Here is a 57671-nt window from a genome sequence, read left to right on the forward strand (position 1 = left end):
CAAATATCGCGGCGGCCTACAATAGTACCTGCAACATGTTTAGCATAAGAATATTTGCGAAAACAGAAACGCGCTTCAAGCTTCATATAGATTAGATTTATCTACTTTAGTTCTAATCTATGGAATAAAAAGGTGCTTTATTAAAAAATAAAACTGTATGAATGTACAGTTTTATAGATTTCATATTCTGCTTTTATCCACTATCTGTTTAGACCTTTACGTAATAGCTGGATAAAAAGTTCAATGAAATAAATTTTTGAGTCTGTAGAAAGCTGAACTTTAGCTTCCCTAGCTAGGTGAAGCTCGTTTTGTAAGAGATGTAATATTTTTAGAATTAAGGGTAACAAGTGTTTTATCGAATATTAACTCATGAATAAAATCAATTATTAAATTTTGTTAATATTTATAAAAAACAAAGGGTTAGTATTTATTGTTGAAAATATGAACCCTTAACGTTCGTTATATGAGACTTTTTGGGAAATGAGATTATTACACTGGCTGAGTGATAAATCGTGTTTTATATTGGTTGTGAGTCAGTAATAACCTTTGCTTGTTGTTGGCTTAAATTACCAATGTGTTTAGATTTAAAGGAATAAATTATGTCGTACATGATGGTAGGGACGTATGGCCCATTTAGCTCTTCGTTAGATGATAGGGCCATGACGTGCTTTAAAGAAGCAACAGCGCACTTCGACAATGTTCAATATACGCCCGTTGCTGTGGCCACTCAGGTGGTATCAGGTACAAACTATGCTTTTTTTTGTGATGCGAAAGAGAGCGATAGTCAAACACTTTATTCTGCCATGATTACCATTTTTAAGCCCCTAGATGGTGTAGCAGGCATTATGGATATTGAAAAACTATCAGATTAGTTTGATGAAAGTTCATTTTGTAAAATAAGTGGAAAGGGCGACTTAATTGTCGCCCTTTGATCCTGTTAGGATATGGGGGAGATAACTTCAACTGCTTGCATCATTCCTAAATCCTCATGGGTCAGGTTGTGGCAGTGAAATACAAAAGTGCCAGTATAATCTTCAAACCGCGTTCTAAAACGAATGCGTGAGAAAGGTGCTAAGTTAACAGTGTCAAGCCAAGTTCCTGGCTCAACATCTCCACCACTTATCATTTGAAACGGATTGACGTGAATATGGAATGGGTGTGATTCAGCAGTATGATTATAAACTTCCCATTCTTCCACGGCGCCTAAGGGGATTTGCCAAGGATTGAGACAAGAAAAAGGTTCGCCGTTAATTGTGTACTTATTCCCATCTGCTGCACCTGAAAGCCCAAACTCTAAACGTCGGCCAAAAGTAATTTCATCCTTGTTAATGTTATTTAATAAGTTAGGTCTAGGTAGGTTTCCTTGAAAAAGAGGCATGTCTAATTGTTGTGGCTCTATGACAAGGCTAGCTAATCGTTTTGCTTCCTTTTCCGCTTCTGTATCACTGCCTGTAACTGGTTCTGAATAGATGGCATAAGTACCTGTTGCTTTTGCTTTAATTAATATATCTGCTCGATTACCTGGCACCATAACAATTTGATTTTGAATGCGACTTTCTTCTAAAGGGTTACCATCAAAGCAAAGAGCTGTAACCTCATGTGCTTGTACGTTAAATTGCATATTGGCCATATGGCTGGCATTTACCATACGCCACCTTTGTACTTCTCCCTGCTTCATTGTGATAACAGGTTTATATTGGCCATTGATTAAGATGGCACCTTGCTCACTTAATAAATCATAATTTTCGCATAAACCTTCGCTATCAAACCTAGGTGTTTGGAAGCACAAAACCTGTTCCTTACATGCTTTAATTTCGGGTACATCATCAATTGGGCCTTCAATGATCAAGGCGCCAGCCATACCAGAAGCCACTTGTAGAGCTACTGAGCCATGAAAGTGAGCATGATAAAAGTAAGTGCCGGGAGGGTGGTCTTTAGGAATGTTATAAATATATTGCTCGGACTCTTGGAACCTGACTAAGGTAAAAATATTATCTGCTGGGCTTTTGGGTGACACATGCACACCATGTACATGCATATTCGTCACATTAAAGCCCCTTGGTGTGTTGTCTTCTTCCGTTGGGATGCTAGTGCAAATTTCTTGCAAAGGATCATAGGGAAGTTTGTTGTGTAAACTTAACCTGATTGTGTCTCCCGCCTTGACTCTTAGCGTACGACCGACGGGTTGGTTATCAAAGCAACGTAAATATGTTTGCTGATCCATTAACTCAAAATTGCCATATTTTGCATTGATACTCACTCTGAGTAAGCCATCCACTGCAGCTTCTTGAGGTGGGTTTTGCAAAGGACGTGAGTGAGTGCTTTTCGCCCAAGCACTGGGAGCGCCAGAGATAAAGTATCCCGCACTAGCGCCCGCGAGCCCAGTGAGGCTGGTTAAACTTATTCCTTTAATGAATGAACGTCTTGGTATTTTATTGTTTTTAAAGATGCTCATGCTGACTCCTTGGCACTTGCATTAAAAAAGTGGCTGACAATATGTTCTGCACTGCGAAGGCCTAATGCGGCTGCCGTTAAAGAAGGCGACGCACTGCCGACGCTTAAATAGTTAGCCGTGCCGACGACATAGAGGTTGTTATGATCAAAGCTTTGACTGTACTTATTTACAACTGCTTTATTGGCATCATCACCCATACATGCCGTGCCTGCGATTACGGCATCACCAGAGGTGAGGCTTAATTGATACTTTTGCTTGAATTCACCTGCGACAAATTTATGCCAGTTTTCATCAGTTTTTGCAGGCATGGGCTCATCTGTGATGGTTTTAATATCAAGTTTATGAAAAACATCTAGGTGCCAATCCCACGCTTTTTTGCAGCCTCTTAGGGTGTAATCATCAAGCTGAAAATTTACCTCAGGTCTAGGGAGGCCTAATGGATCAAGTTGGTCTGATAGCGTTACTCGATTGGTGCTAATAGGTAGTATTTCAACAGTACTATGAAGGTTGATCTGACGAGCCGTTCTATTATCAACATAGTGTTTTAAGGCTTCTCCCACTAGGCCTTTTTCTATGCCTTTTTCAGCTTCTTGGATAGGGCCTATACCTCCTTTAAATGCTGCGTTAACGATAAAGGGGGCAATAGAGGCAGATTCAGATCTAAATTCGCCATCTCGCCATTGGCCAAAGGCACCTGTTGCACTGACAGGTCCACGATAGGGGTAAACCTTCATATCATCTGAGGCATAGCCTAAGGTGTTGATGTTGGCAAAGCCCATCAAGTTTCGACCAACTTGATCTGATGAATTACTTAAACCCGATGCTGGCACATTGAACTTGCCTGCCGAAAGCAGCATTAGTCTGGCTGTTTCTACGGCATGGGCCGCCAGAATAAAGGTTTTTGCTCTAGCAATGCCAATTGGGCCTGTTTTAGGGTCAGCATCAAAATTACGATAATAAATCTCCTTAACTTGTTTACCGTCTTCTTCAAGGGCGACTTGGAAAACAACTCGGTTGGCTAGCACTCTTGTGCCTAGTTGTTGTGCTTTTTGAACATGAACGCTTGCATCATATTTAGCGCCAATGGGGCAGATAGGTAAACAACTTGCGTTACCACAGCATTGTGGTCTGTTATCCCTTGGAACTGAGTTACGACAGTGGGGCAACGGTTGGCTATCTGGGCCTAGATTATGTTCTTTTACAGCTTTGCCAATGACTCTATCTAGATAGGAGCGAGGAACTTCGGGCATAGGGTATTGAATGTCTGGTGATGGGGCGATGCAATCTGGTCCACCTGCGACTCCCCATGCATCTTCAATTTGATGATAATAAGGCTCGATATCTTGATAGCTAATTGGCCAATCTTTCCCCACTCCGTATTGGGTTTTCATTCTAAAGTCATTGGGAAAAAGGCGCTCTGCATGGCCTGTCCAGTGCCAAGAGGTTCCTCCTACTAAGCGCATAAAAAAGCCTTCAAAAGCAATCTGCTTTTTAGGTTCTTGTGGGGCGTTTGGAGAAGAGGGTAATTTAGGTTGTACGTAATAGCTTAAAGGGTCGTTATCATCTGGGACAGGTGCCCAAGGCATCATCTTATAAGGTGAGTTAGCTTCTTTCGTTAGGTCATTCTTATAGCGGTTAATAGCATCGACTTTATTGACCTTGGCACCTGCGTCTAGTATCACGACATTCAAGCCGGCTTGAGATAGTTTCCAAGCCATTATGCTGCCGACAACACCTGCACCGACTATAACAACATCTGCCTCAATGCTTTCTTGAGGGTGAGTTAGACTATAGCTTTGTTGCTCTTGTGCTTCTTTCATATTGGTATTTGTTCCATCAAATGTGTTAGTTAAGCTAGTGTTGGAGCATGTTTCCAGTAACCGAAAGGGCCGCCGCAAGTGGCAGAAGGCTTGGTAAAGCCACAGGCTAACCAAGTTAAGGCTTCGTCATAGTTTATTTGGCCAATCACCTTTTTCATCTGAAGCTCAGTCTCTTGTTTCAGATTGAAACTAGCTCCCTCTTCTTGTCGTAAATTAGGGCACAGCTTTTGTACCATAGGATTAAGTCTGTCTTGTTCATTGAGGCTGACCTGACTTAAATACCAAGCTTTAAGAATGGCTTGAACAGGGTAAGGATGGTGTTTTGCTAAGTGGGAGGATAATGCTTGGTTTTGATGCTGGCTTTCTTCAAAGCTTAAAATCAGATTGTCATACTGTAGGGTGAACTGATAATTCAAACCAAGAAGAAAGAGAATATCTTGGCCAAGTTGCAAGTAGCTGGAATCTAGTTTGATACCTGTCAAAATGCTGCTTATGGATAAAAATAAAGAGGTATCTTTATGGTTAGTAGCATTGACGGGGGAGCTCAATAAACTAAGGGGAAGGCTGGTCGCACTCGCTGCGAGTGCCATCCCTTTTAGCGCTGAGCGTCGAGAAAGAGGCGAACTTATCTTGGGCATGTACACTTCCTTTTACATTACACAAAATGAAATTAAAACAGGGAGTCCCTGTACTTTTTATACTGAGCTATTAAGCCTAAAAGTCTCCTGTTGAGCTAACTTTACCTGACTGCGCCCATTGTTCTTCGCTTGGTAAAGCGCACTGTCAGCATCTTTAATCAGGTGCTGTATATTAGACTCAGGCTCTGGGACGCAGGCCGCAACGCCCATACTTAAAGTGACTATTTGATGAGGGTTTTGCAAATGGGGCAAACCCGCTTCAATGATGATATTTAATAGGTGGTCTGCGATTGCTAAACAGCTGGTTTGATCTTTCATTGGGAGTAGAATAATAAACTCTTCTCCACCATAGCGGGCTATAATGTCAGTGTTTTGATCAAGTTCTTGCTCAAGTAATTTAGCAATTTTTAGTAGGCATTGATCTCCTGCGAGGTGGCCATAATAATCATTGTAAGATTTGAATAAATCCACATCTAACATGATGATGCCAATCCAGTTGTTATAGTGCAGAGCGTGTTGCCACTTATCATTAGCCTCAGTAAAGAAGCGTCTTCTATTTGCAACCTGGGTTAATTCATCTGTTTCACTTAATGTCTGTAATTGATCATTAAACTGCATTAATTTTTGATTAGCTGCTTCTGTTGCTAAATGTGCTTTTTTAAGCTTTTCTTCGGCATCAATCCTTGCTTTAACAAATACGGCAAATGCTTGAGCAATAAGGGCGATTTCATCATTGCCTTTTAGAGGTATTTCTACTTCTTGCCCCTTAACATGACATTGCATGGTGTTACTCAGGTTATTAAGTCTACGTATGATATAAAAACGTATGAAGAAATAAGTAATACCTGTTAACAGTAGAAAAACAGCACTAAAAATAAATAAACGGGTGATGGCTTGATTGACGACATTTTGATGGTTCGCACTGGCAGTCTGTGCCGCTTCTTTTAATGTCAAAAAGTAGTTATAGCTACTACCACTTAACCTTTGGGCGTGTAATCTAGCGGTTCTTGCAGCCGCAAGTGTTGCCCTGTGGCTTTTTTGCAGTGGCGTTTGTAGTGCAATCGTTTCTTTTAATAAAGGCTCTAATTGGTTTAAGAAATTTTGCTCTTTTGTTTGAGTTAACTTAAGGCTGGTTAATGAATCAAAAGAAGCTTGGCTTAATTGGCTAATTTTATTTAATTGCCCAAGGCTTTCTGTATTTAGGGCAAGGGAGGTGTAATTTAAAACGGCAAGTGCATGGAGGTAAAACTCAGGGTGGCTTGTTTTAATATCTTCTTCGATAAGCCATTGAGATAATAAGGTGAGCTTCTGTGTATTCTCTTGTTTATCAAAGATGAGCTTTTGTTCTTGCAAAAGGCTTAACTCTAAATGCTTCAAACTTTTAAAGAAGGGAACTTGTAGTTTATCTATTTTATCTAACTGAGCGGCATCCATTTCAGCATTAGAGTTTAGCTTTTGTCTTACGTTCTGATAAATAGCCACTAAGCTTTGATTTAAAACTTCCTCATTAGAAATGCTTCTATCACTACTAATGAGTTGTTCGATTGCTTGTGCCGCAATCACCTCAGCATCCCTTGCTAATTCAGCCGCATTCATCGCACTTTCAAAATGGTCACCGGATAGGGCTTTAAATTTCTCAGCCTGTTCTGCCAAGGTGTTAATGCTCATATAACTGGCGACAAGATAGAAACCAAGTACAACAAATAATACAAGGTTCAGGCGAAAGCTAATATGCTTAAATTTGTTTGACTTCAATGTCTGGTCAATCTTCATGGTTCACTCGTTGGTGAGGGTGAGATTATTTAAAAATGGGTGCATAGAGTATGCCACCTTGAGTCCAAGGCTGATTGATACCTCTCTCTATGCCTACTCTTGAATTGATACCAAAATGGCGATTGTATATCTCACCGTAATTTCCGACTGCTTTTATGGCTCTATAGGCCCATTGGCTATCTAGGCCGAGTTGTTCACCTATATCACCTTTTTTACCAAGTAGATTTTGTATTTCTGCATTCTTGGCCAAAGCGAGTGCTTGATCTATGTTGTTGGCATTAATGTTTTTTTCTTCTGCGAGTATTAGGGCATGAACAACAGCGCGTATGATTCGACTCCATTGATCATCATTATTTCGTACCATGGGGCCAATAGGTTCTCGGGAGATGGTATCTGGCAGTAGGCGATAGTTTTCCGGCTTATCGGTACGGTTTGCACGATTTGTGGCAAGGTTCATACGATCAGCTGTATAAGCGTCACAGGGTCCACCTCTGAAAAAGCTATCGCCATTTGAGAAAAGGACTTTAGTATTTAGTTGCCTGCTTTCGATAAGGTCGACTAGGTTTTGGTGAGTGCTAGTATTTTGAGTGACACACACGGTTTTATTATCTAAATCATCAAGGGATTGAATATTCGTCGCTGAACGAACAATAAAACCTTGGCCGTCAAATAAATAAACAGCGGGAAAATCTAACTGATAATCACTTTCTCTTGAATGAGTCCAAGTCGAGCTATACATGACCACATCTGTTTTTAATTCGAGAAGCGTTGTAAAGCGACTCGTAGCTCCCACTTCAATGTAATTAACAAATTCTTGGTTTTTTAAGACGGCAGCTGCGGTAGCACGGCAAAAATCAACATAAAAACCTTGCCATTGACCTTCAAGATTAATCGCGCTTCTTGCTGGGTCGTCGGGGAAAACACCACAGTTAAGGTCGCCACGATTTTTGACTTTATCTAAGGTCGATTGTGGGGAATCCACAGCGGATGCATGCAAAGAGGAGGCAGTAAACAAAATAAGTAGAGCGAGGTAATAATCCATTTTTCCCAGTATTAACATCATGACTCTTATATAATTATTTCATAAAGTAAGTGGATACTAACGCATATTTAAGAGTTTTTAAATGCGAATTTAAGTTTTGTGGCTTGAATTTGTACCTTAAAAAATCGCATATTTTGAATTACTAAGCTTGAAACTGAACATATTTACAATTAGCTGAAGTTTTAGCGAAAGATTTTAATCTTTAGAATGAAAAATATTGCGTTTAATCGCAGGTTCCTTAATTTGGCAACCATTGAGTTCCGAAAAATGTTTAAAAATTAAAGCGATATTTCAGTAACTCATTTGAGCTTTGCAAAATATAAATCTAATTTATCTTTGTATTCACAAGACTATATTCACAGTGCAATTTCTGGGACAATAGCGCCCTTAGAAATGTTTCAAATAGCAGCTAGTTTTCTTTGGAAAACAGCAAATCAGGCACAGTTAATCATGATCAAAAAACACAAGAGCGCAGCTAATCTATTTTCATACCCGCAATACTGGGCTGAATGTTATGGAATAGCCCCATTCTTACCTACAAGCCGCGAAGAAATGGATCAACTTGGTTGGGACTCTTGTGATGTTATCTTGGTAACGGGTGATGTTTATGTTGACCATCCAAGTTTTGGTATGGCGGTTATGGGTCGTTTGCTTGAAAGGCAGGGCTATCGTGTTGGTATCATTGATCAACCCAATTGGCGCAGTGCTGAAGATTTTCGCCGTTTAGGTGAGCCTAATCTTTATTTTGGTGTGACCGCAGGCAACATGGACTCTATGATTAACCGTTATACGGCCGATTTGAAAGTTCGAAACGATGATGCTTATACCCCTTATGGTGCTGGTGGTAAACGCCCTGATAGAGCGGTAATTGTTTATTCTCAACGTTGTAAAGAAGCTTTCTCAAATGTACCTGTCATGATTGGTGGTATAGAAGCGAGTTTACGCCGTATTGCTCAATATGATTATTGGAGTAATGAAGTGAGGCGCTCTGTTTTAATAGATTCAACAGCCGACATCTTACTCTACGGCAATGCAGAAAGAGCTATAGTTGAAGTGACTCATGCTATTGCTGCCGGTAAAAAAATGTCAGAGATCAGTGACATTCGCGGTACAACTGTGGTGCTTAATACTCCTCCTGGTGGTTGGACTGAACTTGATTCAACCCGTGTCGATTGGCCCGGTAAAATCGATAAGATTTATAGCCCATATGAATACATTCCCGAAGGTAAGTGTCAGACTGACGAGGAAGAGTCTGATGTTATGCCGATCCGTGTTATTCCTGCACCACTTGGTCGTAAACAGAAATTAGACCCAGCTAAAACTTATGTGCGATTACCTTCCTTCGAAAAGGTCTCGAAAGACCCTGTGTTATATGCACATACATCGCGAGTTTTGCATTTAGAATCTAACCCGCATAACGCACGAACCTTGGTGCAAAAGCACGGTAAAAAAGAGATATGGGTTAACCCACCACCAATTCCTCTGTTGACTGATGAAATGGATGGCGTATTTGATTTACCTTATGCCCGTGTGCCTCATCCAAAATATGGCAAAGCTAAGATTCCAGCCTACGACATGATTAAAACCTCAATTAATATCATGCGTGGCTGTTTTGGAGGTTGTACCTTCTGTTCAATTACTGAGCATGAGGGGCGAGTTATTCAAAGTCGTTCACATGAATCTATTTTGAACGAAATTGAAGACATTAAGCAAAAGGTGCCTGGTTTTACTGGGCATATTTCAGATCTTGGTGGACCGACTTCTAACATGTATATGCTTAATTGTAAGAGTGATGAAATCCAAGCCTCTTGCCGTAAGCTATCTTGTGTTTACCCGACAATTTGTGAAAACCTAATTACAGATCATAGCCCAACTACCCAGCTATACCGTAAAACACGTGCTGTTGAAGGCGTGCATACTGTCTCTATTGCCTCTGGCTTACGTTATGACTTAGCAGTAGAAGATCCTGAATATGTTCGTGAACTGGTTACTCATCATGTAGGTGGCTTGTTAAAGATTGCACCAGAGCACTCTGAGACGGATACCTTGGCGAAGATGATGAAGCCGGGCATGGGAACCTACGACAGATTCAAGCGTATGTTTGATAAGTATTCAAAAGAGGCAGGTAAAAAACAGCATCTCATTCCTTACTTTATAGCGGCTCATCCTGGCAGCGATGACAAGGACATGTTGAGTTTAGCCCTTTGGCTCAAACAAAATGATTTCAAGCCAGATCAGGTGCAAACCTTCTATCCTTCGCCTATGTCATTGGCAACGGCCATGTACCATTCTGGTAAGAACCCGTTAAAAGCGGTGACTTATAAGAGTGAAGATGTGGTGACAATTAAAGAAGCTGAGCAGCGAGTAGTGCAAAAAGGCTTCTTGCGTTATCACGATCCTGATAACTGGTCAGCGTTACGTAAAACATTGCGAGCAATGGGTCGTGGTGACTTGATTGGTGATGGCGTTAATAAATTGGTGCCAGGTGAAGAAAGGGATAAACAAGTTTCCCGTCGACCTAAAAAGGCAAAACCGGGTCAAGCAACGGGCGCATCCCATTCCAGTAATAGACCGACCATGGCAAAGAATGCAGCGAAAGCAAAAGCTAATCAAAAAGCGGATAAAGCCAATGGTAGAGGAGAGTCTCGTCCTGCTAAACCTGCAAGTGCTGGTAAAAGACCAAATGCGTCAAGGCCTTCTCAGCAAAAAACGGGGAATCGCAAGCCTAAACGTCCAGGCCGTTAATTGATATTGAGTCGAATAAAAAAGCAGCCTAGGCTGCTTTTTTATGAATAGGATTAAGTTTGAGGGCTTATAGTAATAAATTTGCTTGCTTTAGGGCTCTTTGCCTGCGGGATTCAAGTCGGCTTACTTCAAGTAATATGTCCTCAACATACGACAGATGTTCATGGATAGCGAGTTTAGCCACATTACCGTCGCCTGTCATAATGGCATTATAAATACTTGTATGCTGTTGCATGACCATTTCTCTTGCTTCGCTGTGTTGAAATAAATAATTCAGATTGGCAGCGATACTTTGTGACAACATTTGAAATAGCGCTCGCATAGTATGTAGCATTACAGCGTTATGAGCGCATTCAGCAATGGTTAAATGAAATGCAGCGTCTTTTTTAGCTTCTAATTCAGGTAGGCGCATATTGTGTGCTTGCACTAAATCTTCATAGGCTACAGTCAATTTCTGTTTATCTTCATCTGTACTTCTTATCGCAGCATAGTAAGTGGAGATGCCTTCTAATGCGTCCCTAAATTCTAGTAAATCATATCTAAATTCATCGTGTTCTGATAAGGCTTGTAATAAAGGGTCTCTCAGATCGCTGCCTAGTGTTTCACTGATGTAATTACCGCCCCCTTGGCGACTAACAACCATGCCTTTTGCTTTTAAGTTTTGAATTGCCTCTCTTAAAGAAGGGCGGGAAACTTTAAAGCGCTCAGCTAACTCTCTTTCTGGAGGTAGTCTGTCTCCAGGTTTAAGTACACCTTCAATCATCATGCTTTCAAGCTCTTTGGTGATTTGATCAGAGATTTTTAAGCCTGCCATTTGTATTTCCTAAACTGCGTTTGATGATATCGATAAATTGGTAATACCATTTAATGGTTCTGTTTAATCGATTTTAGCTTTCAGGCTCTTAAATATCTAGTGCTTGATAAAATTTCTACAATATGGAATAAAGAGATTAACTAATTGGTAATATTGGTAATACCAATTAAATGTTTTAATTCAAAAATCTCAATATATTTGGTTGTTTGAATTATTTGCCATGGATGAGTGTGCTTATGTAGTGCTGGCTATTTTCAAATGTTTGGAAGAAAACCGTCATCTATTAAATTGTGGTGATGTATTACTGCTGAGTGTTTGATGTTTTTATCATTTTTCATATTAAAGCGAGAGGTTGGTCCTGTGATTATTGCGTCTTCAACAGATTACCGTAAAGCAGCAAAAGCGAAATTACCCCCATTCTTATTTCACTATATAGATGGTGGTTCCTATGGCGAGCATACGCTTAGAAGGAATACACAAGATCTCGCTGATATCGCGTTAAAGCAACGTGTTTTAAATGATATGTCTGAATTGGATTTAAGTTCTGAGCTGTTTGGCGAAAAGTTGGATTTGCCGATTACTTTGGCACCAGTTGGTTTAACTGGTATGTATGCAAGGCGAGGAGAAGTGCAAGCCGCAAAAGCAGCGGACAAAAAAGGCATTCCTTTTACTATGTCGACGGTATCTGTCTGCCCAATCGAAGAGGTCGCACCAAGTATTGAACGACCTATGTGGTTTCAACTTTATGTCCTAAAAGACCGCGGCTTTATGAAGAATGCATTAGAGCGAGCTAAGGCGGCTGGTGTCACTACCTTGGTGTTCACTGTCGATATGCCTGTGCCGGGGGCCCGTTATCGGGATATGCATTCAGGAATGAGTGGTGCTAATGCTCCCATTCGACGTGTGCTTCAAGCTATGTGCCATCCTGAATGGGCGTTGGATGTGGGGTTGTTGGGTAAGCCTCATGACCTTGGAAACATTTCAACCTATCGAGGTGAAGCGACCAAGTTGGCTGATTATATTGGTTGGTTAGGTGATAACTTTGATCCTTCTATTTCATGGAAAGATTTACAGTGGATTCGAGATTTTTGGGATGGGCCAATGGTTATTAAGGGGATTCTGGATGCTGATGATGCTAAAGATGCAGTGAAATTTGGAGCGGATGGCATCATAGTATCTAACCATGGTGGTCGACAGTTAGATGGTGTGTTATCCACGGCTAGGGCATTACCAAGTATCGCAGATGCGGTAAAAGGTGACGTTAAGATTTTGGTGGATTCAGGGATTCGTAATGGCTTGGATGTTGTCAGAATGCTGGCATTAGGTGCAGATGCGACTATGTTAGGGCGCTCGTACATTTATGCTTTAGCAGCAAAAGGGCAGTCGGGAGTTGAGAATCTTATTGATCTTTACGAAAAAGAAATGCGTGTTGCTATGACATTATGTGGTGCTAACAAGTTAAGTGACCTTAGCAGAGACTCATTGGTGAACTTAAAATAAATCTTTCTTTTTGTCTTAGGCTTATTGGATTGAGGCATTGTAAAAGTGATGATATAACCCTTAGTAATTGTTTTTCTTAAATTTATGAGTAGTGTGTTTGCTTGTAAGGAAAATATTCAAACCATTGCCGGATAATCAGATGGTGAGAGTAGGACTAAAGCGCAGGGTAAGGTATTATGGGCAGGATTTAAAATTGTTAAGCAAGTGCCTAGCAATTGATAACACTGGATTATTATCACTTTCGGCCTAGATCATCTTTATTGTAATTGGCTGGAAATACGACATTGAGAAAATTTTATGATCATTAAACCAAAGATTCGCGGATTTATTTGTACGACAACACATCCAACAGGTTGTGAGTTGAATGTTAAAGAGCAAATTGAATTTACTAAAAACAAGGGCGAAATCAAAAACGGTCCGAAAAAAGTTTTAGTAATTGGTTCTTCTAGTGGTTACGGTTTGGCGTCACGTATTACAGCTGCGTTCGGTTCTGGCGCTGCAACTTTAGGTGTTTTCTTTGAGAAGCCTGCAACTGAGAAAAAGACAGGGACAGCAGGTTGGTACAACGCAGCTGCCTTTGATAAGTTTGCAAAAGAAGAAGGCTTATACGCTAAAAGTATTAATGGCGATGCTTTCTCAAACGAAGCGCGTGAAAAAGTTATTGAAACAATCAAAGCTGATTTAGGTCAGGTAGATATGGTTGTTTACTCTCTTGCCTCTCCAGTGCGTAAGCTGCCTGAAACAGGTGAAGTGATTCGCTCTGTACTTAAGCCAATTGGTGAAACTTATCGAGCGACTGCAATTGATACGAATAAAAACACCATTATTGATGCTGAGGTAGAGCCTGCAACAGAAGAAGAAATTGCCGCTACTACGACTGTTATGGGTGGGCAAGATTGGGAGTTATGGATGTCAGCGCTTGAAGAAGCTGGTGTTCTGGCTGATGGCGCACGTACCGTTGCATACTCTTATATTGGTTCAGAGATCACTTGGCCTATCTACTGGCATGGTGCGTTAGGTAAGGCTAAGGAAGATTTGGATCGCGCTGCAAATGAAATTAATACGCGTCTTGCTGTTAATGGTGGTGGTGCGAATGTTGCTGTACTTAAATCTGTTGTGACTCAAGCATCTGCCGCAATTCCAGTGATGCCTTTGTACCTAGCAATGGTATTTAATGTTATGCGTAAAGAAGGCATCCATGAAGGTTGTATTGAACAAATTCAGCGTATGTTCTCTGAGCGTTTATACAATGATCTTGATCCTGCTGCCAATGTTGATGATGCTAATCGTCTACGTTTGGATGACCTTGAGCTACGTGAAGACGTACAGTCTGCTTGTCGTGAATTATGGCCAAGTATTACAACTGAAAACTTGTTTGAAAAAACAGACTATCAGCTGTACAAAGATGAATTTTTGAAACTATTTGGCTTTGGTGTTGAAGGTGTTGATTATGACGCTGATGTTGCACCAGAAGTTGAGTATGACGTTATTGACTTGTAGTTTTTGAGATAAGTCGTCTAACTAAGTAGTTTAGGTTTATAGTCTAGATTAATAATTTAGATCAAAGTTGAACTATAAAAAAGCCGAGCCAAGTGCTCGGTTTTTTTATGCCTGCAATAACCTTATAAAATTTAAAATAACCTTGTTCTTGAGTAATATTTAAAAGAGTCGATAAATTAAGGTTAGAGTTTATCTATTGGTGAGGTACACTCAATAGAGTCATTTAGTTCTTTGATCAATTATTTTGGGTGAGGGTTTTGTGTTTAAGCCAGTTCTGTTATTCGCATTAGTGTCATCTAGCGCATTTTCTCAAACGATTGAGAGGCGCATTGTTGATATCGTTTATGGTGACAAGGTGATAAGAACAACGCATCAGGTTGTTCTAGATACTGAGCTTGAGGTTGATGTCATTCCTGCGGAAGAAACCAAACCAGAAGTTGCTACAAATGTGGTTATTACGGCTAATGATGATCGTTTGTCTTATTTAGAAACAAATAGGGCAGCGATACGAGAACAGGAAATCTATTCGGAAGTAAATCGACGAACGCGAGATGCACCTTATACCGTATTGTTTACTGGCTATATTCCGCCAGAAATTCAGAAAAAAAGAATGGCTATGATGCCTGAGGTTGGTTTGTTTGGTGACCAGAAAGATAAGCTGCTAAATAATCAAGGTGATATTACGCAGGAAATTGGCCTACCAACAACTAAGGATAACAGTCTTAATGTTGGACAGTTCTCCAGTATGTCTGATAAAGAACAAAGTGCTAGAGGGCAAACAGGTTCTAATCAGAGTGAGGTGGACTCAGGTTTGAACAACTTTATTAATGGCACAAGTGGCAGCGCTAGTGAGCAAACACCTGATGCTGAGCCTAGTAATGATGAAATGCTTGAGAAACTTATTGGAGGCTAGTTTAGCTTTAGTCAGATTCTTATAATTATTAAGATTAAAAAAATGCCAACATCAAATGTTGGCATTTTTGTTTTGAGTTAAAAGTAGTTGTGCTTACTTATTTAAGCTCTATGCTATTCGCGGAAACTTCTAACCAATCTTCTTTAAGGTTTTCATTGAGAAGAGGCTTATTGTGAACCAAGATGCTAGGTGCTTCGCCAGATAGAATTTGTTGCGAAACGAATTCGCTAAATTCTTCTTGAGTAATGTCGGACATGACCTGAATAAACTTTTCACGACGATGGAAGTCTTGCTCTGGTTTGGCTATCTCGCTCCAAAAACGCCCTGTGTCTTCACCAAGCTCTTTTTGTTTACGTTTTAGCTGAACCAAAATGTTATTGCGGATTTGCTCAAATTCTGGCGCGCTTAGTTCGCAGATTCTCTGCAAGTCTTGGCTAATAAAGTTCTCAATTTCTTCAACAATTTCAGGGCTTTCATGATCTGGTGATTGCACTGTAAAGCCGATAGCAGGCACATCTGCCTTGGTTAAATTATGAGTGCTAACAATATAGCCTAGTTGTTTTTCCGTTCTGAGTTGGCCAAAGAAACGGCTACCAATAGCTTGTTTCAATAAAGCAAAGTTAGCCTTCTCTGTGAGGTTGTTTTCTTTCTCACCAGATAAAACATAAAGAATGGCGTTGTCTTGGCTTGTTGTCTCTACCTTGAACGCATTGCGGCTTCGGTTGTTAAGTAGTTGACGCTTAATTTGCTTGGCTGTTGATGGTTGAAGTTTTTCTTCATATTGCTCTGTAAGGGTCTTAGCAAGTGCTAGTGTTTGCTCTTCTTTGATGTTGCCATTGCTGAACCCTACAATATTGTATTGGGAGAGGGCGAGGTTTTTGAAGTTCACAAGATCATCAAAATGGATGTCATCTAATGCCGCTAACATGTCTGAAATAGTGTGGCTGTCTTCAATTAATAGCTCGGATAAGCGCCAGAGTGCAACAGAGTATGCATTTGCGTGCTTACTGTTAAGTAGGTCTTTTCTTAGTTGTTGTTTGGCAATTTCAAACCTATCTGCTTGAGGTTCAAGCTCATTGATTTGTTTCATAAGCCATAATAAATATTGGTTTTGTTTGTCGTTATAGCCCGCTGTAATTAGGGTTAAGCCATTGATGTGTGAATAAATATTGTAATTCAAGTTAGCATTGTATGGCAGGTAGGTAGCTTCACTTAAAGCGTCATTAAGTAGACGAGCCCAAAGTTTATTTAAGACGTACTGCTTGTTGTTGTCTGAGGCGCCTGGGTAACGTACTGCTAGATAGTTGCTGCTTTTGGGTTTGTCGAAGCGGTTGTCTGATCTATGCCAAAAGCTAACCCCTTGTGATTGGTAAATGCGTTTTGGTACTTCGTCATAAGTATCGATTAAAGCCAATGAGTCTGGAATATAAGTGTTTGCCTCTGGTGCTTTGATTTCATCTAGATTAGCTGCGTGATCAAGTTTGCTAATAAACTCATCAGATAGGCTCAAATTGGTGTATTGGCTATGGTACCAAGGTTCTTCTTGCCAGTTGGTTTTGCCACTTGCCCAATGTGAGGGTACATCACCTTTGGTAGCTAACTGGATAAGCATGTTGTTTGGATTAAGGTGTTGAGTTAAAGCTTTTACTTCTTCTGGGTTTGCTGATTCAGAAATCTGGAAGGCGTTTAAAACATCCTCAGCTGGTGTATCAAGTAGCTGGCTAGCGAGCGTTCTTGATAACTGAATTGGGCTTATGTAACTGTGATAGTTAAAACCAAGTTGTGATAGGGCCTTCTCTTCTTCTATATAGGCCAGGTTAATTTCATTGTTTTTAATTTTATTGATGTTTGAGAAGGTGGCGAATATCACATCATCAATTGCTTTGACTCCATCGTCAGTCAGCTTGATACGAATGCTAAAGCTTTGTTCCTTGATATAGTCTGTTCCTAACCCAGCGCTAAGGCTTCTTATCCAGCCGTTACCTTTGAGATAGCTATGTAATGAGCCTTGGCTTTCTTGGCCTAAAAGGTAGCTTAGATAGCGTGTTGGTTGATCTTTATAGCGACCATTTTGTGATGGCAGGAGAAAGTTGAGCGTTAAAGTGTGACCATCCTTTATTGGCTTAATGAACTGTAAGTTTGCTGTGTTAGGTAAAAGTAAGTTAGGGGGGGCTTGCTTTGTAATACTTTCTGTTTGTGAGGTTTGTTGCTCTGCAATTGGGCCGAAATAGTGTTTTGCTAGAGCCTCAAGCTCATCTAAGGGAAGGTTGGCGACCAAGGATAGAGTCATGTTTTGAGCGAAATAATGAGTTTGGTAGCAATTGATTAGCTGCTCTCTTAATGAGGCTTCAGGTAAGTCTTTTAATGTGTCTAGATTACCCACACTGAAGTGATTGCTTGGGTGGTGTGGGTTAAACAAGGTTTTAAAAGCTTGGTTGTTTCGTCTTGCGTCATCGTTTAGCTTTGCAGTGTACTCTGAGTGAACGGCTTTTCTTTCTCTTTGTGTATATTCTTCGCTAAAAAGCGGTGCAATGAAAAATTGTGAAAAACGATCTAATGCCCCTTCATAACCTTCGTCTTGAATATCAAAAAAGTAATTGGTGTGATTTGCTGCTGTATAGGCATTATTTGAACCACCAAACTTATTTATGTAAGTCTTATACTCAGCTGCATCTGGGTATTTCTCTGTTCCTAAAAAGAGCATATGCTCCAAAAAGTGTGTGAGACCTTCTTGTCCTTCTGGGTTGTCATTTGCACCCACACCAACCGCAAGTGCGGCAGAAGACTTCTCGGCTTTGGCATCAGAGGCGAGAATAACCTTTAAGCCATTGCTAAGCTCAAGGTAGCGATATTGGTTGTTATCACTTTGGCTTTGTTTAATTTGAATCATACTTGTGTTGTTGGCTTCTAAATTGGTTGTGTGATGTGAAGAGGCTATTGCCATACCAGAAGAAAGGGTAAGCAATGCTATAAGAGTCTGAAAAGATTTAACTGAACTGACTTGTAAATGTTTGGTGAAGCAGCTTGTAAATAAGGACATAAAATGCAAATTCAAAAAATGATTTCACATACTAACAGCAGGTTATTTTTAAGTGCAAAGTATTTTTAGTCCCATTTTTAAAGGGTTAGAACAAAAAAAGAGAGACAGCGCTCTCTTTTTTTGTGTGAAAAAATTAGCATTTAATTGCTAGATTTTTCCTTTTTTTCTTGCGCGTCAATGGATTGACCGTTTACATCTTTGCTGTCGTCACCCATCAAATATAGGTAAAGAGGCATGATATCTTCAGGAGATGCGATTGTGTTTGGATCTTCTGCAGGGTACGCGCGACTGCGCATAGTTGTACTTGTTGCGCCCGGATTAATTGCATTAACTCGGATTTCAGTTGTGTTTTCGAGTTCTTCTGCCAGTAACTGCATCATAGACTCAGTAGCAAATTTGGAGATTGAATAAGCGCCCCAATAAGCTCTCGCCTTGCGTCCAACGCTTGATGTTGTAAATACAATAGAGCCGGCTTTAGATTTTTCCATTAAGGGCATAACTGCCTGAGTCAGCATAAATTGGCTTGTTACGTTAACACGTAAAACTTGCTCGAATGTACTTGCTTCATAATTTGCTAAGCCTGTTCTATCGCCTAAAATGCTGGCGTTATGAAGTAGTCCATCTAGATGGCCAAACTCAGTTTCTATGATGTTTGCTAAATCGGTATAATCATGTTCACTTGAGCCATCTAAATTAAGAGGGACGATAGCTGCTTGGGGATAACCAAGGTTTTCTATCTCATCATAAACAGCTTCAAGTTTTTTTGTTGTACGGCCCAGTAAAATGACTGTGGCGCCGTGCTTGGCGTAGTTAATGGCAGCAACTCTGCCGATACCGTCGCCAGCTCCTGTGACAAGGATAACCTTGTCTTTTAGTAAATCGTTTGGCGCTTGATAATCTAACATATAAATTCCTTTGAATATCTGTGTTAAAGCGGGTTAGTTATCTGCTTTGATGGTATGCATTAGATAGTTAACCGAGACATCTTTTTCAGTTAGTCGATAGTGTTTGGTGATTGGGTTGTAAGTCATGCCTGTTAGGTCTTGAACTTCAAGTCCTGCAAGACGTGCATAATTACTAAGCTCGGCCGGTTGGATGAATTTGGCATAGTCATGCGTGCCTTTTGGTAGCATATTAAGAATGTACTCAGCGCCAACGACTGCAAATAAGTAGGCTTTAGGATTGCGGTTAATAGTCGAAAAGAATACCTGGCCGCCTGGTTTTACTAATTTATAACAAGCTCGGATAATAGATGCAGGATCTGGAACATGCTCAAGCATTTCTAAGCATGTGACAACGTCATACTGCCCAGCTTCGCGTTCAGCTATCTCTTCAGCCGTAATGCGTTCGTAATCAATGTCTAGCTTACTTTCTAATTTATGGAGTCTAGCAACACCTAGCGGTGCTTCACCCATGTCAATGCCTTTTACATTGGCACCTCTTTGGGCCATAGACTCGGATAAAATGCCGCCGCCACAGCCTATGTCGATAACCTTTTTGCCCGCAAGCGGTGCTCGTTCATCAATATAGTTGGTGCGTAATGGGTTGATGTCATGAAGAGGTTTGAATTCACTCTCTTTATCCCACCAACGGCTTGCTAAAGCTTCAAATTTTGCAATTTCAGCTGTATCTACATTGTTTTGATTTGCGTCGCTGTTCATTAAAAAATTCCAATCGAGAAAGGGTTAAATCAATTTTGTTTGCAGGGCTTAGGCTCATTTTATCACTTGGCTGCCGCTGTCTACTATTGTTAGGGTGCTAATTTTTCTTGCCAATGCAGAACATCCTGCTTGAGCTTATCGCAATCTAGCGTTGTTAATTTTTTATCTTTTAATAGGGCGTTGCCTGCAACCCAAACATGGCTGACCTGGTCTCGGTTTGCCGTGTAAATAAGTTGTGAAATGGGGTTGTAGACGGGTAAGTTTGCCAGTTCATTTAATGCTGTTGCACAAAGGTCAGCTTGTTTGCCAATCTCTATGCTGCCGACTATGTCATCAATGCCCATGCATTTTGCACCTTCAAGGGTTGCCATGCGTAATGTGCTTGCAGCATTTAATTCTGTTGCATCATTAGCAACGGCTTTAGCTAGCATGGAGGCGCAACGCATCTCGCCCATCATGTCTAAATCATTATTGCTTGCTGCGCCGTCCGTACCTAACGCTAATGTGATATCTCTTGCTCTTAATGAACTGACAGGGCAGAAGCCGCTAGCAAGTTTTAGGTTAGATTCAGGGCAGTGGACAACTTTAACGTCTCTTTCAGCTATCAGGTCCATTTCATGTTCTGTTAACTGAGTCATATGCACGGCTTGTAGTTTACTTGTTAGCATGCCAACTCGATCTATTCTGGCAATAGGACGACAGTAGTATTGCTCAAGAGAGTTGCTTATCTCTTCTGCTGTCTCATGTATGTGCATTTGTATCATACAGTCTAGGTCATTCGCTTTAGTTACTACCTTACTTAATTCAGCATCATTAAGTGCATAAGGTGAGTGAGGGCCTAATATACTGTTTACTAACGGACTAGATTTGAATTTATGAAAGCTATCTTCTGCTTGTGCTAAATATTCATCAACGTGATTTGCCCAGCTTGTTTTTATATTCAATATGGTCGGGCAAAGCTGTGCTCTAATCCCTATTTTTTGAGCGCTGCTGCCAACATCGTGACTGAAAAAGTAATTGTCACTGAAGCAAGTCGTACCACCTCGAATCATTTCTGCTATTGCTAACTCGCTCCCAACACGAGTGAATTCCGCGCTTAACCAACGACTTTCATTTGGCCAAATGTGATCTTCTAACCAAGTCATCAGAGGGAGGTCATCCGCATAGCCGCGAAACAAGGTCATTGCTGCATGTCCGTGGGCATTTATATAGCCAGGAGTGACTATATGCTCATCTAGATGGTAGGTGCTTTCTGCTTGGTATTTTTGTCTGGCTTGTGTTTGGGGGAGTAAGTCCACAATTATCCCTTGATCCACCACAATTGTGTGGTCGATAAGTGGTTCATCTATATTAACCCTAGCAATCCACTTGGCGTGAATTAGGGTGTCTACAGATTGCTTTTGTTGTGGGCTGGTTAGCATGCATGCTCCTTAAACTTAATGCTTACATTATAGCTGCTTCACTGGCTTTTATTCCATTTTAAACTTGGCTTTTGTCTTGTCTTGCCTAGATTTTTTCTTTTTTTGATGATTTTTGTCCCTAGATTATTTCAATCTTGCGAAGGGGGTGAAAGCAAATGAAAGATGAGAGTGGGAGTTCTGGATTTGCTTGTGCTACAATGCCGCGCTTATAAAAGAACATATCCAGAGAGTCGATGTGACTCTAAGGCATAAGGAACGATTGTACCTATGGGTGAATTAGCCAAAGAAATTACTCCCGTCAGTATTGAGAACGAACTGAAAAGCTCTTATTTAGATTACGCCATGAGTGTTATTGTTGGCCGAGCTTTGCCTGATGTTCGTGACGGTTTAAAACCTGTCCATCGTCGCGTTTTATTTGCGATGCATGAAGAGAAAAATGATTGGAATAAAGCATATAAAAAATCGGCTCGTATCGTTGGTAACGTAATTGGTAAGTACCACCCACATGGTGATACTGCCGTTTACGATGCAATTGTCCGATTGGCTCAGCCTTTCTCCATGCGTTACACCTTGGTTGATGGTCAAGGTAACTTCGGTTCAGTAGATGGTGATAACCCAGCTGCGATGCGTTATACCGAAATTCGTATGGAAAAAATTGCTCACAACTTCCTAATGGATCTTGAGAAAGAGACGGTTGACTTTGTACCTAACTATGATGGTACAGAGCATATGCCTGATGTTATGCCGACTCGAATTCCAGGCCTTTTGGTTAACGGGTCTTCTGGTATTGCGGTTGGTATGGCGACTAATATTCCACCACATAACTTGAGTGAAGTGATTGATGGTAGTTTGGCGCTTATAGATAATGAAGCGATTACCATTGATGAGCTTATGGAGTTTATCCCAGGCCCTGACTTTCCAACGTCTGCTTTTATTAACGGTAGAGCCGGCATTGTCGACGCTTATAAAACAGGTCGTGGCAAAATCTATATGCGTGCTCGTCACCATATTGAACAACTTGAGAAAGGAAACCGCGAAGCTATTGTTTTCACCGAAATTCCTTACCAGTTAAATAAAGCACGTGTTATTGAAAAAATTGCAGAACTTGTTAAAGACAAAAAGCTTGAAGGCATTAGTGAGCTAAGAGATGAGTCCGATAAAGAAGGTATGCGTATTGTTATCGAGCTTCGTCGTGGCGAAAATGCAGATGTAGTCGTTAATAATCTATTTATTCAAACTCAGTTGCAGGGTGTTTTTGGTATTAACATGGTGGCCTTGGTTGATGGTCGTCCAGAGTTGTTGAACCTGAAACAAGTGCTTGAGTGTTTTGTTAAGCACAGACGAGAAGTTGTTACTCGTCGTACTATTTTTGAACTTCGTAAAGCACGTGAGCGTGGCCATGTGCTAGAAGGTCTAGCTGTTGCTTTGGCGAACATTGAAGAAATCATCGAGTTAATACGTCAATCGCCAACTTCAGCTGAGGCAAAAGAGAAATTAGTCTCTAAAGCTTGGGCACCAGGTGATGTATCGGCAATGTTAGAACGTGCTGGTACTGATGCTTGTCGTCCAGATGATTTACCAGAAGAGTTTGGCTTTAAAAATGGTTCTTACTATCTATCTCCAGTTCAAGCGCAGGCGATTCTAGATTTACGTTTACACCGCCTGACTGGTCTTGAGCATGAGAAGCTGCAAAACGAATATAAAGCCCTTATTGAACTAATTGCTGAGTTGTTACATATCTTGTCATCTCCAGCTCGTTTGATGGAAGTAATCCGAGACGAATTAGTTGAAATCAAAGAGCAGTTTGGTGATGAACGTCGCACTGAGATTTTGACATCTCGTCAAGACTTGACGGTTGCTGACTTGATTGATGAAGCGCCAATGGTAGTAACCATCTCTAACACAGGTTATGCCAAATCACAGCCACTAGAAGAGTACCAAGCTCAAAGGCGTGGTGGTCGTGGTAAGTCATCATCTAGCATGAAAGATGAAGATCATATTAGCCATCTATTAGTAACAAGTAGTCACGATACCATCATGCTATTTAGTAACTTTGGTAAAGTATACTGGTTGCGTGTATTCGAAATTCCTGTTGCTAGCCGTAATGCGAAAGGTCGTCCGATTATTAACCTTCTGCCATTGAGTGAAGGTGAGTCGATTTCTGCATTATTGCCTTTGGTTACCCCAGAGAAAACAGATGCTGATGACTCTGAAGTAGATGAGAATGAAGACGCTGAAAGCTTTATCTTCATGGCGACTGCAAATGGAACCGTGAAAAAGACGGCTATGCAGCATTTCTCTCGTCCTCGTTCAACGGGTCTGATTGCCTTGAGCTTAGATGAGACCGATGAACTTGTTGGTGTTGCTATCACAAGCGGTAAAGATGATGTCGTACTTGTCTCTAGTACAGGTAAGACAATACGCTTTAAAGAGTCTGATGTTAGAGCTATGGGTCGAACAGCGGCTGGTGTTCGCGGTATCAAGCTTGCAGCAGAAGATGCAAAAGTTGTGTCTTTGATCGTGCCAGAAGAAGGTATGAGTGTGCTGACTGCTTGTGTACACGGTTATGGTAAGCGAACACTGATTGATGATTTCCCAGTTTATGGTCGTGGTGGTCAAGGTGTCATTGGTATTCAGGTATCTGATCGTAATGGCCCAGTCGTTGGGGCTGTCCAGGTAGCAGATGATGATGAGATTATCTTGATTACTGATCAGGGAACCTTAGTACGTACTCGTGTCAGTGAAGTTTCTTGCCAAGGACGTAATACACAGGGTGTTACCTTGATTCGCTTGACTAATGATGAGCATCTAGTTGGTGTTGTTCGAGTTGTCGAGGATGATGAAGAGCTAGAAGATGAAGTTGATGGTGAGGTAATTGAGGGTGAGGTGGCAGAAGTAAATGCTGAAACCGCACCTGATGACACTGCTTCAGATTCGGGTGAATCTGAACAATGATAGTGTGTCTCATTAGTTAGTGTATCTAAGCAAGGGCGCCTTATTATGATAATGCGCCCTTGTGTTTTTTGGTGGTTTTAGTTTTTAAGAAGGGTTTTTAGCGTCATGTCTCGTGTTTATAATTTCTGTTCTGGTCCTGCTGCTTTGCCTGAAGCTGTTTTAGTAAAGGCGCAACGTGAAATACTAGATTGGCACGGAGTTGGAATGTCGGTGATGGAAATGAGTCACCGTAGTAAAGAGTTTGTATCTGTTTTGGAGTCAGCTAAACAGAACTTGATTAAGTTACTTGATATTCCAGAAAATTATGAAGTGCTGTTTATGCAAGGTGGAGCATCGACTTTGTTCGCACAAATTCCTGCTAATTTAACGCCTGGTTATGACTCTGCTTGTTATTTAGATACAGGAGTTTGGTCTGCAAAGGCGATCAAAGAAGCTGCTAAATATACAAAAGTGGATGTTGTAGCTTCTTCAAAAGATTCAAACTACCAGACAGTGCCGGCTTTCGATGGTCTACAAATTGATGAATCTGCATCATATCTTCACATTACTCCCAATGAAACCATTGGTGGTTTAGAATTTGCTGACTTACCAGAAACTGACTTGCCTATTGTTGCAGACCTTTCTTCAACGATTCTGTCTCGTAAAATTGATGTGAGCCGTTATGGATTAATTTATGCGGGTGCCCAGAAAAACATTGGTCCTGCAGGTGTTGTTGTTGTCATTATTCGTAAGGACCTGTTAGCGCGAAGTCAAGATAGTCTGCCAACAACATGGAACTTTGCCAAAATTGCTGAAAATGGCTCTATGGTAAACACGCCTCCAACTTACAGTATTTACTTGGCAAATCTGGTTTTTGAATGGTTGCTAGAGCAAGGTGGTGTTGAAGCGATTGAGCAAGTCAATATTGAAAAGGCGCGTCGTCTTTATCAGAAATTGGATTCAAGTCGTCTGTTTGCCAACAATATAGATGCTAACTACCGTTCTCGTATGAACATTCCTTTTACCTTAGCTGATGAGTCTTTGGAAAAAGCTTTCTTAGAAGAATCTGAAGCCGAAGGATTAAAAACATTGGCTGGCCATCGATCTGTGGGTGGTATGAGGGCAAGTATTTATAATGCTATGCCAATTGAAGGTGTGACAACACTGATTGACTTTATGAATGCATTTGAGAAGAAATACGGTTATTAAAATAGTTTGCACTTGTGTGGGCTTTGCAAAGTATTTTTGAAGAATAAGTGAGTGCCGAGTAGGCATCAAACGAGCCGTAAGAGCTCGAGAACTAATGAAAGGTTGCTAGAGAACGTGCCAAAAAATAATACAAATGTACCAGATACTTTGCCTTTATTAAGGGATCGTATTGATGCGATAGATACTGAAATACAAGCATTGATTAATGAGCGTGCCCAGTGTGCGCAGAAAGTAGCAGATGTTAAATTGTCAGAGCAGGGGAATGAAGCGGTTGTCTTCTATCGTCCTGAGCGTGAAGCGCAGGTTTTACGTCGTGTGATGGAGCGTAATAAGGGGCCGTTAGGTAATGAAGAGATGGCGAAAATTTTTCGTCAGGTAATGTCTTCATGTCTTGCCCTTGAAAAACCTATGCGCATTGCCTTTTTAGGGCCTGAAGGTACCTTTACTCAACAGGCAGCGATTAAGCACTTTGGACGCTCTATTATTAGTGCGCCAATGGCAGCGATTGATGAAGTATTTCGTGAGGTTGAATCTGGTGCAGCTAACTATGGGGTTGTGCCAGTAGAGAACTCAACCGAGGGTGTGGTTAATCATACCTTAGACAGTTTTAGAGACTCTACATTAAAAATCTGTGGTGAAGTTGAACTGCGTATTCATCATCACTTGTTAGTCGCTCCTAATATTGATGCTGAAAAAATTACTCATATTTATTCTCATCAGCAGTCTTTGGCACAATGTCGTGCTTGGCTTGATAGATATTGGCCTCATGCAGAACGTATTGCCGTTAACTCTAATGCCGAAGCGGCTAAAATGGTAGCCGATGCGGCGCAAAAAGGGGCAGCGATTGCGGCTATCGCAGGGGATATTGCCAGCGAACTTTACTCTTTAACTAAGCTGTCTTCCAATATTGAAGATCACCCTGATAATACCACTCGATTTTTGATGATAGGGCATCAAGATGTATTGCCAAGCGGCAAGGATAAAACCTCTCTGCTGATTAGTGCTAAAAATGAGCCGGGTGCCTTATATAAGCTATTGGAACCATTTCAGAAGCATAATGTCAGTATGACCCGATTAGAAACTCGTCCATCTCTTATGAGTCGTTGGGGCTATATTTTTTATATCGATTTTGAAGGTCATGCTGATGAAGGAAGTTCTGTTGCTGTGATCAAAGATCTAGAGAAGCGGGCGTCAGAAGTAAAGGTGTTAGGATCTTATCCGATCGCTGTTCTTTAGCTGTATTTATCAATGCCGTTTTTTATAAGGCGGCAAATTTAATTTGAAGTATAAGGTGTTTACGTTGTCTGAGTTGCAATCCAATCAGTTTGAAAAAGCTGATGAGCATTTTGGTAATGTGTTAATTGTTGGTTTGGGCATGATAGGTGGCTCAGTTGCTAAGGCATTAAAAGAACGCGGTCTTGCTTATCTATTTGGTTCTGATCGACGCCATGATGAACTGACATTGGGTGTTGCAACTCATGTAATTGATTTTGAAGCTGAGCTAGATGCTGAGTTTATTGAAAAAATGGACATCATTCTTCTGGCGACGCCAGTAAGAGCGATGGAGGTTGTGCTCGAGCAGATAAAGCCTTTTTTATTGGATACCACCTTAGTAACAGACGTAGGTTCGACTAAGGGGAGTGTTGTTGAGGCGGCAAGAAAGGTATTTGGTTCCGTACCTGCGAACTTTATTCCTGGGCATCCTATTGCTGGGGCTGAAAAAAGTGGCGTCTTAGCTGCTAACCCAAATCTATTCGAAAATCATAAGGTTATTGTTACACCTTTGCCCAACAGTGATGCATTGTTAGTTGATAAGCTTCACAGAATGTGGACTGCAATTGGTGCTGATGTGGTAAGTATGGATGTGACGCATCATGACCATGTTCTTGCTGGTTCTAGTCACTTGCCTCATTTACTTGCTTATACTCTGGTCGATGCACTGGCTAATAGTGAACGCAGTCAGGATGTATTTAGATTTGCTGCAGGTGGGTTTAGAGATTTTACTCGTATCGCTTCAAGTGATCCTATTATGTGGCGAGATGTCTTCTTGGCAAATAAGGATGCGACTCTTGAGTCTTTAGATTCTTTTACTGAGCATTTACAACAACTGAGACATTCTATTGAAGTGGGTGATGGGCCTGCGATGTTTGGTGTATTTACTCGAGCAAAATCTGCGCGAGATCATTTTTTGCGTTTATTAGAGGCGAGATCATCTTCAAGCGCTTCGACTGTAAAGCCTATTTCTATTAAGGTATTGCCCGCTTCACTGGTGAAAGGTGAGATTAATGTGCGCGGTGACAAATTTCTGTCACATAGTCTGATTACTATGGCTGCCCTTAGTGAAGGGGGAAGTGAATTCTCGAACCTTGATATGGGTCAAGGGGTCAAAGTGACCTTGCAAGCTCTGCGAGATATGGGGGTTGTTGTTGAGGATTTTGGTGGTCAACGTATTCGCATTCATGGTGTTGGCTTAAATGGCTTAAAAGCACCTATTGCCCCGATTAATGTGCATGAATCCGAGTTAAGCTTACATGTGTTGCTGCCAGTGCTTGCTGCGCAAAAGTTTGCTGTTACCTTTGTTGCTGAAGGGGCTTTAAGCTCACAGCCTTTTGTAGATTTACTCTCGATTGTTAAGGTAATGGGAGCAAGTGTGACGACTTCTGAGTCTGGATGCTTGCCTTTTACGATAGCAACAGAAAATCAATTGATAAATCAGTATAAAATTGATGTTAAAGGGCGCTCAAGGCAGTTAAAATTAGCCGCGCTAATTGCTGGGGTGATGAGTCAAAAAAATGTTGAGCTGAATTTGCCGAGGGATTTAGATGGCAGTGATGCTGTTTTATCTCTGTTTTCGTGTGAGCAGGATGTTCGTACTAACGACAAGGGTGACAACATACTTGCTGTAAAGCAGGGGCAGAAGCCACAGGCTGCAAGTCTAGATGTGCCTGCAGATGACAATAAAACAGCTTGGTTAACATTATTGGCATGTTTATCTCCTGGGTCTAAGTTGATGATTAATAATGCTGGCATTACTCAAATGAACTCAGCATTTTTAAAAGTTCTGCTAGCAAATGGCGCCAATATTGAATTGCACAATGTTAACGAAGATCAGCCGCTTACTGTGTCTGAAGGCAAAATTAAAGTTGGGTTTGCTGCTTTTTCTGGCTTTACAATAAAAGAATCAGAGATTTTATCAGTTTGTAGCGAATTGCTACTACTGTGTGTTGCTGCTGTGTACGCCAAAGGTACCAGTAGAATTGAAGGAATACATAACTTGCCCTATCGCTGGGAAGATAGAGTGACAACCTTTGTCGATGCTTTAACTATTATAGGTGTGCCATGCAGTTTACAAGCTGGTGTGCTGGAGATCGAAGGTTGCATTCCTTGTGGTGGGGAGCTGGATAGTGCGGGCGATTACCATTTAAGTTTAGCTATGTTGGCTTTGGGTATGCGCAGCCGTAGTCCTGTGACAGTAAATGATTGTCACAAGTTGTTAGAAGAATTTGAAGAGTTTGAAACTATTGTTGAGTCATTAGGCTTTCATTGCCAACTTACTCAATAACAAGAGAGGAAAGAATATGATCAATCAGGCACCTATCATCACAATAGATGGTCCGAGTGGCGCTGGTAAGGGCACTGTGAGTCAGGTAATTGCTGATAAACTAGGCTGGAATCTATTGGATAGTGGTGCGTTGTATCGCCTATTAGCACTTGCTGCTGCCCATCATGGGATGGCGATGGACGATGCTGACACATTAAAAGTTTTAGCTGAACACTTGGATGTTCAATTTCGTCACGGAGAAAATGGCGAAACAGAAATCGTGCTAGAAGGTGAGAATGTGACTCAAGCAATTCGCACGGAAGTGGTTGGTAATAATGCCTCTAAACTTGCGGCTATTCCGGAAGTGCGTGAAGGTTTGCTTCTACGTCAACATGCGTTTGCCCATGAGCCAGGTTTAGTGGCGGATGGAAGAGATATGGGGACAATCGTATTTCCTGATGCGCCAGTTAAGGTTTTTTTAACAGCTAGTGCTGAAGAACGCGCAAACCGTCGCTTCCTTCAATTGAAAGCGAAGGGCGAGAGTGTTAATATTGAAGAATTAGTGAGCACCATTCAAGAAAGAGACGAGCGTGATGCAAATCGTGCCGTTGCCCCTCTAGTGCCGGCAGTCGGCGCCTTGGTTGTTGACAGTACAGATCAATCCATAGAACAGGTCGTTGAATCTATTCTTGCCGAAGTGGCAAAGAAGGGTATTAACTGATCTGTTTTTTGGCGTTAATGACGCTATACTTTAAAGCGTTTGTAACAAATTATCCCTGAGATAGGCGCCAGCAAAGTCTATCTCGCACTTTTTTAAAATTGACCCGTGTTTGCTGGCAATGCGGTTACAGTATGGTTTATCCATGCTTACTTAATAGGAAATACAATGACTCAAAGCTTCGCTGAACTGTTTGAAGAAAGCTTGTTAACCGTCGAAATGGCGCCAGGCTCAATTGTTACCGGTATTATTGTTGATATCGACAATGAATGGGTAACTGTTCATGCAGGTCTTAAATCTGAAGGTGTTATTCCTCGTTCTCAGTTCCTATCTGAAAGCGGTGAATTCACTCTTAATATCGGCGACGAAGTAAAAGTTGCTCTAGACGCAGTAGAAGATGGTTTCGGTGAAACTAAGCTTTCTCGTGAGAAAGCTAAGCGTGCTGAGACTTGGGAAGTTCTTGAGAAAGCATACGAAGACAGCGAAATCGTTGTTGGTGTTATTAACGGTAAAGTTAAAGGTGGTTTCACCGTTGACATCGCTAATATCCGTGCTTTCCTACCTGGTTCCTTGGTTGACGTTCGTCCGATCCGTGACACTTCTCACCTAGAAGGTGTTGATCTAGAGTTTAAACTTATCAAACTTGATCAAAAACGTAACAACGTTGTTGTATCTCGTCGTGCCGTTATGGAAGCGACAAACAGCGCTGAACGCGAAACATTGCTTGCTTCTCTAGAAGAAGGTCAAGAAGTTAAAGGTATCGTTAAGAACCTTACTGACTACGGTGCATTCGTTGATCTTGGTGGTGTTGACGGTCTTCTACACATCACTGACATGGCTTGGAAACGCATTAAGCACCCAAGCGAAATCATTGCTGTTGGTGATGAAATCGACGTTAAAGTACTTAAGTTCGACCGTGAGCGTAACCGCGTATCTCTAGGTCTTAAGCAATTGGGTGAAGATCCATGGGTAGCAATCAAAGCCCGTTACCCAGAAGGTACTAAAGTAACTGCTAAGGTTACTAACCTAACTGACTACGGTTGCTTCGCAGAACTTGAAGAAGGTGTTGAAGGTCTTGTTCACGTTTCTGAAATGGATTGGACAAACAAGAACATCCACCCATCAAAAGTTGTTCAAATTGGTGATGAAGTAGAAGTTATGATCCTAGATATCGACGAAGAACGTCGTCGTATTTCTCTAGGTGTTAAACAGTGTACTCCTAATCCATGGGAAGAGTTCGCTACTTCTTACAACAAAGGCGACAAGATCTCTGGTGGCATCAAGTCTATCACTGACTTCGGTGTATTCATCGGTCTTGAAGGCGGTATCGACGGTCTTGTACACCTATCTGACCTATCTTGGGATGAGACTGGTGAAGAAGCAGTTCGTCAATACAAGAAAGGTGATAACCTTGAAACTGTTGTATTGTCTATCGATGCTGAACGTGAGCGTATTTCTTTGGGTGTTAAACAACTTGAAGAAGACCCATTTGTCGGCTTCGCAGCTGAAAACGACAAAGGCGCTATCGTAACTGGTACCGTTAAAGAAGTTGATGCTAAAGGCGCAGTAGTTGTTCTAGCTGAAGGTGTTGAAGCAACACTTAAAGTATCTGAGCTAAGCCGTGACCGTGTTGAAGATGCAACTTCTGTATTGAAAGAAGGTGATTCTGTTGAAGCTGCTGTGATCAATGTTGATCGTAAAGCTCGCACTATCGCTCTTTCTATCAAGCAGAAAGATGCTTCTGAAGAGAAAGCAGCAATGAAGACTCATTCAGAGAAAGCAGCACAAGTTGAAGCAAATGGTCCTACCACTATCGGTGATTTGATCAAAGCTCAACTAGAAAACCAAAACTAAGTTTTAGTTCTCTAGTGTTAAAAAAATGCGGGCTTATGCCCGCATTTTTTTTATTTAAATTCTCATAAACAAGCCCTAAGTCGTTGACAATAAAAGTATGCACAGAAACTGTGGATAACTGTGGGTATATGGCAATAGGCCAAATAATTGTTTATAAATCGTTTCTTTTCTATCTGTAAATTAACACTTGTTGAGGTGTTTCCATGTTTGATAAAAGGGTTTCAGTTGCTATCACGGGCGCGTCTGGCGTGCAGTATGGATTGCGCTTAATCGAGTTGTTAGTTAAAGCTGATGTTCAGATATTTGTGATGATATCCAAGGCAGCTCAAATTGTTATGGCAACGGAAACAAGTTTTAAACTGCCCGGACAAGCCGCAGCTCAAGAGGCACATTTATCACAGGCTTTTGCTGCAAAAGAAAATCAAATAAAAGTATTTAATAAAGAGCAGTGGTTTTCACCTGTTGCTTCTGGGTCTTCTGCGCCTTCATCTATGGTGGTTGTGCCTTGCTCAACAGGATGCTTATCTGCAATAGCAACAGGCGCTAGCAATAATTTGATAGAAAGAGCGGCAGATGTTGTGCTTAAAGAGAGACGCAAGTTAATTTTAGTGCCAAGGGAGACGCCTTATTCTGAAATACATCTTGAGCATATGTTGAAGCTTACACGCATGGGGGCTGTGATTATGCCTGCTTCACCTGGTCTCTACCATAAACCAGAAACTATTGAGGATATGATCGACTTTATTGTCGCTAGACTGCTAGATCATGTCGGTATTGATCAATCTTTGATTGAAAAATGGGGGGAATCCTCACTGACATAAAAGCTATAAGTTTTTTTAATGTCATTTTTGTGTAAGGATTGTGTCATAAAACTCACCTGTTATTATTAGGTATTAGAAATATTTTTAACTAACTGTTTGTTTAAAATGGATAAATCACACTTTGTGATCCACTCTTAATAAATAAGCGAAAAAGTTAAATTTTAAATCCTATTAAATATACTGGTGAATTTATGAAGGTTTCTCATAAGGTAGCTCTTTGCGCATCTTTTGTTGTTGTTTTAGTTTTTTCAATTTATTCATGGATGCAATACAGCAACTTAAAGACGGCGCTGTTTGAGAAGACAACAATTAGTACACAAGAGACTAGTAAGGCGCTTGCTGTACAGGTAAATAACTGGCTAAACAGTAAGTTAGCTTTAATTGATATAGCTGCTCAGAATATCGAAACTGATTTCAATGGCGAAAATATTCAAAAAACATTTGATTTGCCACTTTATAAGCAAGAGTTTTTGCTGATATTTGGTGGTTTGTCTACAGATGGTAAACGTATAACAAATGACCCTTCTTGGAATCCTGCCAATTGGGATGCAAGAAAGCGACCTTGGTATCCTCTTGCTAAGGCGCATAAAAGAGCCATCCTAACTGAACCCTATGCTGACTCAGTTTCAGGTGAATTGCTAATTTCTGCTGTTGCTAACTTCTATGATAATGGCAAGTTTAAAGGTGCTTTTGGTGGTGATTTAAGCCTAAAAACAGTATCTGATGCAGTGAATACCCTTAACTTTAATCATACTGGCTATGCCTTTATTTTGAACAAAGAAGGTAACATTATTAGCCATCCTCAGTTAGATTTTAATGGGAAGAACGTTTCCGATTTAATTAAAGGTGGGGAGTCTAGTTTTGGAACCAGCTTGAAACCAACCGAGCTTCTAGATGGCACTGATGTGTTTACTACTTTTAGCCCTTTGTCGAATCTATATGGAACAGATTGGTATATAGGTGTAGTGCTTGAAAAGCATAAAGTTATGTCAGATGTTGAGAAGTTCGGTTGGATTGCGCTAATTAGTACAATTATTGCTGCTCTGCTTTGTTCGGCTGTGCTTTATTATGTTGTGTCGCAACTATTGCTTCCATTAAAGGCGTTAAGAGAATCTCTACAAGATATTAACTGTGGTGAAGGTGATCTAGTTAAGAGACTTGATATAAATAGTAACGATGAATTTGGTAAGGTATCTGAAGACTTTAATCAGTTCTTAAGTTATCTACAAAACTTGATCAAAGAAGTTAAGTCAACTTCCAGTCAAGTTAGGCTGAATACTGATAAAACAGAAGATTCATCATCGCAAGCCGCGCAAGAGCTGAATTCACAGCTTTCAGAGTTGGATCAATTGGCGACTGCTATGAGTGAAATGTCCGCTACTGCTCATGATGTGGCTGGTAATGCTCAAAGCGCTGCACAAAAAGCCAGTGAAGCTGATGATATTGCGAGAAGTGGTGTTGCGATTGTCGATAAAACCTCTGCATCAATTGCGCAATTAACAACTCAGATGGGAAGTGTGGTTGCTACGATTAATGAACTAGTTAACTATAGTAACAACATAGAGTCGATTTTGACTGTTATTACTGATATTGCAGATCAAACAAACTTATTGGCTTTGAATGCGGCGATTGAGGCTGCACGTGCAGGTGAGCAAGGCCGAGGTTTTGCTGTTGTGGCCGATGAAGTGAGAACCTTAGCTTCTAAGACTCAAGAATCTACAGAGCAAATAAAAGGCATGATATCCCAGCTGCAAGTTGGTGTGAAAAATGCTGAATCAGTGATTTTGAAGAGCCGTGAAAATGCGGATGAAACTCAGCAGGTTGCAATTCAGGCAAGTACTTCTCTAAATGAAATACGTGCAAGTATCGATGCAATTAATGGTATGAATGTTCAGATAGCAACCGCTGCTGAAGAGCAAAGTATGACCACAAAAGAGATTAATCAAAATACGCAAAATATTCGTAACATAAGTCAGTCGGTGTCAGATCGTGCTATGAGCCAAGAAGGGCTGTGTAAGGTGATGGTAGAGTTGACTGAACAACAAGAGCAGGCGCTTGCTAAGTTTAAAGTCTAATACTGAAAGACCTTTGATATAGTAGAAAGAAATGGCTCGTAGAAATACGGGCCATTTTTTGTTTTTCACATAGTTTACTTTTTTCTTGCCATAAGTTTGTTATTAAGCACTTGTTATGACGAGCTAAGGCTTTATAGTGAATTGATATATTTTGAAGGAGTAGATAATGCAAGATAATAACGATTACGTACCGCCTAAAGTTTGGAAATGGGAAGCTGAAAGTGGTGGTACTTGGGCAAGTATCAATCGTCCTATTTCTGGCGCAACTCATGAAAAAGAGTTACCTGTTGGTAAGCAGCCTTTGCAGTTGTATTCCTTAGCAACGCCTAACGGTATTAAAGTAACCATAATGTTAGAAGAGCTTTTAGCTTTGGGTGTGAAAGAGGCTGAATATGATGCTTATTTGATTAATATTGGCGAGGGTGACCAGTTCTCTTCTGGTTTTGTTGATATAAATCCAAACTCTAAAATACCCGCCTTGCTTGATAATAGCCTTGAGGTGCCACAAAAAGTATTTGAATCTGGAGCCATCCTTTTATATTTAGCAGAAAAATTTGGCCATTTGATTCCAGCAGATTTTGCTAAGCGAACTGAGTGTATGTCTTGGTTGTTCTGGCAAATGGGAAGTGCTCCATACTTAGGTGGTGGTTTTGGTCATTTTTATGCCTATGCGCCAGTCAAAATAGAATATTGTATTGATCGTTTCACTATGGAAGCGAAACGTCAGTTAGATGTGCTTGATAGGCAGCTTGAGGGAAATCGCTATATTTGTGGTGATGAATACTCAATCGCTGATATCGCAATTTGGTCATGGTACGGTAACGTTGCACTGAATGAAGCTTATAATGCAGCAGAGTTTTTAGATGCAGAGTCTTATCAAAATGTGATTAGATGGGCTAAAGATATTAAAGATAGGCCAGCCGTTAAGCGCGGAAGAATTGTGAATCGATCTTGGGGTGAGGAAAGCGAACAAGTACCTGAGCGTCATGATGCGAGTGACATTGATGCTAAACTAAAATAATTAGCATAAGTTGATGAAAAAAGGCGGACTCAGTTTAACTGGCTCCGCCTTTTTATTTGGCTCTTTTATGTCAGTTTAATCTAAAAAATTAAGTGAGCCATTAATGCGATAACTGGTAAGGTAATAATTGTTCTAAGTAAAAAGATGATAAATAACTCAAAAATATTCACAGGAATTTTACTACCTAAAAGGAGTGCGCCAACTTCAGACATGTAAATAAGCTGAGTAACGGACATGGCCGCTATCACAAAGCGAGTCATATCTGATTCAATTGATGCTGCCAAAATAGACGGAATAAACATATCAGCAAATCCAACGACTATTGTTCTTGACGCTTCTTCTGCTTGTGGAATTTGTAGTAGCTCTAAAAAGGGTACAAAAGGCTGACCTAACCAATCAAAAATAGGTGTATTTTCTGCGATAACAAGGGCTAGAGTACCTATTGCCATAATGACAGGTAGCACTCCAAGAACCATGTCAGCAGCGTTGCGTGAACCTTCAGCAGCAAGCTTACTTAAGCTAGGTGCTTGCTCCGCACGGTTTAAAGCTTGTTTCATTCCCCATTGGAAAAGGTTGCTATCGCTAGGGCGTTTATCTCTATCTCCATCAGCTTGACTGCCATCGATAAAGACATCTTTTTTCCAGCTAAGCGGAGGTAGTCTCGGGATGATCACAGCACAGAAAAAACCTGCTAAACAAACAGTCAGATAAAAAGGTAAAAAGTAAGCTTCAAGTTCAACTTGAGCGATTACAACCAAACTAAATGTGATTGAGACTGCTGAAAAGGTTGTGCCAATAACGGCAGCTTCTCTTTGTGTGTAAAATTTCTCTTGATATTGCTTGCTGGTAAGCAAAATGCCGACGCTACCGTCGCCAAGCCATGAGGCAAGGCAGTCAATAGCTGAACGGCCAGGAAGCTTGAAAATAGGACGCATAATAACGGTGAGTAGTGTGCCCATTAATTCAAGCAAGCCAAAGTTAAGAAGTAGCGGAAGTAGAAGGCCAGCAAAAATAAACACACATAGAAGAACAGGAAGTAGATCGTTTAATACAAGTCCACCTGTTGCCCCATCATGAAACATAGCGGGTCCAGCTTGTGTAAATGTCGCTATGGCTAAAACAGCACCTAGAATACGAATGACTAACCAAAAAGGGCTAACTAGGAATAATTCTTTTAAATAGTGACTACGGGTAATGAAGCTGGGTTTTACTACCACGGCTACAAGTGAAATAAGGGCGGAAATCCCAATGATGGCAGAGATGATCATGGTCATTTGATCACCAATTAGAGCTTGTAATTCTTTGGCTAGGATAGCGACTGGAATCGTGATGGCGTCATTATAATCAATAGGGGTCATAAATAAGAAAAGACCCAATAAAGACGGAATTAAAAAGCTTAGCCATGTTTTACTGGAATAACTTTGTGTTGAGGTCATCTGTTTTTGCATATTTTTATGATTCTAAAAACGGGAACTACCTGACGCTTCCTGCGAGGGTAACTAGATTAATGGGGTCGGCTATCCTAAACCGGCTGCGTAAGATACAGGTGCAAGCAATAAAATAGAAGATAGAAAATTATAAGATTGAGTCGTTAAGTTTTGATAAAAAGCCAAAATGAATGTAATTGGCTGCAATTTGAGCAGTTTTGTGTGGGTTTAAGATCTTTTCTGATCACTTGGCTTTTAATTAAGATGTAATGACGAAAGCAAATTGTACAAACAAGAAAAGAGAATTAGTCCGTTTTAAAAAGTTTGTTGGTTTTTCAAACTCTCACAGGTTCGAACAATATTGATAATGGACTTTTTGCAGCTTTTATTGCTGGGTATAATGTTCGAATAAGTGGTTTTTATTGAGATTAAAAGAGAGGTTCTGTGGTAGATGTTCTAGGGAAGGGTGAGATGACTTTACCCATGGTGTTAGCAGGACCTGTTTTACGACATATTTCCAGTGATGAGCTAACGTTTTGGCTGGTAACAAGTTGTTCAGCTAGATTTGAGCTATCTCTTTATGATGAGAGCGATCAATGTTTTGATATTCTGCAGCTTGACGGCTATCAGCAAGAGATACAGGTTGGTGAGCATTGCTTTATTCAATTAATACACTATTCACCTAGTAAGCCATTAGAACAAGATGTGCTTATCCAATATCAGTTGAAGGTTAATGGAGAAGAGATAACTAAACTCATTCCAGAGCTTTGTTATCTTGATCAAGAAAAACCAGGGTTCATGATTAAATCACGTGCTGATAATATTTTGCATGGCTCTTGTCGTAAGCCTCATCATGCAAGTGAAGACGGTTTATTAGCCGCTGATCAAGTCTTGTCAAAAGCGCATCTTGATGCGGTAAGTCGTCCTGCTTTGATGATCTTCTCTGGTGATCAAATTTATGCTGATGATGTTGCTGGACCAACTTTAGTGGCTATACATCAGTTAATAGGCAGGTTGGGTTTATATGATGAGAATATCGAAAATGAACTGGTACCAGATAGCCAAACACTTATCGCGCATGCTTATACCTATTATGGGCGTAAAAAACTCTTACCAAACTGCCAGTTTACTAGCTTTAATATTAAGGGTGAGCAACCCATATTTAGTTCAGACTCTGCTGAAAACCACTTAATCAGCTTATCCGAAATGCTTGCCATGTATTTATTGGTTTGGTCGCCAAGTTGTTGGCAATTGGTGGATTGTGAGCTTGGATTAGCTCGCATCCCCAAAGAGCATCAAGATACTTACCAATCTCAATTTAAGGCGTTAAAAGAGTTTGTACTTGGCTTAACTAAAGTACAAAGACTAATGGCGCATTTACCTGTTTATATGATTTTTGACGATCATGATGTCACTGATGACTGGAATCTAACGAGAGCGTGGGAAGAGGCTATTTATTCAAATCCATTAGGTCGTCGTGTAATTGGTAATAGCTTGATTGCATATTGGCTTTGTCAGGGGTGGGGGAATCAGCCAAACCGGTTTGAGGAATTGCAAAATGATGTGTCTCTTTATTTTGGGCAAGATGGGTTTAGTCAGCAAGATGAGTTAGTTGATCGTATCTTAGATTGGAATAAGTGGCATTATAGTTTAGCGACTTCGCCTAAAATTCTTGTCTTAGACACCAGAACTCAAAGGTGGCGTTCTGAATCCAAAGCGAATAAACCCTCTGGTTTGATGGATTGGGAAGCGCTTATAGAAATGCAGCAAGAGCTAATTAATGAACCTGAGGTTATTTTGGTGTCACCTGCACCTGTATTTGGTGTGAAGCTGATAGAAGTAATCCAGAAAATATTTACTTTTGTTGGCCGACCTTTAATGGTCGATGCTGAAAACTGGATGGCGCATCCAGGATCTGCCAATGTGATGTTAAATATTTTTAGGCATAAAAAAACACCACCAAACTTTATAATTTTATCGGGTGATGTGCATTACTCGTTTGTTTATCAAATCAAAATACGTTTTAGAAAGCATGGCCCACAAATTTTGCAAGTTACGACAAGTGGTATAAAAAATAACTTCCCAGCGAAGTTGTTAAACTGTTTTGATACTTTGAATCGTGTGTTGTTTTCTAGTGCTTCGCCGTTAAATTTACTGACACAAAGGCGAAGAATGTCTGTGCGTTGGCGCAAACCTGAAACAGGATGTAAAAGCGTGCTTTATAATCAAAGTGGAATAGGGCAGCTTATTTTAGATGAAGAGTTTGAAAAAACTAAAGCCTTGGTGATAAGTCGAGAGAGGACTACCGAGTTTAAATAAACTACTGAACTTAGCGCAACATAGCTAATAGTTTTTTAGTGTCTTCCTCACTCCAGTCTTCTTTATTAATAAGAGACTGAAGCTCTGGGTGGCCTTGGGCTTGAGCTAAATTCTTTTTGAATTTTGCAAAGTGGTATTCTTTGATAAGCGCTTCATCTTCTGCACTCTTATAGAGGTCAGACTGGTATTCAGGTTCAGTTGGTACCTGTGCTTTAGGCTCAGCTAGTTTATTAATCGTTTGGTAGGCTTTTAAAAAGGCTTTCTTATTCATAATCTCACCTAATGGCCACTTATAAAGAAGTGGCCGCTTCTAAACGTAAAATTTCAAAATGATCAGTCTTAGCTTGCCACTTAATGTTGATATCCCAAAGTTGCATGCCATGCTCTCTGTCTGTCTCTTCAGTCAGGTAAGCGGGTCTAGGGTCTTGGCTAACAATTTGCTCAATTAAATCACGAATGTTTCGCCCCGTATCTAGAGTATAGCTTTGACAATCCTGTTCAGCTTGTTCACTGAAAACAACGGGGCGTGTCACAGTGGATATAGGTGCAAAGCCACCTTTGGCCTCTTCTATAATATCGGCATAAGGTAAGTATGGCTTAATATCTATCACTGGCGTGCCATCTAATAAGTCAGCACCATGTAAGTCGATAAAAACTTTTTTTCCTTCCTGGTAAATCTTCCCCAATTTTATAACAGATAAACCAACGGGATTGGGTCTATGGGTTGCTCTTGTAGCAAATACCCCCATCTTAGTTTTACCACCAAGACGAGGTGGGCGGATTTTTGCTTTCCAGCCATCTTGAATGCAGGCATGGAAGATAAAGTGAACCCAAATATGTGAGAAGTCTTCAAGGCCGTCAAGAACATCAAGTCGGTTAAATGGCGGTAATAATTCAATTCTAGCGGTGGCTTCTGTTACTAATCCGGGCTGTCTTGGGATGCCGAATTTTTGTTGATAACAAGAATGTACGATTCCTATGCTAGTTAATTGAAAAGCTTGATGATTTGTTTGAGCGCTGAGAGACAAAATAATCCTCGAAAAATAAGCGGATGGGCAGTAATTCACCTGAGAATTTTGTTAGTATACCTTTTACACGTCTAGGTAACCTAGGCTTGTCGATTGAATTTTCATTTTTAGTTAATTAGTTTGAGATAAGAAGATGACTGTCAAAGATTACATGATCCAAGTTGGCCAACAAGCCCGAGCGGCTTCAAGGAAACTAGCACGCGCGTCTACACAAGATAAGAACGCAGCCTTAAATGCTATGGCGAATGCTTTGGATCTGGCACGACCTCAACTGTTAGCTGAAAATGCCAAAGATCTAGAGAACGGAAAAAACAATGGCTTAGATGATGCTTTGTTGGATCGTCTAGCGCTTACCGAAGCGCGTATTGATGGCATGATAGAGGGCTTGCGTCAGGTTGCAGGTTTACTTGACCCTGTTGGTGAAATTACTGATATGGCTTACCGTCCTTCTGGTATCCAAATCGGAAAAATGCGTGTGCCATTAGGTGTTGTGGGTATTATTTATGAATCACGTCCTAATGTGACCATAGATGCTGCAAGCTTGTGCCTTAAATCGGGCAACGCGACAATTCTACGTGGTGGCAGTGAAGCTTACTATTCTAACCAAGCGATCGCTAAAGCGGTTGTTGAAGGACTGAAAGTTGCAGGTCTGCCTGAGCATGCCGTTCAAGTGATTAATACCACAGACAGAGCGGCAGTGGGTGAGTTGATTACCATGCCAGATTATGTAGATGTGATTGTACCTCGTGGTGGCAAAGGGCTAATTGAACGTATTTCAAATGATGCTCGTGTACCAGTGATTAAGCACCTTGATGGTAACTGTCATGTCTATATTGATAATGAAGCGGATATCGAAAAGGCGATTAACATAGCTGTGAACGCGAAAACACGTCGTTATGGTGTGTGTAATGCCATGGAATCCCTATTGGTTCATAAAGACATCGCACAATCTGTTTTACCTCAATTAGCAGGTATCTACACTGAAAAAGGGGTTGAACTGGTTGGTTGTGACGCTACTCAAGCTTTGCTTTCTGGTGTCGGTGATGCCACTGAAGAGGATTGGTACACAGAATATCATGGTCCAAAACTATCAATTAAATTAGTTGATGATATGGATAACGCTATTGAACATATTAACAAATATGGATCGCATCATTCTGATGCCATTGTGTCTCAAAACTATTCTAAGACGCGTATCTTTATGACAGAGGTTGACTCTTCTTCTGTCATGGTCAATGCGTCAACTGCATTTGCTGATGGCTTTGAATATGGTCTTGGGGCTGAAATCGGTATTTCTACCGATAAAATTCATGCTCGTGGACCAGTTGGTTTAAATGGTTTGACTAGCCAAAAATATGTTGTGTTAGGTGACGGCCATACAAGAGATAATTAAGTTGGCAGAATCTAATACCGAGAAAAAGAGTACAAATGAAAAAGTAAGTGTGGCTATAATGGGAGGGACATTTGACCCTATTCATAATGGCCATTTACGAATTGCGGTCGACATAGTCGACCGCTTTCATTTTACTGAATTACGTTTAGTCCCTTGTTTTATTCCTGTGCATAAATCCCATCCTTCTATTACCGCCAAGCAAAGATTAGAAATGGTTTCTTTGGCTGTTAAACAACATCCAGATTTGTTGGTGGATGATAGGGAAATTAAGCGTACAGGGCGAAGTTACAGCATAGATACTCTAATCGAGTTAAGACAAGAGCTAGGTCCGGATGCTTGTATTACTATGGTGATGGGAATGGATAGTTTTATTTCATTACCTAGTTGGCATAAGTGGCAAAGTATTTTGAACTATGCTCATATTTTGGTTGTCTCAAGACCAGGTTGGCATCCAGAATTTACTTTGGATTTGCAAGACTTGATTGAAAAGAGTCGTGCTAAAACGGCGGCTGAGTTACAATCCGCTCCCGCTGGCAAAATTCATATGGAAGCCCTGACAGAATTAGGGATTTCATCAAGCATGATACGTACATTATGTGAGCAGAATAAGTCGATTGCTTATTTATTGCCTGAATCCGTACATGCGTACATAGACCAGCACACACTTTATCAATAGGAATACAGAATTTTATGAGCGATACACAAATCACAAGTGATCAAATTTTAGAGCTTGCCGTTGAAGCCTTGAAAGATGTTAAAGGTGACAAGATCACTGTGCTGAATGTTAAGTCACACACTGACATGATGGACTTTATGGTTATCTGTAGTGGTACCTCAAAACGTCATGTAAATGCATTGGGGCAAAATGTTATCGATACACTTAAGCAAAATGGTCTACAACCTCTAGGTTCTGAAGGCCGTTCTATGGGTAACGATTGGGTTTTAGTTGATTTGTATGATGTTGTTGTTCATGTCATGACAGAAGAAGCTCGTTCTTTTTATGACTTAGAGAAATTGTGGGATATTACCCCAGAAAGCATCTAATTTAGGTGAGTGAATTACTCGCATTACCCAAACCTCATGATCAAAATTAGGCTGTATGTTAATTCAGCTTAAATAAGGTGAAGTCATTAAATGAGAATAAAGCTCATTGCAGTTGGCACCAAAATGCCAAAATGGATTACCGACGGTTTTACTGATTACAGTAAGCGTTTACCAAAGGATTTTAGTTTGGAGCTAGTGGAAATACCTATGTCTCCAAGAGGGAAAAATACCGATATAGCCAAGGCCATTCGTAAAGAAGGTGATGCTATGTTAGATGCAATCCCAGCTAATGACAGGGTAATCGCAATGGAGGTTTTGGGTAAGGAGTGGTCGACAGAGCAATTAGCAGAGCAATCTGAGAATTGGCGTATGGAAGGCAATAATATTAGTTTGTTAGTCGGTGGCCCTGATGGACTTGATCCAAGATGTAGCGCACGTGCTGATAGATTGTGGTCTTTATCCAAGTTAACTTTGCCTCACCCCATTGTCCGTGTGATCTTGGCTGAGCAAATCTATCGAGCTTGGACCCTTATGAATAATCACCCATATCATAGGTAATTAACTCGGTATGGATGCTGGTCAAAAATACTTCCGTAATTATAAGTTAGAGCAATCCCTCACTCAGAGACGAATTGTTTTTGCTGCCATTTTTGTAATGGTATTAATAACTGTCTTAATTGGTCGCCTATTTTATTTACAGGTTGTTGAGTTTGAACGCTATCAAACCAAAGCCGATCAAAACCGTTTAAAGCTGGTAACAGAGCCACCTTCAAGAGGCCTGATTTACGACAGAAATGGCTTGGTTCTAGCCGATAATCGGCCCATTCATAGTTTGACCATAGTGCCTGAGCGTGTAAAAGATATGGATGCTTTTCGCGAAGAGCTGGCCGGTGTTATTGAAATTACCGATGAAGAATGGGATGACTTTAACCAAAGGCGCAAAGCCTACCGACGCCCTTATCAATCTATTACCTTAAAATCTCACCTCACTGACAAAGCTTGGGCCAAACTTTCAGTTGATCTTTACAAATGGGAAGGGGTGCAAGTCGAAGCTCAATTAACTCGCTATTACCCTTATGGTGAAGCCTTTGCTCATGCCATTGGTTATGTGGGTCGTATCAACTCTAAAGACTTGGAAAAGTTGGATAAGCAAAGATATCAAGGGTCTTTGTTTTTAGGTAAATCTGGTATCGAGCGTTTTTATGAAGAAGAACTGCACGGCTTTCCTGGGTTTAGTAAGGTAGAAGTCAGTGCCCGCGGACGTATTATGTCTGAGGTAGAAAGGCAAAACCCAGTACCAGGTAAAGCGATTCAGTTACATTTAGATGCCAGACTCCAGCAGTATGCCTATGACTTGTTAGGTGATTATACTGGCTCTGTTATCGCTATGGACCCTAAAACAGGTGGTGTATTAGCTTTTGTTAGTAAGCCTGGTTTTGATGCCAATATGTTTGTACGAGGTATCAGTGTTAAAGAATATGGCGCTTTAAGAGATTCGCCGAAACTTCCTTTGTTTAACCGTGCTCTAAGAGGTGGTTACCCGCCGGCCTCTACCATTAAGCCTTTTATGGCATTAGCCGGGCTTGAAAACAAACTCTCCTCTTGGACCGAACGTTATTATGCCTCTGGTGCTTATCAGATTAACCCTGACGGTAGACGTTATCGTGACTGGAAAAAAGGCGGCCATGGTTGGATTAATCTAGAGCGCTCTATTATTGAGTCGGTTGATACCTACTATTATCAGCTTGCCCACAAAATGGGAATTTCACCTATCCATAGCTTCTTATCAAGGTTTGGATATGGTGAAAAGAATATCTTGGATCTGTATGGTGAAAATGCAGGTTTGCTTCCCTCAAACCAATGGAAAAAATCTAAATATGGCGAACCTTGGTACCCAGGTGACTCTGTCAATGTGGGGATTGGACAAGGATTTATGGTTGCCACACCACTGCAAATTGCAACAGCGACCACGGCATTGGCTAATCGAGGCGAATGGCTAGCACCACGTATGGCAAAAACTGTATCGGGTGATGTTATCGAATGGCCAGAAGATAAACTGGTTTCTAAGAGGATTACCCTAAGACGAGAAGCTGATTGGCAACGTATGGTTAATTCCATGAAAAAAGTTATCACGGATGATCAGGGTACGGCCAGACGTTTACAGGGTACAAGTTACGATATTGCTGGTAAGACAGGGACAGGGCAAGTATTTAGTTTGCAAGACGATGAAGAATATGAAGCAGATAAACTAGCCAAAAAACTCCATGACCATGCTTTATTTATTGGTTTTGCCCCTTCTAAAGAGCCTGATATTGCCATATTCGCGATTTTTGAAAATGGTGGAAGTAGCTCTAAACCTGCAGATTTATCAAAAAAATTATTTGATGCTTACATCCTAGGTAAGTATCCGCGTAAGTATAATTATTTAAAGGTTGGCTCTAATGAATAAAGGCTTTTATGCTCAACTAAGGGCCTTCAGTAACGCTAAATTCTGGCGTGACCTTCATATTGATTTTTTCCTTGTTGTATCCTTGGCCTTGGTGGCAGGTGGTGGCCTTATCATACTTTATTCTGCTTCTGGGCAGGATGTCGCCATGGTTGAAAGGCAGTTTGTACGCTTATCTATAGGGTTTGCTGCTTGCTTGTTTTTGGCTCAGGTACCGCCTAAATTTTTAAGACGTTTGTCTCCTTTATTATACCTTGGCGTATTCAGTTTACTTGTCATGGTGTTGTTCTTTGGTGTTGGGGCCAAAGGTGCACAGCGGTGGCTAGAAATACCAGGAATAGGCAGGTTTCAGCCCTCAGAGCTAATGAAGGTTGTTATGCCTATGGCCGTTGCTTGGTATTTTTCTAATCGTCATTTACCACCAAAATTCAAACATATTAGTATTGTTCTTATCATGGTCGCAGTGCCTGTTTTTGTTATTGCTAGACAGCCAGACCTTGGAACATCACTACTGGTTGGTGTGTCAGGTATTTTTGCACTTTTCTTAGCGGGGTTGGGCTGGCGTTATATTTTAGGTGCAGCACTTTCAGCACCTATTGCAGGCTTTTTCTTGTGGCAAGTGATGCATGCCTACCAAAAACAAAGGGTGCTGACTTTCTTAAACCCTGAGAGTGACCCTTTGGGTTCAGGCTGGAATATTATTCAGTCTAAGACGGCTATTGGTTCGGGTGGCCTAGAAGGAAAAGGCTTTTTAAGTGGCACACAGGCTCAATTAGAATTTTTACCAGAAAGCCATACTGACTTTATTATTGCTGTACTGGCAGAAGAATTTGGCATGTTTGGTTGCTTAATTTTGCTAACAGGATATTTATTGATTATTGCTCGTGGCTTATATATCGCTGCTTTTGCTGAAGATAATTATGCTAGATTGTTAGCAGGTAGCTTAACCTTAACTTTCTTTGTTTATATTTTCGTTAATATAGGCATGGTATCTGGCATATTACCTGTTGTAGGTGTGCCATTACCTTTAGTGAGTTATGGCGGTACATCCATTATTACTATTATGTCGACGTTCGGGATATTGATGTCCATTCACACTCATAAAAGAGCGAGAAAATGATGAGACCTTTATTAGTTATTGGTATGGCTTATTTGTTGACCGCGTGTTCACAGGACGGTCTTCAGGCGCAAGTTGCTGCGCCAGTTACAGAAAACACCTTAGTTGCTGAGCAAACCTTGGCTTTGTTAGATGGTGAAGCACAAGACACAGTTAAGCATAAAAATATCAGTGATAACCTGCATAAAAATAGCCAAGATTTTAAAACATCCTATGCAGCAAAACCTGATGTACAAGCATTCATTGAGAAGATGGTCTCAACCCACAAATATGACGGCGCTTTATTACAAGCAGCCTTTGCCAAAATTCAAGCGCGTAAAAAAACCATCTCAAAATCTAACAACCAACCCGAAGTCCTGACGCCTTACTACAAGTATCGAACGCGTTTTGTTGAATCGAGCCGAATTCGTGAAGGCAAACGCTTTATTAAGACGAATCAAAAATGGTTGAAAAAGGCACAAGCAGAATACGGTGTTAACCCTGAAATTATTGCAGCCTTAATTGGTGTCGAAACTTTCTATGGCCGCATCACAGGTAAAAGAGATGTCTTTACGTCACTTTCGACACTTGCTTTTGATTACCCAAGAAGAGCTGAATACTTTCAATCTGAGCTAGAAGCTTATCTTCTGTTAGTGAGAGAGAATCAATGGCAAATAGGGGATACCAAAGGTTCTTACTCTGGAGCCCTAGGTATGACTCAGTTTATGCCTTCCAATTATCGTAAACTTGCTGTCGACTTTGATAAGGACGGTAAAGTGGATTTGTGGGGCTCAGTACCTGATGCAATTGGCAGTGTAGCTAACTACTTGCGTCACCATGGCTGGCAGGATAGCCGTGGGGTTATCGTGGCAACATCTGCTAATGCGGCAAGTAAAAAACAATGGGAAGAGTGGATAAATAAAGGTAGAAAACCTGAAAAATCCCTATTGGAATGGCAAGCCATTGGCATAGGTAAAGAAATCAATAAATTAAAAGCGCAAACTGGGCTAATTGGTTTGCAAGTGGGTGATGAAAAGTATAACTACTGGTTAGCGGACGAAAACTTTTTTGTCATCATGCGTTATAACCCAAGCCGTCGCTATTCAATGGCCGTGCTTGAGTTAGCGAAGGAGATACGTCTTTAATGAAATCCATATTAACTATAGCCGGTGTAACCTTATTTTTAGTCGGTTGTAGTAATACTCAAACAGTTTGGAACAATAACGTTAGTAAGAGTAAATCTGTTCCTCGAAATATGACTCAAGCTGAGTATGACAAAGCTTCTGGAGGCGGTCGTTATACTCAGTTGCAAGATACTGCACCAACTGAATCGGTCAATACTGAACTTTTACCTGAGCTTACGCCAAAGTGGGAGCCTAAAAGTCGTGGTGGCAATAAGAACCCTTATGAAGTTTGGGGTAAATCTTATAATGTGATGGATTCTGCCAAAGGCTTTGTGCAAACAGGGACAGCGTCTTGGTACGGTAAAAAGTTTCATGGTCATACCACCTCAAATGGTGAAACCTATGACATGTTTAATTACTCAGCGGCCCATAAAAACCTGCCTTTACCAACTTACTTAAAAGTTACCAATCTTGATAATAATAAGAGTGTCATTGTTAGGGTTAATGACAGAGGGCCATTCCATAGCGATAGAATTGTAGACTTATCTTATGCTGCTGCCGTTAAACTTGATTACCATACCAAGGGATTAGCAAGAGTTAAGATAGAAGCAATTACGCCAGAAAAAGGCGAACCTTATCAAGCGCCTGAGGTCACAACTAAGGTAATAACGCCAGTGGCTATTTCGGCACCGGTAGAAGTAAAAGCTGAAACTAACTTTACCCATTTACAAATGGGGGCTTATAGTAAATTAGCTTCAGCAGAAGCATTAAAGCAAAAACTTTTGGAAGAGTTTGATACCAGTATTAGTGTTTTTGTGAGTGAGCAAACAGGGTCATTATTCAAAGTAATGGTAGGGCCGTTTGCAAATGCACAAGATATGAATACTTGGAGCAATAAGTTGCTCGATCAAGGGTTTAGCAAACCAGTTAGAGTAAATCTAACACCATAATGTTGATTCAGGCTAGAGATTGATTAAGGCCTCTAGTATCATTCGCACTTCATTCTTTGGAAAGCACAAAATTGGATATGAAACGACCATTTATTTTATTCGCCGCACTGATGTTGAGTTTTGTCACATCTGTTTATGCTGCTCCGACTTTAATTCCTGCGCCGCCTCAGCTATCAGCAACGAGTTATATCTTGCTAGATGCTTACACAGGTGAAGTGCTGGTTGAGCAGAACTCCAAAAAAGAATACCCACCTGCAAGTCTTACCAAGCTAATGACTGCTTATATTGTCGATTATGAACGTAATCGCGGCAATATTGCATTAGACGATATGGTAAGAGTGAGTGAAAAAGCTTGGCGCATGGAAGGATCTCGTATGTTTATACGAGAGGGCACCAAGGTTCGTTTAGAAGATTTAATGCGCGGTATTATTATTCAATCTGGTAATGATGCGAGTGTTGCAGTAGCTGAACATATAGCAGGTAGTGAAGGTGCTTTCGCTGACTTGATGAATCAACATGCTCAATTGTTAGGCATGAATAACTCTAATTTTGTTAACTCAACAGGCTATCCGGCTGAAGGACATTATTCGAGTGCGTATGATTTAGCTGTATTAGCACGTGCTAAAATAGTACAGTTCCCTGATAGTTACCCAATGTACTCAGAGAAATACTTTACTTACAACGATATTCGTCAACCAAACCGTAACAAACTGTTATGGCGAGATAAGACTGTTGATGGCCTGAAAACAGGGCATACGGAGGCGGCAGGCTACTGTCTAGCGGCTTCTGCTGTGAGAAACGGTACGCGTCTTATCTCTGTTGTTATGGGCACAAAAAGCAGTGAAGCCCGTGCTAATGAGACACAGAAACTGCTGAATTATGGTTTCCGTTATTATGAAACACGTAAACTTTATAGTCGTGGTCAAGTGATCAACGAAAGTAAAGTCTGGGGTGGCGCAGCTGAAACTGTTAAAATCGGTTTCGTAGAAGATGTATTGGTGACAATTCCAAGACGTCAAGCAGATGCAATTCCTGCTACATTAGAAATTTCTCCTACAATTAAAGCACCAATTAGTGCTGGTGATGTGTTAGGTAAAATAGTAGTAACAGGTGATGATGGCATTATTTTAGAGAGAGACGTTGTTGCTCTTGAGAATGTTGCTGAAGGCGGATTCTTTAAACGCCTATTAGATAGTATAAAACTGTTCTTTATGAACTTGTTTTAAGTAGTACTGAGAAAACGTTATGGCACTGATTAAAACCGATGGCAAACAAGCTGTCGATGTCTCAGATGAGGCGGTAAAAATTGAATTTCCTTGCGAGAATTACATGGTAAAAGTAGTCGCAACGGATGGTGAGAATCTTTTAGAAGAACTAACTGAGTGCATGCAAAAACATGCACCAGAGATAACAGCGGATTCTGTTACAGCGAAACGTTCTTCTAAAGCGCGCTTTGTGAGTTTTACTTTCCGCATTTTAGCGACAGGTGAAACTCAACTGGCTGCGTTACATAAAGACTTAATGGCACATTCAGCTGTGAAGATGGTTATTTAATGCCGAAGTTAATTTGTCGTGACCTTGGCATTGTTGATTACAGTGATACATGGGAAAAAATGAAAGAATTTACTCAGACGCGTGATAAAAGCGCGGCTGACGAGATTTGGTTGTTACAGCATCCTCAAATTTTTACTCAAGGTCAGGCAGGTAAATCCGAGCATCTACTCGCGCCCGGTGATATCCCTGTCGTTCAAGTTGATCGAGGTGGTCAAGTTACTTACCATGGCCCAGGGCAATTAATTGCCTATGTTATGGTGGACTTGAAACGTGCACAAATAGGGGTGCGCGACCTAGTTACCCTATTAGAAAATTCTGTGGTAAATACGCTCGAAGAAAATGATATTGACGCCTATCCCAAAGCGGATGCTCCAGGTGTTTATGTTAATGAAAGAAAAGTAGCGTCATTAGGGCTGAGAGTAAGGCGAGGGTGCTCCTTTCATGGACTAGCTTTAAATGTGGATATGGATCTTTCCCCTTTTGACCGTATTAATCCGTGTGGCTACCAAGGCTTACAAATGGTAGATATGAAACATCTCAACAACAATGTGATGTTTTCGCACGTTGTCGTTCAGTTAGCGAATCAGTTAGCTGAGCTGCTCGGACACCCAAGTCCGACTATCCAACAAGGGTGGAATTAAGAAATGACTACACAAGTAAAACGCGTTGTACAAGGTGAAAAACTACGTGGTGCCGAAAAAATGGCACGCATCCCTGTAAAGGTAATTCCTACCGAAGAAATTCCACGTAAACCAGAATGGTTACGTGTCAGAATGCCTGCTTCTCCAGAAATTGCCCGTATCAAAAAAACACTTCGCGACCATAAATTAGCGTCTGTGTGCGAAGAAGCAAATTGCCCTAACCTTGGCGAATGTTTCAGTAACGGCACAGCAACCTTTATGATTATGGGCGAGATTTGTACACGCCGTTGTCCATTTTGTGATGTCGCTCACGGTCGACCAAATGCATTAAGCCCGGATGAGCCAAAAGAATTGGCTGCTGCTATTCGTGATATGAAGCTTAAGTATGTGGTTATTACATCTGTTGACCGTGATGACTTGAAAGATGGTGGTGCTCAGCACTTTATTGATTGCATCAACGAAACACGTAAAGAGTCTCCAAATATTGAGATCGAAACTCTGGTACCAGACTTCCGTGGTCGTATGGACAAAGCCCTAGACATTCTTGAGCTTGCGCCACCTGATGTTTTCAACCATAACCTAGAATCTATTCCACGCTTGTACCGTCAAGTTCGTCCTGGTTCTGATTACCAATGGTCGCTTGATCTACTTAAGAAATTTAAAGACCGTTGCCCAGATGTTGCAACTAAGTCTGGCCTAATGGTTGGTATGGGTGAAGAGTTCGAAGAGATTGTTCAAGTAATGAAAGACCTTCGCGCTCACAATGTTGATATGTTGACTATCGGTCAGTATCTACAGCCTTCTAAGCATCACTTCCCTATGTCACGCTTTGTGCCACCAGAAGAGTTTGCTCGCTATGAAGAAGTGGCTAAAGAGCTAGGCTTTAAACATGCAGCTTGTGGACCATTAGTACGTTCATCTTACCATGCTGATAAGCAAGCACATGGAGAACATGTTTCCTAAGATTATTTATTCCATTAGTAAAAAATCTTGCTATGCAAAGACTTTTTAGATATATAAATGCTAGAAAATCTTTCATAAAGAAACTTAAAAAAGGGGGCCATTTGGTTCCCTTTTTTCATCATTAGAAATTATATTTGCCAAAAGAATAGGTAGATGGATAGTAAGTAGCATATTGCTGCCTTTTAGTCTTTCGCACCTAGGTTAGGAGAAAATTATGACGAAACGATTATTAACAGAAGCACTACATACAGGCTACGGACAAAGCTTTGAAGTTGATGAAGTATTATTTGAAATCGATACAGATCACCAACATTTAGTGATTTTTAATAATAGTCAGTTTGGTCGTATTATGGCATTAGACGGTGTTATTCAGACAACAGAACGTGATGAATTTATTTATCATGAAATGATGGCTCACGTGCCAATGTTTGCCCATGGCAATGCTAAAAAAGTATTGATTATTGGTGGTGGTGATGGCGGTATGCTTCGCGAAGTATTACGTCACCCAGGTGTAGAGCAAGTGACTCAGGTTGAGATAGACCAAGCTGTAGTGGATATGTGTACCAAATACCTACCAAACCACTCAGCAGGGGCTTATGAGCATGAAAAAACCAAAGTAGTTATTGCTGATGGCGTTGATTATGTGAATGAGACTGACGAGAAGTACGATGTGATTATTTCTGACTGTACTGATCCAATTGGTCCTGGTGAAGTGCTGTTTAGCTCACGTTTCTATGAAGGCTGTAAACGTTGTCTAACACCTGGCGGTGTTTTTGTTGCACAAAATGGTGTTAGCTTCATGCAAATTGAAGAAGTCACAACGACTGCACAAAGACTAAAACCATATTTTGCTGATCAGTCTTTTTATTCAGCGGCTGTACCGACTTATGTTGGTGGCATAATGACATTCGCTTGGGCTACAGATAACCAAGCCCTAAGAAGCCTTGATGCTAAGACAATAAGAGAGCGTTTTGACGCGGCTGGCTTTAGTACACGTTTTTATACACCAGAGGTTCACCAAGCGTCTTTTGCTCTGCCTCAGTATGTGATTGATGCAATCTAGCGCTTAATTAGATAATAAGTTCTAAGACAGGCTGACCTTATGCTATTGCCATAAGGTCGGCCTTTTTTCTATTTTTCTGATAACTTCCTTTGCTTATCAGATGTGTCTGTATGAAGGAGACACTATGACAACTTGGTCTGTCAAAGACTCAATCGAACTTTACAATGTAGATCACTGGAGTGGTGGTTTCTTTTCGATTAATGAAAGTGGCAATGTGGAAGCCCGCCCTGATAGGGAACAAAATATTGACTTAACCAAGTTGGCAGCTGAGTTACAGCAGCAGAATATTCCATTTCCTACTTTAGTTCGTTTTCCCAATATTCTGCATTCTCGTATTAGCAAAATTACCAGTTCATTCCATCAAGCGATTGATTTTTACCAGTACCAAGGGGATTACGCTATTGTGTATCCCATCAAGGTAAACCAACAGCGGCGTGTTGTTGAGGAAATAACAGGTTTTCAAAAAGATAACCCGCTGTCAGTGGGTTTAGAAGCGGGCAGTAAGCCAGAGCTAATGGCCGTTCTTGCCATGCACCAAAGTCCTGATGGTGTGATTGTTTGTAACGGTTATAAGGATAAAGAGTTTATTCATCTTGCGCTTATGGCAGAGAAAATGGGCCACAAAGTGTTTATTGTGGTGGAGAAGATGCATGAACTTGGCTGGATTCTAGAAGAAGCAGAACGCTTGAATGTGAAACCAAGAATCGGTATTCGCATCCGTCTTGCTTCAACCTGTACAACGCATTGGGATAATAGTGGCGGTGATAAGTCTAAATTCGGTTTAACTACCTCTCAGCTTATGCGCGCGATAGAAGCATTACGCCAATCTGACATGCTAGATTGCCTTGAGTTAATTCACTTCCATCTAGGGTCTCAGATTACCCGTATCCGTGATATTCAAAATAGCCTAAAAGAGTGCGCTCGTTTTTATGCCGAACTGCATAGCCTAGGTGCCAAAGTGCAATGGGTTGATGTAGGTGGCGGATTAGGTGTGGATTACGAGGGCACAAGGTGTCAAAGTGCATATTCTGCTAACTACAGCATCAGTGAATATGCGAACAATGTGGTTTTCGCTTTTCATAACATTTGCCAATTACATGATTTACCTCACCCCAATTTAATTTCTGAATCAGGCCGTGCTGTGACTGCGCATCATGCCATGATGATAACGAATGTCTTTTCTCATGGGGAAGAGCCTCTAGTGACCGAAGCGCCAGAGCAGGATGATGATCAAACTGTCACCATGAGGCTTTGGGAATCGTTACAAGCATTGGAAGGTAAGGCTCAAGATAAGCGTTCTCTAGTGGAGCTTTACCATGATTTATGGGATGACTTTAACGAAGCCTTGTCATTGTATAACCATGGCCAATTAGCACTGATGCAAAGAGCGCAAGCAGAAAACCTCTTTACCGCAGCATGTCGTTTATTATTACCAAGACTAGATAATAGAAACCGAGGTCATAGAACCATTATTGATGAACTTAACGACAGGCTAGCGCAAAAGGTCTTTGTGAACTTGTCAGTGTTTCAGTCCATGCCTGATGCTTGGGGGATAGATCAAGTTTTCCCCGTACTGCCTTTACAAGGGTTAGATAAAGCCCCCTCTTTTAGAGGGAAAATACAAGATATCACCTGTGATTCTGATGGCTGTTTGTATCGTTATGTGGATGGCCAAGGCTTAGAGTCTAGCTTGCCTTTACCTCCGCCACCTAAAGAGAATGAAGACTATCTTTTTGGCTTTTTCCTTGTGGGTGCTTATCAAGAAACCTTGGGGGATTTACATAACCTTTTTGGTGATACTAGTTCTGTTGATGTTTATCTTACTGATACAGGTTTTAAACTTGATCATGTGCTTATGGGTGACAGGGTACAAGACGTACTAAGGTACGTAAGTTATAAGGAGAACGAGTTGCTTGAGCGTTATCAGGAAAAAATCGCATCAAGTAAACTCAATCAAGATGAGCAAGGCGCTTTGCTAGCTCGATGTGAAAAGGTATTAAGTGGTTATACCTATCTAACTTAGCATAAGTTAAAAGAACCAAGCCCTCGTATCTCCCTTAGTGGGTATTGGTTTGCACTAAAGGGCTTGATAGCATGCTTTACTTATCTGAGGTAAAAGCCTGATAAGCAAAAAAGAGCCCGTGCAAAACACGGGCTAAGAATCTACTAAGAGAATACCGTTAAAGGGGGAAACGGCATTCGATTTGATAGCAATACAGAAACTGAATTGCCTGACAGTCCTACAAGTGATACTGCGCTTTTGCTAATCTTTTGATTGAGTCCTAATGATGGACATGCTCCAACTGAGCCTTATAGCATCAGTAGCAGTATAGTAATGGTTCCAAATCAAAAGCCATAATTACCTGTCACTTCTAACTATAGACAAACTTCTGATTTTGCGCGTTTTTTTAATGAATTTTATTTGTCTTTAATCTTTATGATTGAAAATTTAGCAAAGGTTTTACCATAGGAAAGAGTATGAAAATAGCCTTATTACTGTGTGATGATATCAGTGCAGAGCTGCATGATGAGTTTGGTCACTATCAAGATATGTTCCGTCATTTAGTAAATAAAGACGATGAATTGACCGTGTTTCCTGTGTATCTATACCCAGAAAGCCAAGACACGTATTTGCCTAATATTGATGAGTTTGATGGTTTTATTGTCTCTGGTAGTAAGCATGGCGTCTATGAAGATCATATTTGGTTAGCACCCTTGTTCGAAACTATTCGTGCTGTGTTTAAAGCGAATAAAAAGCTTGTTGGTATCTGCTTTGGGCATCAGGCGATTGCTATGGCGCTAGGTGGTAATGTGGCTAAATCTGATAAGGGATGGGGAATAGGGCACTACCAAAATCAATGGTTATCAGAAAGCAATGAGGCAGATAATGACTTAGTGTTGTTAAGCTTTCATCAAGACCAAGTAGAAGCTATGCCAGCAGGTTTTGAGGTTTTGGCTGCAAGTGAATTTTGCCCTTATTATGTAACCCGTTATCAGCAACAGGTACTGACTACTCAAGGTCATCCAGAAATGTCTGCTGACTATATTCTCGCCATAGTGAATTTATTTGAAGAAAAGATAGGGTCTGACACAGCCAAGCAATGTCGACAAAGTATGCTAAAGCAGGATGATACTCAAAACTTTCGTAGAAAAATCTGTGAATTTTGGAATAATTAGGCACACTGGAATAAACCCTCTTGCTATAAGTGCCAAAAAGGAAGTCGCTTAATGTTTAGTGAATCTGTTGAGTTACCTTATTATGCCGCTATTTTAACAGTAAGGCTGAATTCAGCGCATGCTGCATTTGAAATCATGATGGATAAAATGATGCAGGTGGCGACTCAACAAAAGGGTTTTTTAGGTGCAGAACAATCTCAAGACGAAGAAAATATCTACATTTCATATTGGCAAGACGTCGATAGTATTCATGCTTGGCAAGCCCACTCTTTGTATACAAGAGCCGAAAGTCTTGGAGAGAATTTCTGGTTTGAAGCCTATGAACTTCGCATTGTCGAAGTGCGAGAGCAAAAAAGCTTTGTTGCCCCTGATAATGAAATAGTGCACGTTCGTTTCCCTGAAATAAAAACCGAGCGGGGGGTATTAAAGATACTTTCTCCCGATCAAGCGCCACTATTACATGATTATGTGTGTCAGAATCGCACTTTTTTTAAAGAGTGGGAACCCGCAAGGCACGACTCTTATTATGAACTAGAAACCTCCATTCAAAGAATTAAGCAGTGTCGAAAGGACTTCCTTCAACATCAAGCCTTTGCATTTTTTTTATTAAACCCAGAAGAAACGAAAATCTTAGGTTACTGTAACTTCTCCAATCTTGTTCAAGGTGTTTTTCAAGCCTGTTACCTAGGTTATAGCTTAGCCGAAGCCGAGCAGAAAAAAGGGTTAATGCATGAAGCTATTTCAGCAGGTATTGAGTACATGCATAAAACACAAAACATCAGTCGTTTTATGGCGAATTATATGCCCAAAAACCAAGCCAGTGGGGCTGTTTTAAAGCGTTTAGGTTTTGTTGAAGAAGGCAGAGCAGAGAAGTATTTGAAGATAGCGGGTAAATGGGAAGACCATATACTCACGGCAAAGGTATTACGTTCTTAAGGTTTGTTTAGGCGTCGATTTTGTCGTTTTGATTTGCAATGTTTATCTGTAGCTGCGATTCGTTATTTCTTTTTAATCACCAGCACCCTGTCTTTTGCTGGTGGTGGGCTATAAATACTCAAGCACTGGCTAGTACCTTGGTTAAGGTTTTTAAGCCTGTGCCTTTGTTTCTCATTTACCAAAGCCCAATCAAACTTTTCTAATAGCACTTCTTTTTTATCTATCAGCAAGTTGAAATCACCCATTAGTGACATGATGAACTGTCTGGATTGCCTATGATAATGCAAATGCTCAGCTTCATTCTCTGGGTAGGTTTCAAGATCAATACTTAAGCTTTCGATATGACTGATGGTTTGTCGGTTAATACTTTCATTATTTTCGATTTTGCTTTTAGAGCTCTGATTCATCAGATAATGCTCGTTAGCGCAAGGAGCTAAATTGCCTTGATAAGCCACTATCAGTAACTCTACCGAAGGAGATAAAAGCACCAGCTTGTGGGCGCGGTTTGGCTTAATCCAAGCGCCTTGGTATTGGTTTAACGCCGTACCAACGTCTGCATCACTTAAGTAAGCTCGTCCAGCCAGAAGAAATACAAAAGCATCATTGGGGAAATGGTAAAAGCGACTATGTTGCTCATCTTGAATGACACTTTCATGATAGATTCTAAAATGACTTTCGTTACACAAGATCCGCCTTTTGCTCGCTTGGCCAAGCGCGTGCTGCGGGCTTGGGTAGGGGGCTTGGGATGGATCGGCTGAATTCATTTTACTTCCTTCATAAAGTAAAGAGACTGTTTTAATAGCATTTATTATGCCTTATTTTTCCTTTCTTCAAACCAAAAATCTCTGCTATTTGGCTGGCTAATGAATGAGTTAAGGTAAAAATGACGAAAATCTAACCAGAGGGCAAAGATTTCATCAACTCATGGCGTTTATTTAGCATTTAAAGGTCGATAAAGTTGCGGGCATTAGCTGCAATTCTTTATAGTAGAGCCCATATTTTTCATCCTAATTAA

General features: G+C 40.8%; 45 protein-coding genes. 31 read left to right on the forward strand and 14 right to left on the reverse strand.

What is annotated here, in order from left to right; translation table 11 throughout:
* Window positions 1-599: 599 nt before the first annotated feature.
* Window positions 600-872: a hypothetical protein gene (locus TW85_RS06860; RefSeq protein WP_046016376.1), complete on the forward strand. Its 273-nt coding sequence runs from the start codon at window positions 600-602 to the stop codon at window positions 870-872.
* A 65-nt stretch (window positions 873-937) separates the two neighbouring features.
* Here the strand turns inward: TW85_RS06860 and TW85_RS06865 are convergent, their stop codons facing one another.
* Genes TW85_RS06865 through TW85_RS06885 form a run of 5 tightly spaced genes read right to left on the reverse strand, consistent with a single transcriptional unit; the run spans window position 938 to window position 7746 of the window.
* Complete coding sequence (locus TW85_RS06865; protein ID WP_046016377.1) at window positions 938-2455, reverse strand: multicopper oxidase family protein; 1518 nt, start codon at window positions 2453-2455, stop codon at window positions 938-940.
* Window positions 2452-4275: a GMC family oxidoreductase gene (locus TW85_RS06870; protein ID WP_046016378.1), complete on the reverse strand. Its 1824-nt coding sequence runs from the start codon at window positions 4273-4275 to the stop codon at window positions 2452-2454. The genes TW85_RS06865 and TW85_RS06870 overlap by 4 nt, the downstream gene beginning before the upstream one ends.
* 29 nt (window positions 4276-4304) lie before the next feature.
* The gene (locus tag TW85_RS06875) at window positions 4305-4913 is read right to left on the reverse strand and encodes a sugar dehydrogenase complex small subunit (RefSeq protein ID WP_046016379.1); all 609 of its coding nucleotides are present in this window, start codon (window positions 4911-4913) and stop codon (window positions 4305-4307) included.
* Window positions 4914-4970: 57 nt separating this feature from the next.
* A complete protein-coding gene (locus TW85_RS25370) occupies window positions 4971-6686 on the reverse strand; it encodes a diguanylate cyclase (protein WP_052701967.1) in 1716 nt (571 codons plus the stop codon).
* Between the two features lie 25 nt (window positions 6687-6711).
* On the reverse strand, window positions 6712-7746 hold the full coding sequence (locus TW85_RS06885; protein ID WP_052701969.1) for an amino acid ABC transporter substrate-binding protein: 1035 nt from the start codon (window positions 7744-7746) through the stop codon (window positions 6712-6714).
* Window positions 7747-8178: 432 nt separating this feature from the next.
* Between TW85_RS06885 and TW85_RS06890 the strand changes: the two genes are divergently transcribed.
* The gene (locus TW85_RS06890) at window positions 8179-10473 is read left to right on the forward strand and encodes a YgiQ family radical SAM protein (RefSeq protein WP_046016427.1); all 2295 of its coding nucleotides are present in this window, start codon (window positions 8179-8181) and stop codon (window positions 10471-10473) included.
* A 67-nt stretch (window positions 10474-10540) separates the two neighbouring features.
* On the opposite strand, the gene TW85_RS06895 is transcribed toward TW85_RS06890, so the two are convergent.
* Window positions 10541-11287 (reverse strand): GntR family transcriptional regulator, encoded by a 747-nt coding sequence (locus TW85_RS06895; RefSeq protein WP_046016380.1) that lies wholly within the window; start codon window positions 11285-11287, stop codon window positions 10541-10543.
* Between the two features lie 360 nt (window positions 11288-11647).
* On the opposite strand from TW85_RS06895, the gene lldD reads away from it, so the two are divergent.
* From lldD to TW85_RS25375, 3 genes are all read left to right on the forward strand, one after another.
* A complete protein-coding gene (gene lldD / locus TW85_RS06900; RefSeq protein WP_046016428.1) occupies window positions 11648-12787 on the forward strand; it encodes an FMN-dependent L-lactate dehydrogenase LldD in 1140 nt (379 codons plus the stop codon).
* A gap of 297 nt (window positions 12788-13084) precedes the next feature.
* Complete coding sequence (fabV, locus tag TW85_RS06905) at window positions 13085-14287, forward strand: enoyl-ACP reductase FabV (RefSeq protein WP_046016381.1); 1203 nt, start codon at window positions 13085-13087, stop codon at window positions 14285-14287.
* A 259-nt stretch (window positions 14288-14546) separates the two neighbouring features.
* A complete protein-coding gene (locus TW85_RS25375) occupies window positions 14547-15200 on the forward strand; it encodes a hypothetical protein (protein ID WP_157196904.1) in 654 nt (217 codons plus the stop codon).
* Window positions 15201-15297: 97 nt separating this feature from the next.
* On the opposite strand, the gene TW85_RS06915 is transcribed toward TW85_RS25375, so the two are convergent.
* From TW85_RS06915 to TW85_RS06930, 4 genes are all read right to left on the reverse strand, one after another.
* On the reverse strand, window positions 15298-18240 hold the full coding sequence (locus tag TW85_RS06915) for an insulinase family protein (RefSeq protein WP_052701973.1): 2943 nt from the start codon (window positions 18238-18240) through the stop codon (window positions 15298-15300).
* Between the two features lie 140 nt (window positions 18241-18380).
* Complete coding sequence (locus tag TW85_RS06920; protein WP_046016382.1) at window positions 18381-19145, reverse strand: YciK family oxidoreductase; 765 nt, start codon at window positions 19143-19145, stop codon at window positions 18381-18383.
* A 33-nt stretch (window positions 19146-19178) separates the two neighbouring features.
* Window positions 19179-19901, reverse strand: a complete 723-nt coding sequence (gene ubiG / locus TW85_RS06925; protein ID WP_046016383.1) for a bifunctional 2-polyprenyl-6-hydroxyphenol methylase/3-demethylubiquinol 3-O-methyltransferase UbiG — start codon at window positions 19899-19901, stop codon at window positions 19179-19181.
* Window positions 19902-19990: 89 nt separating this feature from the next.
* Window positions 19991-21322 carry a TRZ/ATZ family hydrolase gene (locus tag TW85_RS06930; protein WP_046016384.1) on the reverse strand — a complete coding sequence of 444 codons (1332 nt, stop codon included), beginning with the start codon at window positions 21320-21322 and terminating at the stop codon, window positions 19991-19993.
* Between the two features lie 267 nt (window positions 21323-21589).
* Here TW85_RS06930 and gyrA point away from each other — a divergent pair, with 267 nt between their 5' ends.
* From gyrA to yghU, 9 genes are all read left to right on the forward strand, one after another.
* Window positions 21590-24277, forward strand: a complete 2688-nt coding sequence (gene gyrA / locus TW85_RS06935; protein WP_046016385.1) for a DNA gyrase subunit A — start codon at window positions 21590-21592, stop codon at window positions 24275-24277.
* 105 nt (window positions 24278-24382) lie between these two features.
* Window positions 24383-25465, forward strand: coding sequence for a 3-phosphoserine/phosphohydroxythreonine transaminase (serC, locus tag TW85_RS06940; protein WP_046016386.1), 1083 nt, complete (start codon window positions 24383-24385; stop codon window positions 25463-25465).
* A gap of 114 nt (window positions 25466-25579) precedes the next feature.
* Window positions 25580-26701 (forward strand): prephenate dehydratase, encoded by a 1122-nt coding sequence (gene pheA / locus TW85_RS06945; protein WP_046016387.1) that lies wholly within the window; start codon window positions 25580-25582, stop codon window positions 26699-26701.
* 55 nt (window positions 26702-26756) lie between these two features.
* Window positions 26757-29027, forward strand: coding sequence for a prephenate dehydrogenase/arogenate dehydrogenase family protein (locus TW85_RS06950; RefSeq protein ID WP_046016431.1), 2271 nt, complete (start codon window positions 26757-26759; stop codon window positions 29025-29027).
* 16 nt (window positions 29028-29043) lie between these two features.
* On the forward strand, window positions 29044-29727 hold the full coding sequence (gene cmk / locus TW85_RS06955; protein WP_046016388.1) for a (d)CMP kinase: 684 nt from the start codon (window positions 29044-29046) through the stop codon (window positions 29725-29727).
* Window positions 29728-29892: 165 nt separating this feature from the next.
* Window positions 29893-31578, forward strand: coding sequence for a 30S ribosomal protein S1 (rpsA, locus tag TW85_RS06960; protein WP_046016389.1), 1686 nt, complete (start codon window positions 29893-29895; stop codon window positions 31576-31578).
* 203 nt (window positions 31579-31781) lie between these two features.
* A complete protein-coding gene (locus TW85_RS06965) occupies window positions 31782-32399 on the forward strand; it encodes a flavin prenyltransferase UbiX (protein ID WP_046016390.1) in 618 nt (205 codons plus the stop codon).
* Between the two features lie 191 nt (window positions 32400-32590).
* A complete protein-coding gene (locus TW85_RS06970) occupies window positions 32591-34474 on the forward strand; it encodes a methyl-accepting chemotaxis protein (protein WP_046016391.1) in 1884 nt (627 codons plus the stop codon).
* A 166-nt stretch (window positions 34475-34640) separates the two neighbouring features.
* The gene (gene yghU / locus TW85_RS06975; RefSeq protein ID WP_046016392.1) at window positions 34641-35495 is read left to right on the forward strand and encodes a glutathione-dependent disulfide-bond oxidoreductase; all 855 of its coding nucleotides are present in this window, start codon (window positions 34641-34643) and stop codon (window positions 35493-35495) included.
* A gap of 80 nt (window positions 35496-35575) precedes the next feature.
* Here the strand turns inward: yghU and TW85_RS06980 are convergent, their stop codons facing one another.
* Complete coding sequence (locus TW85_RS06980; RefSeq protein WP_238326178.1) at window positions 35576-36931, reverse strand: YjiH family protein; 1356 nt, start codon at window positions 36929-36931, stop codon at window positions 35576-35578.
* A gap of 435 nt (window positions 36932-37366) precedes the next feature.
* On the opposite strand from TW85_RS06980, the gene TW85_RS06985 reads away from it, so the two are divergent.
* The gene (locus tag TW85_RS06985) at window positions 37367-39241 is read left to right on the forward strand and encodes an alkaline phosphatase D family protein (protein ID WP_238326179.1); all 1875 of its coding nucleotides are present in this window, start codon (window positions 37367-37369) and stop codon (window positions 39239-39241) included.
* Between the two features lie 10 nt (window positions 39242-39251).
* On the opposite strand, the gene TW85_RS06990 is transcribed toward TW85_RS06985, so the two are convergent.
* Both TW85_RS06990 and tsaA read right to left on the reverse strand, forming a co-directional pair.
* On the reverse strand, window positions 39252-39512 hold the full coding sequence (locus TW85_RS06990) for a hypothetical protein (protein ID WP_046016394.1): 261 nt from the start codon (window positions 39510-39512) through the stop codon (window positions 39252-39254).
* Between the two features lie 19 nt (window positions 39513-39531).
* Window positions 39532-40269 carry a tRNA (N6-threonylcarbamoyladenosine(37)-N6)-methyltransferase TrmO gene (gene tsaA / locus TW85_RS06995; RefSeq protein WP_046016395.1) on the reverse strand — a complete coding sequence of 246 codons (738 nt, stop codon included), beginning with the start codon at window positions 40267-40269 and terminating at the stop codon, window positions 39532-39534.
* Between the two features lie 133 nt (window positions 40270-40402).
* Between tsaA and TW85_RS07000 the strand changes: the two genes are divergently transcribed.
* The 16 genes from TW85_RS07000 (at window position 40403) to TW85_RS07075 (ending at window position 56656) form a co-directional block, all read left to right on the forward strand.
* Window positions 40403-41662: a glutamate-5-semialdehyde dehydrogenase gene (locus TW85_RS07000; RefSeq protein WP_046016396.1), complete on the forward strand. Its 1260-nt coding sequence runs from the start codon at window positions 40403-40405 to the stop codon at window positions 41660-41662.
* 1 nt (window position 41663) lies between these two features.
* Window positions 41664-42338 (forward strand): nicotinate-nucleotide adenylyltransferase, encoded by a 675-nt coding sequence (gene nadD / locus TW85_RS07005; RefSeq protein ID WP_084616171.1) that lies wholly within the window; start codon window positions 41664-41666, stop codon window positions 42336-42338.
* Between the two features lie 14 nt (window positions 42339-42352).
* Complete coding sequence (gene rsfS / locus TW85_RS07010) at window positions 42353-42706, forward strand: ribosome silencing factor (RefSeq protein WP_046016397.1); 354 nt, start codon at window positions 42353-42355, stop codon at window positions 42704-42706.
* A 90-nt stretch (window positions 42707-42796) separates the two neighbouring features.
* Window positions 42797-43264, forward strand: a complete 468-nt coding sequence (rlmH, locus tag TW85_RS07015) for a 23S rRNA (pseudouridine(1915)-N(3))-methyltransferase RlmH (protein WP_009831869.1) — start codon at window positions 42797-42799, stop codon at window positions 43262-43264.
* A 10-nt stretch (window positions 43265-43274) separates the two neighbouring features.
* On the forward strand, window positions 43275-45155 hold the full coding sequence (gene mrdA / locus TW85_RS07020) for a penicillin-binding protein 2 (RefSeq protein ID WP_046016398.1): 1881 nt from the start codon (window positions 43275-43277) through the stop codon (window positions 45153-45155).
* Complete coding sequence (gene rodA / locus TW85_RS07025; RefSeq protein WP_046016399.1) at window positions 45148-46272, forward strand: rod shape-determining protein RodA; 1125 nt, start codon at window positions 45148-45150, stop codon at window positions 46270-46272. Before mrdA ends, rodA begins: the two co-directional genes overlap by 8 nt.
* Entirely contained in the window at window positions 46269-47393 is a 1125-nt protein-coding gene (gene mltB / locus TW85_RS07030; RefSeq protein ID WP_052701975.1) for a lytic murein transglycosylase B, read from the forward strand. The genes rodA and mltB overlap by 4 nt, the downstream gene beginning before the upstream one ends.
* Window positions 47393-48322: a septal ring lytic transglycosylase RlpA family protein gene (locus TW85_RS07035; protein ID WP_046016400.1), complete on the forward strand. Its 930-nt coding sequence runs from the start codon at window positions 47393-47395 to the stop codon at window positions 48320-48322. The genes mltB and TW85_RS07035 overlap by 1 nt, the downstream gene beginning before the upstream one ends.
* Window positions 48323-48399: 77 nt before the next feature.
* On the forward strand, window positions 48400-49548 hold the full coding sequence (locus tag TW85_RS07040) for a D-alanyl-D-alanine carboxypeptidase family protein (RefSeq protein WP_046016401.1): 1149 nt from the start codon (window positions 48400-48402) through the stop codon (window positions 49546-49548).
* A gap of 19 nt (window positions 49549-49567) precedes the next feature.
* On the forward strand, window positions 49568-49876 hold the full coding sequence (locus tag TW85_RS07045; protein WP_046016402.1) for a DUF493 domain-containing protein: 309 nt from the start codon (window positions 49568-49570) through the stop codon (window positions 49874-49876).
* Window positions 49876-50517 (forward strand): lipoyl(octanoyl) transferase LipB, encoded by a 642-nt coding sequence (gene lipB / locus TW85_RS07050; RefSeq protein ID WP_046016403.1) that lies wholly within the window; start codon window positions 49876-49878, stop codon window positions 50515-50517. The genes TW85_RS07045 and lipB overlap by 1 nt, the downstream gene beginning before the upstream one ends.
* A gap of 3 nt (window positions 50518-50520) precedes the next feature.
* Window positions 50521-51480: a lipoyl synthase gene (gene lipA, locus TW85_RS07055; protein WP_046016404.1), complete on the forward strand. Its 960-nt coding sequence runs from the start codon at window positions 50521-50523 to the stop codon at window positions 51478-51480.
* A 214-nt stretch (window positions 51481-51694) separates the two neighbouring features.
* Window positions 51695-52543 carry a polyamine aminopropyltransferase gene (speE, locus tag TW85_RS07060; RefSeq protein WP_046016405.1) on the forward strand — a complete coding sequence of 283 codons (849 nt, stop codon included), beginning with the start codon at window positions 51695-51697 and terminating at the stop codon, window positions 52541-52543.
* A 124-nt stretch (window positions 52544-52667) separates the two neighbouring features.
* Entirely contained in the window at window positions 52668-54566 is a 1899-nt protein-coding gene (gene speA, locus TW85_RS07065; RefSeq protein WP_046016406.1) for a biosynthetic arginine decarboxylase, read from the forward strand.
* A 455-nt stretch (window positions 54567-55021) separates the two neighbouring features.
* On the forward strand, window positions 55022-55720 hold the full coding sequence (locus tag TW85_RS07070; protein ID WP_046016407.1) for a type 1 glutamine amidotransferase: 699 nt from the start codon (window positions 55022-55024) through the stop codon (window positions 55718-55720).
* A 51-nt stretch (window positions 55721-55771) separates the two neighbouring features.
* Complete coding sequence (locus TW85_RS07075) at window positions 55772-56656, forward strand: GNAT family N-acetyltransferase (protein ID WP_052701977.1); 885 nt, start codon at window positions 55772-55774, stop codon at window positions 56654-56656.
* A 62-nt stretch (window positions 56657-56718) separates the two neighbouring features.
* Here the strand turns inward: TW85_RS07075 and TW85_RS07080 are convergent, their stop codons facing one another.
* Window positions 56719-57420, reverse strand: a complete 702-nt coding sequence (locus TW85_RS07080) for a cupin domain-containing protein (protein ID WP_046016408.1) — start codon at window positions 57418-57420, stop codon at window positions 56719-56721.
* Window positions 57421-57671 lie beyond the last annotated feature (251 nt).

This window comes from Marinomonas sp. S3726 (genome assembly GCF_000967665.1).
Classification (GTDB): Bacteria; Pseudomonadota; Gammaproteobacteria; order Pseudomonadales; family Marinomonadaceae; genus Marinomonas.

Excerpts from the sequence above, each read along its gene's own strand:
- TW85_RS06860 (WP_046016376.1), top strand. The coding sequence starts at position 600 with ATGTCGTACATGATGGTAGGGACGTATGGCCCATTTAGCTCTTCGTTA.
- TW85_RS06865 (WP_046016377.1), bottom strand. The coding sequence starts at position 2,455 with ATGAGCATCTTTAAAAACAATAAAATACCAAGACGTTCATTCATTAAA.
- TW85_RS06870 (WP_046016378.1), bottom strand. The coding sequence starts at position 4,275 with ATGAAAGAAGCACAAGAGCAACAAAGCTATAGTCTAACTCACCCTCAA.
- TW85_RS06875 (WP_046016379.1), bottom strand. The coding sequence starts at position 4,913 with ATGCCCAAGATAAGTTCGCCTCTTTCTCGACGCTCAGCGCTAAAAGGG.
- TW85_RS25370 (WP_052701967.1), bottom strand. The coding sequence starts at position 6,686 with ATGAAGATTGACCAGACATTGAAGTCAAACAAATTTAAGCATATTAGC.
- TW85_RS06885 (WP_052701969.1), bottom strand. The coding sequence starts at position 7,746 with ATGTTAATACTGGGAAAAATGGATTATTACCTCGCTCTACTTATTTTG.
- TW85_RS06890 (WP_046016427.1), top strand. The coding sequence starts at position 8,179 with ATGATCAAAAAACACAAGAGCGCAGCTAATCTATTTTCATACCCGCAA.
- TW85_RS06895 (WP_046016380.1), bottom strand. The coding sequence starts at position 11,287 with ATGGCAGGCTTAAAAATCTCTGATCAAATCACCAAAGAGCTTGAAAGC.
- fabV (WP_046016381.1), top strand. The coding sequence starts at position 13,085 with ATGATCATTAAACCAAAGATTCGCGGATTTATTTGTACGACAACACAT.
- TW85_RS06915 (WP_052701973.1), bottom strand. The coding sequence starts at position 18,240 with ATGTCCTTATTTACAAGCTGCTTCACCAAACATTTACAAGTCAGTTCA.
- TW85_RS06920 (WP_046016382.1), bottom strand. The coding sequence starts at position 19,145 with ATGTTAGATTATCAAGCGCCAAACGATTTACTAAAAGACAAGGTTATC.
- ubiG (WP_046016383.1), bottom strand. The coding sequence starts at position 19,901 with ATGAACAGCGACGCAAATCAAAACAATGTAGATACAGCTGAAATTGCA.
- TW85_RS06930 (WP_046016384.1), bottom strand. The coding sequence starts at position 21,322 with ATGCTAACCAGCCCACAACAAAAGCAATCTGTAGACACCCTAATTCAC.
- gyrA (WP_046016385.1), top strand. The coding sequence starts at position 21,590 with ATGGGTGAATTAGCCAAAGAAATTACTCCCGTCAGTATTGAGAACGAA.
- serC (WP_046016386.1), top strand. The coding sequence starts at position 24,383 with ATGTCTCGTGTTTATAATTTCTGTTCTGGTCCTGCTGCTTTGCCTGAA.
- cmk (WP_046016388.1), top strand. The coding sequence starts at position 29,044 with ATGATCAATCAGGCACCTATCATCACAATAGATGGTCCGAGTGGCGCT.
- rpsA (WP_046016389.1), top strand. The coding sequence starts at position 29,893 with ATGACTCAAAGCTTCGCTGAACTGTTTGAAGAAAGCTTGTTAACCGTC.
- TW85_RS06965 (WP_046016390.1), top strand. The coding sequence starts at position 31,782 with ATGTTTGATAAAAGGGTTTCAGTTGCTATCACGGGCGCGTCTGGCGTG.
- TW85_RS06970 (WP_046016391.1), top strand. The coding sequence starts at position 32,591 with ATGAAGGTTTCTCATAAGGTAGCTCTTTGCGCATCTTTTGTTGTTGTT.
- yghU (WP_046016392.1), top strand. The coding sequence starts at position 34,641 with ATGCAAGATAATAACGATTACGTACCGCCTAAAGTTTGGAAATGGGAA.
- TW85_RS06980 (WP_238326178.1), bottom strand. The coding sequence starts at position 36,931 with ATGACCTCAACACAAAGTTATTCCAGTAAAACATGGCTAAGCTTTTTA.
- TW85_RS06990 (WP_046016394.1), bottom strand. The coding sequence starts at position 39,512 with ATGAATAAGAAAGCCTTTTTAAAAGCCTACCAAACGATTAATAAACTA.
- TW85_RS07000 (WP_046016396.1), top strand. The coding sequence starts at position 40,403 with ATGACTGTCAAAGATTACATGATCCAAGTTGGCCAACAAGCCCGAGCG.
- rsfS (WP_046016397.1), top strand. The coding sequence starts at position 42,353 with ATGAGCGATACACAAATCACAAGTGATCAAATTTTAGAGCTTGCCGTT.
- rlmH (WP_009831869.1), top strand. The coding sequence starts at position 42,797 with ATGAGAATAAAGCTCATTGCAGTTGGCACCAAAATGCCAAAATGGATT.
- mrdA (WP_046016398.1), top strand. The coding sequence starts at position 43,275 with ATGGATGCTGGTCAAAAATACTTCCGTAATTATAAGTTAGAGCAATCC.
- rodA (WP_046016399.1), top strand. The coding sequence starts at position 45,148 with ATGAATAAAGGCTTTTATGCTCAACTAAGGGCCTTCAGTAACGCTAAA.
- mltB (WP_052701975.1), top strand. The coding sequence starts at position 46,269 with ATGATGAGACCTTTATTAGTTATTGGTATGGCTTATTTGTTGACCGCG.
- TW85_RS07035 (WP_046016400.1), top strand. The coding sequence starts at position 47,393 with ATGAAATCCATATTAACTATAGCCGGTGTAACCTTATTTTTAGTCGGT.
- TW85_RS07040 (WP_046016401.1), top strand. The coding sequence starts at position 48,400 with ATGAAACGACCATTTATTTTATTCGCCGCACTGATGTTGAGTTTTGTC.
- TW85_RS07045 (WP_046016402.1), top strand. The coding sequence starts at position 49,568 with ATGGCACTGATTAAAACCGATGGCAAACAAGCTGTCGATGTCTCAGAT.
- lipB (WP_046016403.1), top strand. The coding sequence starts at position 49,876 with ATGCCGAAGTTAATTTGTCGTGACCTTGGCATTGTTGATTACAGTGAT.
- lipA (WP_046016404.1), top strand. The coding sequence starts at position 50,521 with ATGACTACACAAGTAAAACGCGTTGTACAAGGTGAAAAACTACGTGGT.
- speE (WP_046016405.1), top strand. The coding sequence starts at position 51,695 with ATGACGAAACGATTATTAACAGAAGCACTACATACAGGCTACGGACAA.
- speA (WP_046016406.1), top strand. The coding sequence starts at position 52,668 with ATGACAACTTGGTCTGTCAAAGACTCAATCGAACTTTACAATGTAGAT.
- TW85_RS07070 (WP_046016407.1), top strand. The coding sequence starts at position 55,022 with ATGAAAATAGCCTTATTACTGTGTGATGATATCAGTGCAGAGCTGCAT.
- TW85_RS07075 (WP_052701977.1), top strand. The coding sequence starts at position 55,772 with ATGTTTAGTGAATCTGTTGAGTTACCTTATTATGCCGCTATTTTAACA.
- TW85_RS07080 (WP_046016408.1), bottom strand. The coding sequence starts at position 57,420 with ATGAATTCAGCCGATCCATCCCAAGCCCCCTACCCAAGCCCGCAGCAC.